The sequence below is a fragment of the Candidatus Epulonipiscium viviparus genome, assembly GCF_000171335.1.
Lineage (GTDB): Bacteria > Bacillota > Clostridia > Lachnospirales > Cellulosilyticaceae > Epulonipiscioides > Epulonipiscioides viviparus.
In genome coordinates this window covers 1-57671 of the sequence record NZ_ABEQ01000004.3, presented here as the reverse complement: position 1 = coordinate 57671, position 57671 = coordinate 1, and the positions used below count along the sequence as shown (strand labels likewise).

Annotated in this window: 39 protein-coding genes; 33 read left to right on the top strand and 6 right to left on the bottom strand. The window is 45.1% G+C overall.

Annotated features, from left to right (window positions below; all coding sequences use genetic code 11):
- Positions 1 to 100 precede the first annotated feature (100 nt).
- Positions 101 to 454, bottom strand: coding sequence for a hypothetical protein (locus tag EPU_RS14095; protein ID WP_010165992.1), 354 nt, complete (start codon positions 452 to 454; stop codon positions 101 to 103).
- 811 nt (positions 455 to 1265) lie between these two features.
- On the opposite strand from EPU_RS14095, the gene EPU_RS01165 reads away from it, so the two are divergent.
- From EPU_RS01165 to EPU_RS13405, 21 genes are all read left to right on the top strand, one after another.
- A complete protein-coding gene (locus EPU_RS01165) occupies positions 1266 to 9935 on the top strand; it encodes a hypothetical protein (protein WP_010165987.1) in 8670 nt (2889 codons plus the stop codon).
- A 72-nt stretch (positions 9936 to 10007) separates the two neighbouring features.
- Positions 10008 to 10625, top strand: coding sequence for a hypothetical protein (locus EPU_RS01160; protein ID WP_156778372.1), 618 nt, complete (start codon positions 10008 to 10010; stop codon positions 10623 to 10625).
- A gap of 642 nt (positions 10626 to 11267) precedes the next feature.
- Positions 11268 to 11492, top strand: coding sequence for a hypothetical protein (locus EPU_RS14090; RefSeq protein ID WP_010165983.1), 225 nt, complete (start codon positions 11268 to 11270; stop codon positions 11490 to 11492).
- A 225-nt stretch (positions 11493 to 11717) separates the two neighbouring features.
- Positions 11718 to 12146, top strand: a complete 429-nt coding sequence (locus EPU_RS01150; RefSeq protein ID WP_010165981.1) for a hypothetical protein — start codon at positions 11718 to 11720, stop codon at positions 12144 to 12146.
- 258 nt (positions 12147 to 12404) lie between these two features.
- Positions 12405 to 12554 (top strand): hypothetical protein, encoded by a 150-nt coding sequence (locus EPU_RS13810; protein ID WP_010165980.1) that lies wholly within the window; start codon positions 12405 to 12407, stop codon positions 12552 to 12554.
- A gap of 63 nt (positions 12555 to 12617) precedes the next feature.
- Entirely contained in the window at positions 12618 to 12857 is a 240-nt protein-coding gene (locus EPU_RS01140; protein ID WP_010165979.1) for a hypothetical protein, read from the top strand.
- Positions 12858 to 12929: 72 nt separating this feature from the next.
- Positions 12930 to 13094, top strand: a complete 165-nt coding sequence (locus tag EPU_RS13445) for a hypothetical protein (RefSeq protein WP_156778371.1) — start codon at positions 12930 to 12932, stop codon at positions 13092 to 13094.
- Positions 13095 to 13100: 6 nt separating this feature from the next.
- On the top strand, positions 13101 to 13265 hold the full coding sequence (locus tag EPU_RS13440) for a hypothetical protein (protein WP_156778370.1): 165 nt from the start codon (positions 13101 to 13103) through the stop codon (positions 13263 to 13265).
- 63 nt (positions 13266 to 13328) lie between these two features.
- A complete protein-coding gene (locus EPU_RS01125; RefSeq protein ID WP_010165972.1) occupies positions 13329 to 13580 on the top strand; it encodes a hypothetical protein in 252 nt (83 codons plus the stop codon).
- 6 nt (positions 13581 to 13586) lie between these two features.
- Positions 13587 to 13751 (top strand): hypothetical protein, encoded by a 165-nt coding sequence (locus tag EPU_RS13435; protein ID WP_156778369.1) that lies wholly within the window; start codon positions 13587 to 13589, stop codon positions 13749 to 13751.
- Between the two features lie 6 nt (positions 13752 to 13757).
- Positions 13758 to 13922 carry a hypothetical protein gene (locus EPU_RS13430; protein ID WP_156778368.1) on the top strand — a complete coding sequence of 55 codons (165 nt, stop codon included), beginning with the start codon at positions 13758 to 13760 and terminating at the stop codon, positions 13920 to 13922.
- Positions 13923 to 14172: 250 nt separating this feature from the next.
- Positions 14173 to 23889, top strand: coding sequence for a hypothetical protein (locus EPU_RS01115; RefSeq protein ID WP_010165964.1), 9717 nt, complete (start codon positions 14173 to 14175; stop codon positions 23887 to 23889).
- A gap of 645 nt (positions 23890 to 24534) precedes the next feature.
- On the top strand, positions 24535 to 25170 hold the full coding sequence (locus EPU_RS14085; RefSeq protein ID WP_242650833.1) for a hypothetical protein: 636 nt from the start codon (positions 24535 to 24537) through the stop codon (positions 25168 to 25170).
- A 48-nt stretch (positions 25171 to 25218) separates the two neighbouring features.
- Positions 25219 to 25530, top strand: coding sequence for a hypothetical protein (locus tag EPU_RS13015; RefSeq protein ID WP_156778367.1), 312 nt, complete (start codon positions 25219 to 25221; stop codon positions 25528 to 25530).
- Between the two features lie 48 nt (positions 25531 to 25578).
- Positions 25579 to 25782 carry a hypothetical protein gene (locus EPU_RS13425; protein ID WP_156778366.1) on the top strand — a complete coding sequence of 68 codons (204 nt, stop codon included), beginning with the start codon at positions 25579 to 25581 and terminating at the stop codon, positions 25780 to 25782.
- 48 nt (positions 25783 to 25830) lie between these two features.
- Positions 25831 to 26106, top strand: a complete 276-nt coding sequence (locus tag EPU_RS13010; protein WP_010165959.1) for a hypothetical protein — start codon at positions 25831 to 25833, stop codon at positions 26104 to 26106.
- Positions 26107 to 26136: 30 nt separating this feature from the next.
- Positions 26137 to 26286 (top strand): hypothetical protein, encoded by a 150-nt coding sequence (locus EPU_RS13420; protein ID WP_156778365.1) that lies wholly within the window; start codon positions 26137 to 26139, stop codon positions 26284 to 26286.
- A 12-nt stretch (positions 26287 to 26298) separates the two neighbouring features.
- Entirely contained in the window at positions 26299 to 26421 is a 123-nt protein-coding gene (locus tag EPU_RS14245; protein ID WP_255347247.1) for a hypothetical protein, read from the top strand.
- A gap of 4 nt (positions 26422 to 26425) precedes the next feature.
- Positions 26426 to 26935 carry a hypothetical protein gene (locus tag EPU_RS13415; RefSeq protein WP_029487764.1) on the top strand — a complete coding sequence of 170 codons (510 nt, stop codon included), beginning with the start codon at positions 26426 to 26428 and terminating at the stop codon, positions 26933 to 26935.
- 66 nt (positions 26936 to 27001) lie between these two features.
- The gene (locus EPU_RS13410; protein ID WP_156778364.1) at positions 27002 to 27169 is read left to right on the top strand and encodes a hypothetical protein; all 168 of its coding nucleotides are present in this window, start codon (positions 27002 to 27004) and stop codon (positions 27167 to 27169) included.
- A 12-nt stretch (positions 27170 to 27181) separates the two neighbouring features.
- Entirely contained in the window at positions 27182 to 27388 is a 207-nt protein-coding gene (locus EPU_RS13405; RefSeq protein WP_156778363.1) for a hypothetical protein, read from the top strand.
- 257 nt (positions 27389 to 27645) lie between these two features.
- Here the strand turns inward: EPU_RS13405 and EPU_RS01090 are convergent, their stop codons facing one another.
- Positions 27646 to 37620: a hypothetical protein gene (locus EPU_RS01090; protein WP_010165957.1), complete on the bottom strand. Its 9975-nt coding sequence runs from the start codon at positions 37618 to 37620 to the stop codon at positions 27646 to 27648.
- 91 nt (positions 37621 to 37711) lie between these two features.
- Complete coding sequence (locus tag EPU_RS13805; RefSeq protein ID WP_010165956.1) at positions 37712 to 37861, bottom strand: hypothetical protein; 150 nt, start codon at positions 37859 to 37861, stop codon at positions 37712 to 37714.
- Between the two features lie 71 nt (positions 37862 to 37932).
- On the opposite strand from EPU_RS13805, the gene EPU_RS13400 reads away from it, so the two are divergent.
- The 10 genes from EPU_RS13400 to EPU_RS13795 all read left to right on the top strand — a co-directional run bounded on the left by EPU_RS13400 (position 37933) and on the right by EPU_RS13795 (position 42618).
- Positions 37933 to 38280, top strand: a complete 348-nt coding sequence (locus EPU_RS13400) for a hypothetical protein (RefSeq protein ID WP_198006381.1) — start codon at positions 37933 to 37935, stop codon at positions 38278 to 38280.
- A 30-nt stretch (positions 38281 to 38310) separates the two neighbouring features.
- Positions 38311 to 38442, top strand: coding sequence for a hypothetical protein (locus EPU_RS14240; protein ID WP_255347246.1), 132 nt, complete (start codon positions 38311 to 38313; stop codon positions 38440 to 38442).
- A gap of 30 nt (positions 38443 to 38472) precedes the next feature.
- Entirely contained in the window at positions 38473 to 38925 is a 453-nt protein-coding gene (locus EPU_RS13395; RefSeq protein ID WP_156778362.1) for a hypothetical protein, read from the top strand.
- Between the two features lie 51 nt (positions 38926 to 38976).
- Positions 38977 to 39324, top strand: a complete 348-nt coding sequence (locus tag EPU_RS01060) for a hypothetical protein (RefSeq protein WP_156778361.1) — start codon at positions 38977 to 38979, stop codon at positions 39322 to 39324.
- A 156-nt stretch (positions 39325 to 39480) separates the two neighbouring features.
- Positions 39481 to 40026, top strand: a complete 546-nt coding sequence (locus EPU_RS13390) for a hypothetical protein (RefSeq protein WP_156778360.1) — start codon at positions 39481 to 39483, stop codon at positions 40024 to 40026.
- A gap of 30 nt (positions 40027 to 40056) precedes the next feature.
- On the top strand, positions 40057 to 40206 hold the full coding sequence (locus EPU_RS13385) for a hypothetical protein (protein WP_156778359.1): 150 nt from the start codon (positions 40057 to 40059) through the stop codon (positions 40204 to 40206).
- 138 nt (positions 40207 to 40344) lie between these two features.
- On the top strand, positions 40345 to 40710 hold the full coding sequence (locus EPU_RS13800) for a hypothetical protein (protein WP_010165939.1): 366 nt from the start codon (positions 40345 to 40347) through the stop codon (positions 40708 to 40710).
- 12 nt (positions 40711 to 40722) lie between these two features.
- Positions 40723 to 40998 (top strand): hypothetical protein, encoded by a 276-nt coding sequence (locus EPU_RS13380; protein WP_242650832.1) that lies wholly within the window; start codon positions 40723 to 40725, stop codon positions 40996 to 40998.
- Positions 40999 to 41028: 30 nt separating this feature from the next.
- Positions 41029 to 41841 (top strand): hypothetical protein, encoded by an 813-nt coding sequence (locus EPU_RS13375; protein WP_156778358.1) that lies wholly within the window; start codon positions 41029 to 41031, stop codon positions 41839 to 41841.
- Positions 41842 to 41982: 141 nt separating this feature from the next.
- Entirely contained in the window at positions 41983 to 42618 is a 636-nt protein-coding gene (locus EPU_RS13795) for a hypothetical protein (protein ID WP_198006380.1), read from the top strand.
- Positions 42619 to 42682: 64 nt separating this feature from the next.
- Here EPU_RS13795 and EPU_RS01030 read toward each other — a convergent pair whose 3' ends face one another.
- The 3 genes from EPU_RS01030 to EPU_RS01020 all read right to left on the bottom strand — a co-directional run bounded on the left by EPU_RS01030 (position 42683) and on the right by EPU_RS01020 (position 54819).
- Entirely contained in the window at positions 42683 to 51706 is a 9024-nt protein-coding gene (locus tag EPU_RS01030; RefSeq protein WP_010165932.1) for a hypothetical protein, read from the bottom strand.
- Between the two features lie 507 nt (positions 51707 to 52213).
- Positions 52214 to 53617, bottom strand: a complete 1404-nt coding sequence (locus EPU_RS01025) for an acetate--CoA ligase family protein (protein WP_010165929.1) — start codon at positions 53615 to 53617, stop codon at positions 52214 to 52216.
- Positions 53608 to 54819, bottom strand: a complete 1212-nt coding sequence (locus tag EPU_RS01020) for a hypothetical protein (protein ID WP_010165928.1) — start codon at positions 54817 to 54819, stop codon at positions 53608 to 53610. The genes EPU_RS01025 and EPU_RS01020 overlap by 10 nt, the downstream gene beginning before the upstream one ends.
- Positions 54820 to 54983: 164 nt before the next feature.
- Between EPU_RS01020 and EPU_RS01015 the strand changes: the two genes are divergently transcribed.
- A complete protein-coding gene (locus tag EPU_RS01015) occupies positions 54984 to 56759 on the top strand; it encodes a M3 family oligoendopeptidase (protein WP_010165926.1) in 1776 nt (591 codons plus the stop codon).
- A 222-nt stretch (positions 56760 to 56981) separates the two neighbouring features.
- Positions 56982 to 57530: a hypothetical protein gene (locus EPU_RS13365; RefSeq protein ID WP_156778357.1), complete on the top strand. Its 549-nt coding sequence runs from the start codon at positions 56982 to 56984 to the stop codon at positions 57528 to 57530.
- The last annotated feature ends 141 nt before the right edge of the window (positions 57531 to 57671 follow it).

Sequence of the window (57671 nt, the reverse complement as noted above, 5' to 3'; positions counted from 1 at the left end):
CTCGATCTGCTACATCCTCCCTAGCCTCTACATCTTCTCCGTCATCTCAATCTGCTCAATCTGCTACATCCTCCCTAGCTTCTACATCATCTCCGTCATCTCAATCTGCTCGATCGGCTACATCCTCCCCATCTGCTACATCATCTCCGTCATCTACATCTTCTCCATCTGCTACATCCTCCCCAGATTCTACATCATCTCCATCCGCTATATCTTCTCCACCGTCTCCAGCTTCTCCGTCATCTCCATCTTCCACATCCGCTCGATCTGCTACATCCTCCCCAGATTCTACATCATCTCCATCCGCTACATCCTTCCCAGATTCTACATCATCTCCATCTTCCACATCCGCTCCATCTGCTACATTCTCCCTAGCTTCTACATCATCTCCGTCATCTCCATCTGCTCGATCCGCTACATCCTCCCCAGATTCTACATCATCTCCATCTTCCACATCTGCTCGATCCGCTACATCCTCCCTAGCTTCTACATCATCTCCGTCTTCTCCATCTGCTCAATCTGCTCGATCTGCTACATCCTCCCCAGATTCTACATCTTCTCCGTCTGCTCGATCTTCCACATCTGCTCAATCTGTTACATCCTCCCTAGCTTCTACATCATCTCCGTCATCTACATCTGCTCGATCTTCCACATCTGCTCGATCTTCCACATCTGCTCGATCGGCTACATCCTCCCCAGCTTCTACATCATCTCCGTCTTCTACATCATCTCAATCTTCTCGATCGACTACACCGTCTCCAGCTTCTACATCTTCTCCGTCATCTACATCTTTTCGATCTTCTCCATCCGCTACATCCTCTCCAGATTTTACAGCTGCTCGATCGGCGCCAGCTTCTTTGCTATTCTCTTTTCCTTTTTATGTAGTTCGCTATAACATGCGATGCCCCCCTGTAGATCGTTAAAAAATACGACGCTTTATTTATTTCTATATATCGCACATAAAAATGAAGATTCTACAGGTTGTTTATCTCCAACTTTATATAATGCTTTTCATTATTTTATGTTATATTTTTAGCATTTTACACTAATTTCTTCTAATTTTTTGGATTTTTATTACAATTAATTTTCCAAATCTTGGATAAGTCTTATTAATGTACTATAACACCGTATCCGATATAATTAATATCATAAATTATTATATGAATGCATTATTACCCGAGCTCATATATTTGGATATGCAATATATTTTTTAGACTATAACTAAATTCGATTTATTATGCTATACAAAAAAAGGAGATGAATTAATGGCTTTGATGAAGAAATATAGAAAGCAAGTAGCTTTTACACTTTTAGCGACCGGAGCAATTACTATGTTACCGATCGATGTTAACGCTACCGAGAATGTAGCGAAGGATGTAGCTGGTTTAATTGCGGGTACTGCTACTAATGCGGCAGCTGCTGGATACATTGCCACTCTGCCAGCCAACGCGACAGATTTAGGTACTGCTCACCCTGACAATGAACTGTTGGTAGATCAAGCAACGTTCAATACAGATTATCAACTCGATACATTAATTACAGAGGCAATGAGATTGTCTCAAATCTTTACATCTAAAACGGATGGTTTAGAATACACCAATACTCATAAATACTTAAACTTAAATGATTCTGCAACAAAAACTGCCTTCGAAAATTTAACGAACATTTTGGCAAATCCTGCCACATTTACCAGCAAAGGCATAAAAGCACATATAGCTGATATAGCGGCTGATCTTAAGGCGGCTGTAGATGCTGTTAAACAGCTTACGCCTATTACTGCTAGTGCACATACCTACAAGGCGGCTATTGATGAACTCAAAAAAACTATCCATTATGTAGATGCGCACATCGATTTTTCAACTAACGAAGATAACGCTATAACAGCTGCCGGTAAAACTCCTGCTGATTTCGGAACTGTCACCGATGCCACCGCTGCCACCGCTGCCGTAGCGATCGAAATTTCTAAAGACGCAAAAACCGTCGAAACAACTAGACATTGGGTTACTCAAAGCGTAGTCGACGCATTACAAGAGGCTATAATTGCTGCCGAGGCTGTTGTTGACAACGCATACTCTGGAGCTTATGTCGATGGCACTGCTACACTTGGAGATATCTTCGAAGATAATGTAACGTTTTCTAATACTGAGGGATTTTACAAGTTAGCTCCTAATCTAGATGGTGAATCAAGCTCCCCGTATGCTAAAAAATCTAATGAGGAAAAATATAAAGAAGAGACATTGCAAGGTTCTGACGGAGATTACTCAACACTCGCTGAAATAGACGCCGCTCAAGCTACCCTCAATGCGGCATACGAGGCCTACCTTGCCGCATCTAATGGGACATACGATCTCGCTACTAACATAGCTGCTGCTACATTAGAAATTAAAATCGCAAAAGCTATGCTAGGAATAGATCCCAAGGCTGATTTACCAAAAAGTGCCAACAGTAGTCTCCGCTCTACCCCTCAAATTTACAAATATACAGGCGATAGCGACGCACCGGCTACCAAAGCAACGGCTAAAGGTATTACAGCATCAAGTGCCGACATTTTAGCGAGCGATCGAGAAGGTTTTGGTCCAGATGCTACATATTTTATAGCGCCAGCCGTAGTTGAAGATGCAGCTGCCGCAAAAGAAATTACCTGGACCGCACCAGGCGGCGTAAAAACTGAACCTAAATACATTACCCATGCTAAAGTCGATACACAGCTTGAGAAATTAAGCGGATACATCGAAACGTATGAAAGTTATGATGGATTCAAACCTGATGGAACAACTCCATTAGAGGGAGAAGATTATACAACCGAAGTTAAGGCCGGCTCTAAAACATCTGGTAGCTCAAATGAAATGGCTGAGATTATAAAGGATATAGCTGGTATAGCTCCAAGCATTGATAACTACACTGCCTTTGCAGATTCTGCTGACACTACTACCGAGGAGAAGCTCGCGAAAGTTACTACTCAGTTATACAACTACTTCGTTCACTTGGGATTAGCAACAACAGTGGAATTTACACCTGCTCCACCTGCTGAAGATGCTCTTGCTAGTGTCGAGGGCGCGGGTACTCCTAGTCCGATTACACTACTTAAGCTAACCGATGGATTTACCACCGCTGGCTTAAATGACAATCACGCACTGAAAGCTAAATCAGAAATTGATGCAGATAACGGCGCTGTAGCAGTTCCAAGGCAAGGACAGTTTAATCCTCTTTTAGCTTCACCTGCAACACGAGCAGACAACAACTACTACAACATCTCTGCCTATAAAGGGGTGGATCTCGATGCAAATAATTTCTGGGTAACGCAAAGTGTTCATGATGATCTTGTGACGGCCATCAATACTGCGAAAACCTATATCAAAGATTCTGGTGAAAAAGATAAAGATAATACTACTCCTCTATATGAATTAAACAGTACATCCGTATCTGCCATTGAAGGCTATATCAAGAAGCTTAAAGAAGCGCTTGATAAATACGATGAAGCGGCTAAAGCTGGATTGAAAACTGAATTTGGTACCGCGATTACATCGGCGACCACAGCACTAGCAGATGTTGAACAGTACGTCACTTTGCCAGTGCTTGAAGCTAATGCTACTACCGGTGCACTTTCTTTAACAACAGGAAGAGCAGTAAAAGATGGTGGTACAATCGCTCTATCTGATGATGGTATTTTCTCTATTACCGAATCTTCTAAAGATGCCGCTGACGACTATACTACTACAGGTACTGATGCAGAGAAGAAAAAACTCATCACGGAAGTCAATACAAGCGCTACACATTACGTTGAAGTGTCTGATTTAGATAAATTAACGTCCGAAGCGAGATATCTCAATGAGCTTGAGGAGTATGCAGGTGTAACCGTTTATGGTCTCGAGGCGTCCGCAAAGACGAAGCTCGAAAAATATATGGACGATTTCGTATCCGGAAACTTGCAAAAAGAAATCGATGACATCGCTAAAGCAGTCGCTACATTTGAAGACAGTAAGCAGCCGATCGTTCCGTTCGATAATACCGCAAGAGGAACATTGTATGAAGCGGTACATGGCGCATCTTCAGACGGAATTATAACTAAAATCAAAAAAGTTGACGGTAAGGATGAATATTATTCCACTGACACTGCCGTTACTGTCGGCGTATCAGAGGATGGTGGATATACGTATAAAACTTATAATGTAACTGGCAACGGCTGGAGCGACTTCATATCATTTGCCGATGACAGCGTCACCACTCACCCAGCGAAATGGACTACCAACGAAGCACTCAAGACTTATTACAACGCGATCCAGGCGGCCGACAAAGTATTAAAGGATACTTTCCCATCTACTTTAAAAGATACTAATGCTACTCCAGAAGATGTTGAAGATACAGGGTCATTGGGAGAATATTATTCAGAAGTAGATTGGGGCTCAAATATTCCAGACGCATCTGAAACTGACTTTGTAGCAGCTAAGGCTACACTCGAGGCGGCTACAGCAGCGTATGGAACGACTACGAAGGAGAAGGCTGCCACCACTGATGCCGAATCGGCTTTGAGCGCATTCGAAACAGCCATCGGTGTGGCATATACAGCGACAACGGCAGCGACAAATCCACCGTCATACGATGCTCTTGGATATATATCATCTACGGACACTACTAATCTAGATCCTACAGCAGGAAGTGGTCAGAAAGTAAAAGTCTACGCTATCGAAAATGCAGAGGGTGAAGTCACTAGCTATGTTCCAGTAGATATTTATATAGTAAGTAAAGGTCATTCTGATACCATCATTAATTCCAAAAAGGGTGACAATTCCAAAAGCATGCTATACGGCTATGATAAAACTGGCGCAGTCGACGCGGTTGCAGGTACTGGTGGCTCAAAAGCTATCGGAAAATTCGTAGACACCGATGCCGTAGAAGATCTCTCAGATGCGCTACTCGAAGTCGATGAAATTTTAGCCAAAAGCGATACAGACCACTACAAAGCATTCGCAAATGACCCTAGCTATTTCGATAATGCATTGAAGAAGGTTGAAGATGCGATAGCAGCATATGAAGCAAAAACTAAAGAGCATGACAGCGCGGCTTATGTAACGGCTTATACATCAGTTCAAACTCATCTTACTGGTGATAGTTCAACAACTCCTACTAGCGCCGTTAACGCAGATACATTCGCAACCAAAGATGCAGCCGACGGCCCGTTCACCATCGAATTCGCAACTGGAACTGTCGTGGGTGGAAAAATCGTTGAGAACGGCATCGCTTTAGATCCAGCCACAGTAAATTTATCTGTAGACGGAGTATATACTTGCAATGCAAATGGCACGGCAACAAGCACTGCTCTACCAGATGGACATTGGGTAACACCGACGATGTTCAACGACCTCAAAGAGGCTATGGTCAAAGCACAAGAAATAGTCGACGCTGCTGCCACTCTAGAGTCATCTTCGCGCACCGGCTATTTGGATAATCCTGGGAATCTTGATGCTACTGACTCCTACTTCGCAACCCAATATAATGAGAGCGGCTTAGCAGATGCGATTCTAGCATTTAAACCAACCGCTGTTGCGACAACTACTACAGGTGACAAAGATAAGTGGATCGAAGCGGCCCAAGTTATTCTCTACGGAGACGACAAAGCAATCGATACATCAGATGCGCCTCCTACTGCTAGCGCAAACGTTGATGCCTTCATCGGAACTAGTACAGACAAAGGTGACTACTCCCTAACTAGTACCGCTATTAAAGTAGCAATCGATACCACTGAAGATGGCGTTTCTGATGCAGAGCTCGAAGCATTCATAGACTCTAATCCTACTTATCTCGACCAAACTTATGCAACGAACTTAAAAGAAGCTCTCGCCGCTTTAGAAGAAGCTGCCGACCAAGCTACAGCCGAGCAAGTTGCCGATCTCGCGGTGCTTGTGAATACTATGGATGCCAACTCTTATGCTATGAATCCTGCTAGCTCGAAGAAAATTGCTCTCTACAACGCATATCATGCGGCCAAAGCTGTACTCAAAGATGCTAATGGTATTGATGTAGAAATTAGCGACACGGCTGGTGCAAACATCTCGACTTCTTCATATTGGGTAACGAGCGCCGTACACGCTAATATCACAAAGGCTATCGAAGAGGCAGAAACGCTTCTCGACGATACCGCAGTCAACACCTCTATCTCTACTAAGGCTACTGCATTGGCAAATCTTGCCAAAAACTTTAAGCCGCTTCCTGGAACTGCAACTGGGGCTACTATTAAAGCGTTTGATGAAGCCAAAAAAGCGCTTCTTGATGGCATCAATGTTGTAGCTGCTCTTACTAATGTGAATGCGTATAATATAGATGGTACACAAGGGACTGAGCTAGCAACTGGCAAAGCTGTAATCGTTGAAAGTAAAGTTTACGGAACCGATGTCGAAGGCGACGATACCAATAACGATCTAATTCCAGACGGTGGATCTAAATGGGTATCAACAATCGACTATACCAAAATAACTACCGCTCTCAACACAGCCGTTACCGCATTGAAAAATACTAAATCCACAACCGCCACATTGCAGGCCTCTCTCACTGCTCTCGAAAAAGCTACTACAGCTTTCGAAACTGCAGCTCAGTTTGGTACCAAGGATTCGTATAACAAAGTCGTTGCCACTCTCAGAACTTATATTTCTAACACTGAAAAAGGCACATTTGCCGATGATGGTGCTCACCTCTCAGCAGTGGAATCGATAGCCGTGAGCTCTTCGTTTGGAGCAGACGTACCAGCAACATCGCTGTGGACCACTACTGCTGGAAAAAATACCATCACTGCTGCTACCCAAAAGGCCGCAACTTTCCTCAACAGCTTTGCCAATGTTGATGCGCCTGACAAGAAAACATCGCTCGACAAGGCCATCTTAGCTCTCAAGGAAATGCAAACTGCGTATCAAAACTTCTATGGCTACGATGTTAACGGCTTAAAACTCGACACAATTACTCCGTTAGCTCAGAAGGGCACCGATGCTATCGAAACTGTAGAATTACGCACTGCAATCCAAAATGCTGTCACTGCCATAAACGGGCTGGCATACCTACCTGGCGCAACGCCTCCGACTGCAACTTACACCGACGCCGACGGTTTGGCTGGTAATAAATACGAAAACAACGACGCGGGAACAACCAAAGTTTCTGTAAAAGCGGGCGGGGTTGACGTACCTGCCAATACACAATGGGTGGCTAGCACAGATGTGAATGTATACGCCAATGCTATATCTGTCGCGCAAAAGACACTCGATACCTTCGCAACTGCAAAAGTTCAGTCTCAACTCACTATCGACAAGGCCGTTGATGCCCTCGCTCTTGCAACACAGAATTTCGAGAAGGCAACCAAACCTGCCGCGGCTCTATCTGCAGAGGCATCAAAATACAATATGGCTCTTACCAAATTAAACGACGCGATCGCGCAAGCTACTAGCACKGTCATCAACGGCAATTTGGCTGGCGGCCCACTCGCGTTACTCAACACGATAAAGCTTAGCCTCGCGGGAGACGGTAGCGACGTAGATTCGTATTCGCAATGGGTAAATACATTGCAGTATAACGCTTACGTCAACGCTATTAACAACGCGAAGAAAGTGATCAGCCTACCGACCACGCTTACCCTTCAGCTTAGCAATGCGTATAGCGCGTTCGACAAATCAACAGCCATCCTAACTTCAGCGGCGGCGAAAAACGGAATGGGTAAAAACGATGAAATGCTCACCAAAATCGAAGAATTGGAATCGCTTATCAAAGATATCGAAGCCATTCTCTACGGTTCCGACCGACGTACCCCTATTTTCGCATCAGCGACCGGGGCGGATGTTCCAGATGATTCCAATTGGCTTCCGACGGCGCAAATCACTGCACTCAACAACCAGATCAAGCTAGCTACTGCTGCTATCTTCAACACCACAACTGACAAAGACCCTATCACCGGAGCTGTTGGTACAGGCAAAACCACGCTCGCTAGTATTGGGCAAACGATCACGTCTCTCAAAAATAGCGTCACAACTGCAACCAAACTTTTAAAACCTGGTAAGCTGGACTCAGATCTCGAAACAGCCGATGCGGTAAAAGCGAAAAACGAACTTACGATGTTAATAGCGCAGGCATTCGAATATACAAAGTACGCGCAAAGCGATGTACAAGGGAACGATGTCGCGGACGGCCTAGCTTGGGTAACAGAAGAAGACGTGGATGGGTTCACAGTTGATGGCGAGAGCGAATCGATGGCACCGAAAGAATTTATCATTGACGCGCATAAGGCGGCGAGCGATGTATTGAAGGCGAATCCGCATACAGCAGAAGGATCTGCGGCCAAGTTGACTGAAGCAATCGGAAAATTAGAGTTAGCGATCGAGCAGTTTGCCAACGTTGTAGCTAACAAAACACCAGCTGGAGAGGCTGTCGCTGGTGATACACTAATCGGAGGCCTTGGAACAATGGATACTCTGAACACAGCAAAAGAAGTGTTAACTGCACGAATCGAGGCAATCAAAGCCTATGTGGAAACAGTCGTAGAAGTAAGCAGTATGACTGACGAAAGTGAAGACGGCGATATTTACGAATTGGCGATGGGCACGTTGTATTCAGACACTGATTCTATCTCTGCAATAGAAACCGCGATCGAAATTGCGACAGATGCGATAAGCGATCTCGAGGACACCGCCACAGATGCGGCTAAGTTAACAGCAGGTTCATTAGACGGAACCACCGCCGATGATCCAGCTGCGGCACCTACTAGCGCATTGGGTCATTTAAATAGCGCATTCGAATTATTCTCAGGAATAGACGATAATCATCCCAAAACTAATGAAGATACAACTAAAATTGACAAAGTAAAAGAAAAATCTAAGTACGCAGGTACTCCATTAGAGCAAGCTGTAGCGGCCATAACCGCGGTACTTGAAAGCGACGAGTTGATCGTGGTTCCAGCACTTAAAACCGGCACCACCGACGCTATGGATACTGATGGAGCAAAAGCTCATATCGAAACTAAACTTAACGAAGTAATCACCGCTGCGGGCATAGACATGAATATTACTGTTGATAGATCTGGTACAGCAACTCCTATTACGGCTCAATTTAAGGTTGAAGCTACAATCACTGGTTTCACAGCAGCAACTCCAGGTACTGCAGAAGAGCCTGATGGTGAAGTTGGTGAAAATGAAGTTTCCGTTAAGATTACATTAATGGAAGATGATGGCACTACTGCTGTTACGGGTACGGGTATTGAACCAGTAGTGATCGAAGGTGAGTTTATAGTGGCAGCCGCTCCATATAAGTGGACAGTAATCGAGAAGTCAGCAGTGCTCGAAGCCGCATCTCGCATTCACTCTTCAAGAGAATTCACGATCGATGGCAACTTACTAATCAATGCAGATGCAGATAAGGCAACTAGAAATAAAGCTAATGCTCTTCTCGCCGCTAAAGAAATCGAGAAACAAGTGAAAGCGTTAATTAATAATGGAGATGTTGAAGTATATATTGTATCCGAAGGATTTGATGCCGAAACTGGCGAATTAAAAGCCGAGAATATATTCACAACTGACACTGTCGATGCAACAGCAGCATATGAGCCACAAGTTAATAAGCCAGACCCTGAGGATCCAGAAGCCGAAGATGAGTCTGAAGACGGTGCATTCGTATTTAATATAGCATTAAGAATCCCTTATGCCAAAGCAAATCCTGGTGTGGCGACTATCTCTACTCCAGCAATCGAGGATGAATTAGTAGAAGTAGTTAAAGATGATGCCTCTGGTGCCGATGACACTACCAACAATGAGTTCTACACAGTAATCTTCGACGAAACATTTGAAGCGATCATAACTCCTGGTGAGTATCTAAAAATAGACGCAGGTAGCCCACCACCAATGAAAAATGCTACTCCGACAAGATCTATAGGATCTAGAATTATGTCATTCTTCAAGCGTTCATAAGAAGCTCAAAAATTAGCAAAAAATACCATTAAATCCGTCAGAGTAGCTACAACAGCTGGCGAAGCCGATTTGATGGCAATAGCTAGGATGGCCGACTCGATGGCAACAGCTGATGAGGTCGATGCGATGGCAATAGCTAGCGGAGCCGATTCGATTACAATAGCCGGGGTGGTCGGTGCGATGACAACAGCTGGCGAAGCCGATTTGATTGCAATAGCCGGGGTGGTCGGTGCGATGACAACAGCTGGCGAAGCCGATTTGATTGCAATAGCCGGGGTGGTCGGTGCGATGGCAACAGCTGATGAGGTCGATGCGATAGCAATAGCTGGCGAAGCCGACTCGGTGGCAATAGCTGGGGTAGCCGACTCGGTGGCAACAGCTGGTGAGGTCGATGCGATAGCAATAGCTGGCGAAGCCGATTCGATGGTAATAGCTGAGGTGGTCGGTGCGATAGCAACAGCTGGTGAGGTCGGTGCGATGACAATAGCTAGCGGAGCCGACTCGGTGGCAACAGCTGGTGAGGTCGATGCGATAGCAATAGCTGGCGAAGCCGATTTGATTACAATAGCCGGGGTGGTCGGTGCGATAGCAATAGCTGGCGAAGCCGACTCGGTGGCAACAGCTGATGAGGTCGATGCAATAGCAATAGCTAGCGGAGCCGATTTTGCCGCAGTTAAAGTAATACTTTAAGCTAATTATGTAGCAACTACAAGCGTTTCCGGTGACGAAAATCTCTCGGTTAAAGTAATACTTTAAGCTGTTATGGTGTTTTACCTCTTGATCATCGCAATAGCTGGTACATCCGATAATTTTACTGTACAAATCACAGCCGATTTTGCCGCAGTTAAAGTAATACTTTAAGCTAATTATGTAGCAACGACGAGCGTTTCCGGTGACGAAAATTTCTCGGTTAAAGTAATACTTTAAGCTGTTATGGTGTTTTACATCTTGATCATCGCCGTGGCTGGTACATCCGATAATTTTACTGTACAAATTACAGCCGATTTTGCCGCAGTTAAAGTAATACTTTAAGCTAATTATGTAGCAACCACAGGCGTTTCCGGTGTCGAAAATCTCTCGGTTAAAGTAATACTTTAAGCTGTTATGGTGTTTTACATCTTGATGATCGCAATAGCTGGTACATCCGATAATTTTACTATACGAATTACAGCCCATTTTGCCGCAGTTAAAGTAATACTTTAAGCTAATTATGTAGCAACCACAAGCGTTTCCGGTGACGAAAATTTCTCGGTTAAAGTAATACTTTAAGCTGTTATGGCACCTTACATTTTGATAATTCCAAATAATGGCAATAACTAGACAGTCGACTCGATGGCAGTAGCTCGCGAAGCCAACTCGATGGCAACAGCTGATGAGGTCGATGCGATAGCAATAGCTGTGGTAGCCGACTCGGTGGCAACAGCTGATGAGGTCGGTGCGATGACAATAGCTGGGGTAGCCGACTCGGTGGCAACAGCTGATGAGGTCGGTGCGATGACAATAGCTGGCGAAGCCGACTCGATGGCAACAGCTAACGCGACTGATTTGATGGCATAAAATAATGATAACGAATCAGTCGATACTTATACAAAAATGATTTTCAATCACAATGATGTTACAGCCGATTTTGCCGCAGTTAAAGTAATACTTTAAGCTAATTATGTAGCAACCACAAGCGTTTCCGGTGACGAAAATTTCTCGGTTAAAGTAATACTTTAAGCTGTTATGGCACCTTACATCTTGATAATTCCAAATAATGGCAATAACTAGGCAGTCGACTCGATGGCAGTAGCTCGCGAAGCCAACTCGATGACACCAGCTGATGAGGTCGATGCGATAGCAATAGCTGGCGAAGCCGACTCGGTGGCAACAGCTGGTGAGGTCGATGCGATAGCAACAGCTGGCAAAGCCGATTTGATGACAACAGCTGGGGTGGTCGGTGCGATAGCAATAGCTAGCGGAGCCGATTCAATGGTAATAGCTGAGGTGGTCGGTGCGATGGTAATAGCTGAGGTGGTCGGTGCGATAGCAATAGCTGGGGTAGCCGACTCGATGGCAACAGCTAGTGAGGTCGATGCGATAGCAATAGCTAGCGGAGCCGATTTGATGGCAACGGCTGGTGAAGCCGATTTGATGACAACAGCTGATGAGGTCGGTGCGATGGCAATAGCTAGGATGGCCGATTTTGCCGCAGTTAAAGTAATACTTTAAGCTAATTATGTAGCAACGACGGGCGTTTCCAGTGACGAAAATTTCTCGGTTAAAGTAATACTTTAAGCTATTATGGTGTTTTACATCTTGATCATCGCCGTGGCTGGTACATCCGATAATTTTACTGTACAAATCACAGCCGATTTTGTCGCAGTTAAAGTAATACTTTAAGCTAATTATGTAGCAACCACAAGCGTTTCCGGTGACGAAAATTTCTCGGTTAAAGTAATACTTTAAGCTGTTATGGTGATTTACATCTTGATAATCGCAATAGCTGGTACATCCGATAATTTTACTGTGCAAATTATAGCCGATTTTGCCGCAGTTAAAGTAATACTTGAAGCTAATTGTGTAGCAACCACAAGCGTTTCCGGTGACGAAAATTTCTCGGTTAAAGTAATACTTTAAGCTATTATGGCACCTTACATTTTGATAATTCCAAATAATGGCAATAACTAGGCAGTCGACTCGATGGCAGTAGCTCGCGAAGCCAACTCGATGGCAACAGCTGATGAGGTCGATGCGATGACAATAGCTGGGGTAGCCGACTCGATGGCAACAGCTGGTGAGGTCGATGCGATAGCAATAGCTAGCGGAGCCGATTCGATTACAATAGCCGGGGTGGTCGATGCGATAGCAATAGCTGGGGTAGCCGACTCGCTGGCAATAGCTAGGATGGCCGATTTTGCCGCAGTTAAAGTAATACTTTAAGCTAATTATGTAGCAACGACAAGCGTTTCCGGTGATGAAAATTTCTCGGTTAAAGTAATACTTTAAGCTGTTATGGTGATTTACATCTTGATCATCGCAATAGCTGGTACATCCGATAATTTTACTGTACGAATTACAGCCCATTTTGCCGCAGTTAAAGTAATACTTGAAGCTAATTATGTAGCAACCACAAGCGTTTCCGGCGACGAAAATCTCTCAGTTAAAGTAATACTTTAAGCTGTTATGGTGACTTACATCTTGATCATCGCCGTGGCTGGTACATCCGATAATTTTACTGTACAAATCACAGCCGATTTTGCCGCAGTTAAAGTAATACTTGAAGCTAATTATGTAGCAACCACAGGCGTTTCCGGTGACGAAAATTTCTCGGTTAAAGTAATACTTTAAGCTGTTATGGCGACTTACATTTTGATAATTCCAAATAATGGCAATAACTAGGCAGTCGACTCGATGGCAGTAGCTCGCGAAGCCAACTCGATGACAACAGCTGGTGAGGTCGATGCGATGACAATAGCTGGGGTAGCCGACTCGGTGGCAACAGCTGATGAGGTCGATGCAATGACAATAGCTGGTGAGGTCGATGCGATAGCAATAGCTAGGATAGCCGATTTTGCCGCAGTTAAAGTAATACTTGAAGCTAATTGTGTAGCAACGACGGGCGTTTCCGGTGACGAAAATTTCTCGGTTAAAGTAATACTTTAAGCTATTATGGCGACTTACATCTTGATCATCGCAATAGCTGGTACATCCGATAATTTTACTGTACGAATTACAGCCCATTTTGCCGCAGTTAAAGTAATACTTGAAGCTAATTATGTAGCAACGACGGGCGTTTCCGGTGACGAAAATTTCTCGGTTAAAGTAATACTTTAAGCTGTTATGGTGATTTACATCTTGATCGTCGCTGTGGCTGGTACATCCGATAATTTTACTGTACGAATTACAGCCGATTTTGCCGCAGTTAAAGTAATACTTGAAGCTAATTATGTAGCAACCACAAGCGTTTCCGGTGACGAAAATTTCTCGGTTAAAGTAATACTTTAAGCTGTTATGGCACCTTATATCTTGATAATTCCAAATAATGGCAATACACAATCATCATTCAGGTCGCGATAATAGCTAATGCGACCATTGTGATTGATGAATACTTAACGCCCTCTCTCATTTTATTTAGGGCTCTTATTATGTTTACTTTTGGATCTCGTATATCCAATTTCTAGCAGAGTGTTGTGTTTTCTCTGCACTTTATATTGCGGCCACGTGCGCCGCTTCTTTCAAAAAAGGAGATGAATAAATGTCGTTAATGAAAAAATATCGAAAACAAATGGCTTTTACTTTACTTGCTTCTGGTGCTATAGCTGTTACTCCGCTCAATGTTGCGGCTGAGACTATCGGCTCTCTTATGACAGAGGCTGATGCTGATGATTCAATTGGTTATGTAGAGCTTACTGATCCGAAAGATGTTCCTGTAATAGATGATGAATTTGGCAAGTCATTGAGGCTCACTGCTCTTCACACTTCTCTCACAGAAGGATTAGAATTCGCTACAACTCAATTTTATATTCCAGAGGATGATGAAGCATTCGTTGCTCTCGAAAATATGTTACTAACAGATAAGATAGCACAAGACAGTTCTCACGGATTGATTGAGCATCTTGAAGAAATAGCTAAAATTATTACAGATGTTAATAAAGATGTTGCTAAAATCGATTTAGAAGCTGGAACTGGAGATGCGTACAAAACAGCTATCGATGAGCTAAAGCAAGAGATTCACTACGTTGATGCCCATATGGATTATTCTGAGTTTGCACCACTAATTCTTGATGCCCCACCAGCGGGAACTGAGCAGAAGCCAGTTGACTTTGGCGAAGATACAACTATAGCCGCGACGCAGGCCGTGAAAATTGCTATTAGTAAAGATGGACTCGATGTTACAGATGGAAAATACTGGGTTACTGATGCTATCTACACAGACTTAGAAAATAAGCTAGATGCAGCCGTTGCCGCTGTAAAGAACTTCTACCCTGATACCAAAGTCAAGAATACCGCAGATGACACCGCAATTAAATTTGATTTTGGTACCGCTGTCGAGACTTCTGATAAGTTTAAAGAGTTCGCCGGAGCGGTAACTGATTCTACTTTAACGACAAATGAAACAGCAGGCACTACGGGAATGATAACCAAATTACCAGACGAAACCGCTTACGATAAAGATATGGGTACCGGAACCGCTACCAACTATACTACCATCGAAGATTTAAAAACAGCGTTGAAGAACCTATCCGATGCGTATGATACCTATCTTGATGCCGAAGACGGTGAGGCAGAACTTATCAATGCCGCTACATTCGAACTCGACAAGCAAATTGCTATAGCGATGCTCGGACTTGATCCTGCTGATAATCCTAACTTAGAGAGTGCTCTCTCTTTCGCATCGACTCCTCAAGTGTATATGTATGCCGCCGTCGCCGCCGATTCTACTACTACTGCTCCAGTTGCAAAAAGTGCGGCTACTAAAGTTGTAAAGGCGACTGGTACAGACCCTACTGAAGCTGAAATCGGTTTTGGTAATGATGATAAATACTTTATCTCTCCAGCTGTGACCAATAACTCCTTCGCCATTGGAAAAGTTCGTAATCTTGCAAATGATGCTGATCTTGCAATCGATGCCACATATATCACACCAGCTGAGGCGAACGCTAAAGCTAGTGTATTGAAAAAGTTAATCGCGGAGATGAAACTTTATGATGGTGAAGATATTACAGAAAATGGCGGAAAGACTGGTGTTGATACTGAAGCCGAATATAAAGCATACCGTGCAGAAATCAGTGCGGGAATTTCAGCGGCGGCTAAAAATGATTATGGTGCGGATACCAAGATCACTCTTGTAGCCGAGAAGATGGCAGCATTTGGTGAGGAAATCGCCGACATAGCAAAAGTTGGTGCTTCTGTTGAAAGGCAAGAGGCTATGGATACGCTTGGCAAGTATCTTGCTTACTTTAACTATGGTACTTGGGCAGATGGTAAATTCGCAGCATCAACTGATACAGCTACTACTGCATTTGTCACAAAACCGGCTCTCACCGCTGTTTCAACAGCTGCTGGCGAGGAGATTGGTAAACTCAATGTTGGCAAAGATGTTACTACTGTACTAGCTAAAACTGTTGAGACATTCTACAATATTTCAGCAAAAGATGGCCTCGATGTTGGTAAAGACCACTTCTGGGTAACTGCTGATGAGCGCAATGATCTTGCATATACCTTAAACGATGCGCACACATTCCTCTCTGGCCTAGTTGCTGATTCTACATCTACAACATCAACAGCTTTAGTTGAAGCAAAGATCGCGGAGGTAGAGGCAGCAATTGAGGCATACGACGCAGCCGCTAAAGAAGGTCTCAAGGACGACTTCGCAGAAGAGGTTAAGAAAATTACTGATGCTTTGGCTACGGTTACGCTACATGTTACTCTTCCTACATTTACGCCTGAGGATCCTACCACTAAACCTGCTCCGGTTCTTGCAACGCAAAGATCTATACCTGAGGCTAAGGAGACTGTATTATCCGATGATGGAGTATTCACTATCACTCGTGAAGTATTCACTGTAGCTCCAGAAGGATTCGCACTTGATGCTGCGGCCACTGAAGCTACTGCTGCGCATAGCTTCATTCAAAACGAGAAGCTTATGGCGGCTACGGCTACTCATTACGTAACTCCAGCGGATCTTGATGCATTGTTTGCGGCAATCGACCCAGTAGCGTTGTTGGTTAACAATACTACTATCGCTCCAGCTGGAGTTATAGTAGACGTTCACTCTACAGCAATCCAGAATGCGAGCGATCTATATAACGACTTAGTTGCTAAATACTTAAATGGCGAAATCGAAGCAATAGCCGATAAAATTGAAACAGCGGTGGGAGTTTTCGAAGATGCTAAGAAGGAAGTTGTGTCATATGCCAAAAGAGCTGAGCTAGTTACTACTATAAATGCTGACATGGAAGCTCCTCCAGGAACTGCCGCCGCAGATGGCTCAATTAGAGATCTAATCCGCGTGGATACTGATGGAACAGTTTATATAGATCCAGATTCAACAGAAGTTGCGATATCAAAAGATGGTGGCTATACATTTGTGAAATACACCCCTATTAACGGAGATACTTCTGGCAAGTGGGAGCCTGTTACTACAGCTCCGACTAATTGGGTTGATGAAGCAACGCTTTCGGCATATAATGCAGCAATTGTGGCCGCTGAGAACGTTGTTAAAGAAAGTAAGATTGCAGCTAAAGATATTATTGGCACAGGCGCTACAGCTCAAGTCGGTGCTGATGTAACCGACGCTCTTGATAGTACAAAAGCATATGCGGAATTAAGTCTTAACGAAGATGTTCTAGCGAAGATGGTATCAGCGGCGGCGACCGGTGAAGATTACTTTGAAATGGCGAACGAGACCCTCGCTACAGCTAAGGCGGCTTTCGAGAAGGCGTATGAAAAACCAGAAGATATTACGAGTGTAAAAGGTGACCTTGACACGTTCATCACCGCTGTTGGATCTCTATACACTCTTGCGACTGGAGCTCCTACGAAAGATAACCGTGAAGAATCTGGATGGATCGAAGGAGCTGCAGATAGCGTTTATAAAATTGAAAACGCTGATAAGACAATCACCTACTTCCCTGCAGGTGTGTATGTAAGTAATGACAAGTTTGGCCTTATCAACTCTGTATCGGGCGAGCCATATGAAGATACTCCGGCTCATTACGTAAATTCACGAGTTGTAAACGACTATATGTTAGCTATTAAAGCAGCCGAAGATGCTAAGAACAAGAGTCTCGTTGACCTAGATAAGCTAATTGAACTAAATGCTAACTACTTAAACGATATTCAAACTAAACTTACTACTGCGAAAGAGGCCTATGATGCTGGTAAGAAAGCACATGCTGACGTTAAAGCTGCCTTCACAACGAATTATGGATTGGCTCAGACCGCACTTGGAACCACGGCACTCAGTACTGAATACTTCAAATTCAAAGATGCCGCTGGTGAAGTTTTCGCAACTGCAGATGCGATTACTGTAACCTTTAATTCTGATAATGCAGTAGATTTAACGACAGAAATTATATTGGGAGGTAAAGTTAAACTATCACTTGATGGCATTTATGAATGTGACGAATATGGTGTGGCGACTGAAGATAAAGTATATGAAGATGGTATGTATTGGGTAACTCCAACAATGTTCAAAAACCTAAAAGACGCTATCATAGATGCGCAGGAATTAATAAACGATGCCGCAAGCTTCGACGAAGGTATTGTTGATGCATATATTCACACAATAACAGCGCTCAATACAATCAAAGCCGGCCTCGAGGCTGATATAGCTACTGAAGAAGGTAAGGCTCTTAAAGCGGCTGGTGCAGCAGCAATAGGGGATCTCGAGCTTTCAGCAGAAGATGAAGAAACCCTCACAATTGCATTCGCTGATACTACGAAAACAGATGCAGCTAAAACACTTGTAGGAACATTAACGACTAAATACTTTGAAAGCCAAGTAGATTTCACTGAAGTGGTGGCGGCATTTGTTCCTACTAAAACTGAGGATGTTGGTACAGAAAAAGCTGCGGAGTGGATTGATGCGGCAAAAGTAATTATTTATGGAGCTGACAAAGTAGCTGGCGGTGCTGACCCTGTCGACAATAGAGATGCGTTAGTCAGCGAGCTACCAGGTGGATTCGATGTTCTCACGCTAGCCGCTCTTGCAGCAGCTGACACGGATGAGGATAAGGATGACAATGACAAAATTATTTATGGTCTATCTGATGCCGAGATCACAACCGCATTTGGTGAGGCGGTATACTTTGAAAAAGCATATATCGATGCATTGAAAGCGGCGATAAAAGTAGTAGAAGATGCTGGCGACGAAGTAGAAGCCGAAGAAGTAGAGGCGCTTGCATTGTTAGTAAATCAAGCACCGAAAGAAGTTAAAGACGTAGAAATCGAGAAGAACGCGAAAATCGATCTATACAATAGTTACGTGAGTACCGAGGCTCTATTAATGAAAGACGGCAAAGAAGTTGTAGCCAGCGACAACAAAGGTGCTTCAACAGCTAAAGACACATATTGGGTAACATCCGCACAATTAAATGGTTTGAAGGCAGCATTGACGAACACCGAAAAATTATTAAACAATACAACCACCGCCGCAAAAGCATCTGCCACATTTAATAAAACTCTTGTTACGCAACTTACAACTAACGCGCGTCTTGGAGCGGCGTTCAAGCCAGCACCAGGCACCGCAGAGAAAGAGGCTATGGATAAACTTAATGCGGCCAAGGCTGAATTATTAGCACGCATAAATTACGCGACAGTTTTGACAGGCCAACAAGCATATTTGGAAGACGGGACTCAAGATGTAAACGCCGTAATTATAGATGAAGGCAGAATCGTTGTCAGTACAGCGTTCGGAACCGATGTATCTGGAGAAGATAAAGACGGCAATTTAATTCCAGATTCTGGAGATCGCTGGACATCGCAAGCGGCGCTCAATGCAGCGAAGACAGCTATCAAGGCCGCTGTTAATGCATATAAGCATACATTAGCAACTGAAACATCGTTAGACAAAGCGCAACTGATACTTAACAATAGCATCGCCAACTTCGAGAGAACCGCTCAATACGGAGCGAAAGAATTGTACGCATCAGTGGCGGCGACAATGCAAACGTATGTGAACAACATCAGAAAAGGAAACGAAACTTATGCCGATGGAGCGATCATCGCAGCAGATAAATTAGCACAAAGTTTACTCAACGGAGCCGACGTCGCGGTAAACCAATATTGGTCAACCAAACTTGAAGTGACCAAGATTCTTAACGCAGCAACAGTGGCGGAAAACGTTCTTTTGAAATTTGCCAACCCTGATAAACCAACATCGAAAACTAGCCTTCCGGCACTTGTCGTATCGCTCAATAATATTAAGAGATCGTACGAATTCTTCTACGGAAGAGATTTAGAAGGCAAAGCGATCGACGGGATTGTTCCGAAAGTACAGCAAGGAACGAACTTAGTGGAGACATCAGAAATCCGCAGCCTTATCGAACTTTCTGTAGCGAAAGTCAACGACCTTGTATACCTCAAAGGAGCGCCAAGACCGCATTTTAAATACACATTATCAGACGGAACTGCGGGCAACTCGTATGGCTACGACCAATTGATTCCAGATGAAGATTATAACTTCGAGAAAATGGAAGACGGCGACGATGGCAACGGAAATGGAATCGATGAAGAAGAAGCAGACAACGGACCAGACATCCGCGTATCAAGTAAAGCCAATGGAATCGATGTACCAACCGATACTCAATGGATATCAAGCGTCGCAGTAAATCAATTTGTAGCAGCAATCAATGGAGCGCAAGCGTCATTAGACCGATTCGATATGGCCGCAGATAAAGTAAAAAATCAAGCCATCCTAACAAACGCGATTACAGTATTAGAGAGAGCCAACGGAGTGTTCGACGCGGCAGTAAAAACATCAGATTCTTCTACCAGCGAAGCATCAGAAGCGTATCAAGAGTCATATACAAAGCTAGCAAGTTCGATAATACAAGGTTTCAGTGTACTTGGATTTGATAAAAACGGTGTATTCGAGGAAGGCATTAGCCTGGAGAGTGGAGAATTAGCGATCGATGTCGCAGTAAGAGGAACGTTATCAGGAGACGGTGGCGACGTCGACAGTTCATATAACTGGGTACCGATGGCAAATTACAACGGATTTAAAAACGCGGTGATCGCAGCGCAAACAGCACTCAATGCTCCAGCGGCAAATACCAAGAGCCTGACTGCCGCATATACCGGATTGAACAACGCGGCAACAACGTTGGCGAAAGTAGCAGGCGCTAGAGGCGAAGGAAGATTTGATGAAAGAGATGGATTAGTATCAGACTTGCAAGACCTTGTCGACGAGGCGAATGCAATTTTACTTGGAGACGACGGGGAAACACCAATTTTCACAAGTGCAACTGGCAAAGATGTACCGGTAGGTGAGAACTGGCTTACTGGACCAACAATATCCGCGTTGAATGCGCAAGTCACACTTGCAACAAACTCGATCACAAATGCCGGGACCGATCCGCACCCTGTAACTGGCTTAAAAGGCAACGGAAGAACTACAATAAATCAGTTAAACACTAACATTAAAACAATAACAACGGTATTAGAAAGATCGGAACCAAAAGAAGGAACATTGGAAGGCGATATGACCGATGCGGCAAAAGCGAGATTGGTTCTCAAAGCTCAAATCGACCAAGCGAATGCATACGTAAAAACTCGCATAAGTAATTATCAAGGAACTGAGTTAGCGGACGGAGTCACCTGGGTAACAGGCGCGAACGTGGACGGATTTAAATATAGCGATACGGAGAACGCAGACTCGATACGACCTACAATATTCATATCAATGGCAGTAAAAAGAGCGATGCCAGCATACAATAAGTTGTACACAGCGGTGGGCGCGCAAGAAGGCTATGAGCAAGCGAGCACCGATTTACAAAGTGCCATCGACCAATTCGAAAATATTTTGGCAAATAAAACGCCAGGCGGAGCGGACGTTGGAGCAGACAAACCACGACTATCTGGAACAGGATCACTCAATTCAATCAACGTTGAAAAAGTGGCAATCAACGCCAAAATGGCAGAATATTCCACAACAGTCAAATTAACCAGAGTCGCATCCGACGACACAGCAATAGCGAAGTTACCAGAAGGGGTGTATTACGCATCAGCAACAGAGATTGGAACAATGAACACCGCTATCGCAACAGCGAGAAAGGCACTAGGTACATTCGAAAAAACAGCCGATGCTGCCACGTTTTTAAGAGACGTAGTGTCTGCTGATCTCACTGAAGCACACAACACATTCTTAAGTGCACGTAAAATGAAAGGTATATACGAAGAGACTACAATGGCAACGGCCGAAACAGCGATAAAAACATTATTCGATGGCGACGATGAGAACCAAATCATCCTTCCAGCTAGTTCAACTGTCGACAGTGCCAAAGCGTATATCAAAAATCTCGTTGAATCTGTTATAGCAAATGAAACTATCACGGTAGATGTTAATGATGTAGCTATTGGAACTGCTTCAACACCTGGAACTGCAGAAAAACCAGAAGGTACAGCAGGCAGTGGTACAGCAAAAATCAAGTTAACTAACACTCAAGCGGCAGCAGATGCAACTGACAAAGATATAACTGTTGATGCAACCTTCAAAGTAGCGGCGACACCATATAAGTGGGACGCTATAAGCAAAACGAATGTACTAATGGCGGCATCGAAAGTTCATTCCGAGACAGAATTCGTAGTAGACGGTGCGATAGCGAAAGCGGCCAGTGATGCTGAAGATCCTGCAGCAGACGAGACTACAAAACTCGCAGCTGAAGCAAAAGCGGTCGCAGCTGATTTGAAGATGCAAATCGAAAACTTGATCAACGACTCGGCGATAGAAGTGTTTGTTGTCGCAGCCGACTCTGATGAAAACAACGCATTAACTGGCGACAAAAATCTGACTACAATAACAGCGGCGACTGATGACTATGAGCATCAAACACCAGATACCGAAAACAAAAAAGGAGAAGATGGCCAGTTAGAATTTAACGTAGCATTGAGATTAAGCTTTGACGAAGTTCCTGGAATCCTAATGATCGCCGAACCAGCTATCGTAAGCGAATTGGTTGAAGTTACCAACGATGATGCTACTGGAGCTGCCGCAAGCGAGGAACATTACACCGTTATATTTAAAGATGCGTTGACAGCTAAAGTAACGGCGGCACCATACACCGTGAGTTCACCAGCCGACAAGGCAGCAGTTGATATGGCTAATACAATCTACACAGAGAACGTAGAAAAAACAGCTCATAGTATTGAGAATACTCTTGAGAATCCAGCGACTACAGAAGCGTTAGCGAAGGCGCAAATTTCTAAGCAAATCACCAACTTACTAACCAAAGGATTTGGAAGCAACAGTACAGATGCTGCTCATAATTATGATGTTATCGAGGACGTAACTTTCGAAATTATCACTAAAACATTTACGGCACCGACCCGAGAGGCAGACGGATCATTCACCTTTGCAGTTAAGTTTACTCAAGGCATTGATTCTACATCTAGTGCGGACCAAGCTGCATTGACTATAACGCAAAATCCAGAAGATGCATTAGGCGACTTCGTGGCCGCGCTAGAATCATTCCCTACATTTGCAGCCACTTACGTGTACAATGCAAGCGGTTCACTTGAAAAGGTTGATCCAAAAGATGATGGAAGCTTCGAATACGAGGAAGGTGTAGGACCATATGTCTTAGCCGACAAAAATGCAACAGATAAGCTAAGAGCTAGCAGCGACATAATGCTGTACCTCGGCGCAGCAGTGAAAAATGCTGTAGGCAGTGGGGCTACAGTTACACTCGATGATAAATACACAGCCTTCAAGAGAGCCCTTTCAGCAACACCAGCCAAAGCTGGAATAAACGGAATATTCAAATTTGTAGCCGTTGTAACAGAAGGGGATAGAACCGAAAGAACATTCCAAATCACTATACCGATCGTCGCGTTACCATACGAAAAACCAGAAGAAGTCAAAGCGGTAGAAGCGAACCTAATCTCGCTAGGACTTGACCTTGACGCGATCGATAAGTTCGAAGAAGAAGAGATACCGGCATTCAACGAACCAGCAATCGAAGAGAATGATGAAGACGAATTTGTAAGCGAATACACCGAGGAATTTGTAGAAGAAGAGTTAACATTCGACGAGCCAGCATACGAAGAAGAAGCGTACGAAGAGCCTACATTCGACGAAGAATACGAGGAATATTTTGAGGAGTTGTTCGAAGAAGAAGAAGAGTATTTCGAGGAGCAATTTGAGGAGCAATTCGAAGAGGAGCTGTTTATGGAAGAATCATTTGACTTCTCAACAAGTAAGAATAAGTCATTTATAGAACGAGTGAAAAACCTATTTAAGCGTTCATAATCCGATGCATAATTTGACTTCTCAGCAAGCTCAGTAAATCAGAATTTATAGAACGAGTGAAAAGCCTTATTTAAGCGTTCATAAGCCAATGCATAATTTGACTTCTCAGCAAGCTCAGTAAATCAGAATTTATAGAACGAGTGAAAAACCTATTTAAGCGTTCATAAGTCGACGTATAGCACGAGGCTGAGCTTGTAGTAGCAACAATAGAAAACCTTCCCTGGAATTTTTTGGGGGAAGGTTTTTTGTATGTAATCGTAATTTTACGTATAGCAGAATTTTTAGCTGCCGCTGAAACGGTCGCTAGAGATGTTATATTTTCGTATATAAAAAAACCTCCTAGTATATTCCAACACAGAAGGTTTCGGCTTTAATTTTTCAAAAAGATGCGCTATTTTGGAGTTGTTGTAATTCTGTTTTTGACAACCCTGTTACTTTCATGGCCATATCGATCCCTTCATGTAGTAGAATGAGTTTTAAGTTTTGCTTCTTCCATACCTTCTTTCATCCCTTTTCTATAGCCAAAGATAATTATATCTGCTAGCAAAACTTCAAATCTCAGGGTCTCACGGATAGTTTCGGTTGATATGAAAACTCTATCGGTTCACTTTTATCAAAGATCACCTATTATCGCTTCCCGAGCTGATGTCGCCCCCCGAGCTGATGTCGCATCCCGAGCCGATGCCGCCTCCTAAGCTGATGTCGCCTCCTAAGCTGATGCCGCCTCCTGAGTTGATGTCGCATCCCGAGCCGATGTCGCATCCTGAGCCGATGCCGCATCCTGATCCGATGCCGCCTCCCGAGCTGATGCCGCTTCCCGAGCTGATGCCGCTTCCCAAGCTGATGCCGCTTCCCGAGCTATTATCGCCTCCTAAGCCGCTGCCGCCTCCTAAGCCGCTGCCGCTTCCCAAGCTGATGTCGCCTCCCGAGCTATTATCTCATCCTGAGTTGATGCCGCTTCCCGAGCTGTTGCCGCCTCCCGAGCCGATGTCGCATCCCGAGCTATTGTCGCCTCCCAAGCTGATGCCGCTTCCCGAGCGATTATCTCATCCTAAGCCGATGCCGCTTCCTAAGCTGATGCTGCCTCCCGAGCTGATGCCGCTTCCCAAGCTGATGCCGCTTCCCGAGCTATTATCGCCTCCTAAGCCGCTGCCGCCTCCTAAGCCGATGTCACCCCCTGAGCTGATGTCGCTTCCTGAGTTGATGTTGTATCCCGAGCTATTATCTCATCCTAAGTTGATGCCGCCTCCTAAGCTGATGTCGCCCCCTGAGCTATTGTAGCCTCCCGAGCCGCTGCCGCCCCCTGAGCTATTGTAGCCTCCTGAGCTGATGCCGCCTCTTAAGCTGATGCCGCCTCTTAAGCTGATGCCGCTTCCCGAGCTATTGTCGCATCCTAAGTTGATGCCGCCTCCTAAGCTGATGTCGCATCCCGAGCTATTGTCGCATCCTAAGTTGATGCCGCTTCCTAAGCTGATGTCGCCTCCCGAGCTGATGCCGCTTCCCGAGCCGATGTCGCATCCTGATCCGATGCCGCCTCCCGAGCTGATGTCGCTTCCCGAGCTGATGCCGCTTCCCGAGCGATTATCTCATCCTAAGCCGATGCCGCCCCCCGAGCTGATGTCGCCCCCTGAGCTATTGTAGCCTCCCGAGCCGCTGTCGCCCCCTGAGCTATTGTAGCCTCCTGAGCTGATGCCACCTCCTAAGCTGATGCCACTTCCCGAGCTGATGCCGCCTCCTGAGTTATTATCGCATCCCGAGCTATTGTCGCATCCTAAGTTGATGCCGCTTCCTAAGCTGATGCTGCCTCCCGAGCTGATGCCGCTTCCCGAGCCGATGTCGCATCCTGATCCGATACCGCTTCCCAAGCTGATGTCGCCCCCCGAGCTATTGTAGCCTCCCGAGCCGCTGTCGCCCCCTGAGCTATTGTAGCCTCCTGAGCTGATGCCGCCTCCCGAGCTCTTATCGCCTCCTAAGCTGATGCCGCCTCCTAAGCTGATGTCGCATCCTAAGCTGATGCCGCTTCCCGAGCTGATGCCGCCTCCTGAGTTATTATCGCATCCCGAGCTATTATCGCCTCCTAAGCCGCTGCCGCCTCCTAAGCCGATGTCACCCCCTGAGCTGATGTCGCTTCCTGAGTTGATGTTGTATCCCGAGCTATTATCTCATCCTAAGTTGATGCCGCCTCCTAAGCTGATGTCGCCCCCTGAGCTATTGTAGCCTCCCGAGCCGCTGCCGCCTCTTAAGCTGATGCCGCTTCCCGAGCTATTATCTCATCCTAAGTTGATGCCGCTTCCTGAGTTGATGTCGCATCCCGAGCTATTATCGCTTCCCGAGCTATTATCGCTTCCCGAGCTATTGTTGTATCCCGAGCCGCTGTCGCCCCCTGAGCTATTGTAGCCTCCTGAGCTGATGCCGCCTCCTAAGCCGATGCCGCATCCTAAGCCGATGTCGCATCCTAAGCCGATGTCGCATCCCGAGCCGATGTCGCATCCTGAGCCGATGCCGCATCCCGAGGCTATTATCTCATCCTAAGTTGATGTCGCCTCCCGAGCTATTATCTTATCCTAAGTTGATGCCGCTTCCTAAGTTGATGCCGCTTCCTAAGCTGATGCCGCCTCCTGAGTTGATGTCGCCTCCCGAGCCGATGCCGCTTCCCGAGCTATTATCTCATCCTAAGTTGATGCCGCTTCCCAAGCTGATGCCGCTTCCCGAGCTATTATCTCATCCTAAGCCGATGCCGCCTCCTGAGTTATTATCGCATCCCGAGCTATTGTCGCATCCTAAGTTGATGCCGCTTCCTAAGCTGATGCTGCCTCCCGAGCTGATGCCGCTTCCCGAGCCGCTGCCGCTTCCCGAGCGATTATCTCATCCTAAGCCGATGCCGCCTCCTAAGCTGATGTCGCATCCCGAGCTATTATCTCATCCTGAGTTGATGTCGCTTCCCGAGCTATTATCTCATCCTGAGTTGATGCCGCTTCCCGAGCGATTATCTCATCCTAAGCCGATGCCGCCTCCTAAGCTGATGTCGCCCCCTGAGCTATTGTAGCCTCCCGAGCCGATGCCGCCTCCTAAGCTGATGTCGCCCCCTGAGCTATTGTAGCCTCCCGAGCCGATGCCGCCTCCTAAGCTGATGTCGCCCCCTGAGTTATTATCGCATCCCGAGCTCTTATCGCCTCCTAAGCTGATGCCGCTTCCCAAGCTGATGTCGCATCCCGAGCTGATGTCGCATCCCGAGCTGATGCCGCTTCCCGAGCTGATGTCGCCCCCTGAGCTATTGTAGCCTCCTGAGCTGATGCCGCCTCTTAAGCTGATGCCGCTTCCCGAGCTATTATCGCCTCCTAAGCCGCTGCCGCCTCCTAAGCTGATGTCGCATCCCGAGCTCTTATCGCCTCCTAAGCTGATGTCGCTTCCTGAGTTGATGTTGTATCCCGAGCTATTATCTCATCCTAATCTAAATCCCAAACCAAATTTTTCGAGTTATTTGTATGAGCATGTTTAATACGCTGTACAAATTCTGAACCTCTCGCTGCCTCTCCGAAATTTGAGTTTTGCTATTTTTAGTACCTCCTCTTTAGTTATTCTCTATTGAGAATAGGCTATTTGGCACCAATATTAAAAAACGCTCATATGTCTCGAAGTTACTGCTAATACAGCTACTATCGCCAAGGTAGCATACAAAAAGCCTTCCCCCAAAAAATTCCAGGGAAGGCTTTCTATCATTGCTACTACAAGCTCAGCCTCGTGCTATATGTCGGCTTATGAACGCTTAAATAGGTTTTTCACTCTTGCTATAAATGACTTATTCTTACTTGCTGAGAAGTCAAATGATTCTTCCATAAACAGTTCCTCTTCGAATTGCTCCTCAAATTGCTCCTCGAAATACTCTTCTTCTTCGAACAACTCCTCAAAATATTCCTCTTCGAAGTATTCTTCATCGAATGTAGGTTCTTCGTATGCTTCTTCTTCGTATGCTGGCTCGTCGAATGTTAACTCTTCTTCTACAAATTCCTCGGTGTATTCGCTTACAAATTCGTCTTCATAATTCTCCTCGATTACTGGTTCGTTGAATGCCGGTATCTCTTCTTCTTCAAACTGGCCGATCGCTTCAAGGTCGACTCCTAGCGAGATTAGGTTCGCTTCTACCGCTTTGACTTCTTCTGGTTTTTCGTATGGTAACGCGACGATCGGTATAGTGATTTGGAATGTTCTTTCGGTTCTATCCCCGTCTGTGACAACGGCTACAAATTTGAATATTCCGTCTATTCCAGCTTTGGCTGGTGTTGCTGAAAGGGCTTTCTTGAAGGCTGTGTATTTATCATCGATTGTAACTTTAGCTTCTCCACCTATCGCTTCGCCCACTGCTGCGTTGAGGTACATCATCATTTCGCTGCTAGCTCTTAGCTTATCTGTTGCCTTTTTGTCGGCTAAGACATATGGTCCTACACCTTCCTCGTATTCGAAGCTTCCATCATCTTTTGGATCAACCTTTTCAAGTAAACCGCTTGCATTGTACACGTAAGTGGCTGCAAATGTAGGGAATGATTCTAGCGCGGCCACGAAGTCGCCTAATACATCTTCTGGATTTTGCTCTATAGCCAATGCAGTTTGGTCCGCACTAGATGTAGAATCAATGCCTTGGGTGAACTTAACTGCAAAGGCGAATGATCCGGCTGCCTCTCGGGTCGGTGCCTTAAATTCTGTAGTGATAATTTCGAAAGTTACGTCCTCGATAACATCATAATTATGAGCTTCATCTGTACTGTTGTCTCCCAATCCTTCGGTTAGTAAGTTGGTGATTTGCTTAGAAATTTGCGCCTTCGCTAACGCTTCTGTAGTCGCTGGATTCTCAAGAGTATTCTCAATACTATGAGCTGTTGTTTTTACGTTCGCTGTGTAGATTGTATTAGCCATATCAACTGCTGCCTTGTCGGCTGGTGAACTCACGGTGTATGGTGCTGCCGTTACTTTAGCTGTCAACGCCTCTTTAAATATAACGGTGTAATACTCATCGCTTGCGCCAGTTCCAGCAGCATCATCGTTGGTAACTTCAACCAATTCGCTTACGATAGCTGGTTCGGCGATCATTAGGATTCCAGGAACCTCGTCAAAGCTTAATCTCAATGCTACGTTAAATTCTAACTTGCCATCTTCTCCTTTTTTGTTTTCGGTATCTGGTGTTTGATTATCGTAGTCATCAGTCGCCGCTGTTATTTTAGTCAGATTTTGGGCGTCAGTTAATGCGTTGTCTTCAGCAGAGTCGGCTGCGACAACAAACACTTCTATCGCCGAGTCGTTGATCAAGTTTTCGATTTGTATCTTCAAATCAGCTGCGACTGCTTTTGCTTCAGCTGCGAGTTTTGTATCGTCGTCTGCGTCAACTGCTTCTGCATCGCGGGCCGCTTTCGCTATCGCACCGTCTACTACAAATTCTGTCTTGGAATGAACTTTCGATGCCGCCATTAGTACATTCGTTTTGCTTATAGCGTCCCACTTATATGGTGTCGCCGCTACTTTGAAGGTTGCATCAACAGTTACCTCTTTGTCAGCTGCATCTGCATCTTCTGCCGCTTGGGTATTAGTTAACTTGATTTTTGCTGTACCACTGCCTGCTTCACCTTCTGGTTCCTCTGCGGTTCCAGCTGTTGGCTCTGTAATCTTTGCATCAATAACATCTACCGTGATAGTTTCATTTGCTATAACAGATTCAACGAGATTTTTGATATACGCTGTGGCACTTGCGACAGTTGAACCAGCTGGAAGGATGATTTGGTTCTCATCTTCGCCATCGAATAATGTTTTTACCGCTGTTTCGGCCGTTGCCATTGTAGTCTCTTCGTATATACCTTTCATTTTACGTACATTTAAGAATTCATCGTGTGCTTCAGTGAGATCAGCAGACACTACGTCTCTTAAAAACTCGACAGCATCGACTGTTTTTTCGAATGTACCTAGTGCCGTTCTCGCTGTTGCGATAGCGGTGTTCATTGTTCCAATCTCTGTTGCTGATGCGTAATACACCCCTTCTGGTAACTTCGCTATTGCTGTTTCCTCGGATGCGACTCTGGTTAATTTGACTGTTGTGGAATATTCTGCCATTTTGGCGTTGATTGCCACTTTTTCGGCGTTGATTGAATTGAGTGATCCTATTCCAGATAGTTGTGGTTCGTCTGCTCCAACTTCCGCTCCGCTTGGTGTTTTATTTGCCAAAATATTTTCGAATTGGTCGATGGCACTTTGTAAATCGGCGCTCGCTTGCTCATAGCCTTCTTTCGCTCCTACCGCTGTATACGGTTTATTGTATGCTGGCATCGCTCTTTTTGCTGCCATTGATATGAATATTGTAGGTCGTATCGAGTCTGCGTTCTCCGTATCGCTATATTTAAATCCGTCCACGTTCGCACCTGTTACCCAGATGACTCCGTCTGCTAACTCAGTTCCTTGATAATTACTTATGCGAGTTTTTACGTATTCATTCGCTTGGTCGATTTGAGCTTTGAGAATTAATCTCGCTTTTGCCGCATCGGTCATCTCGCCTTCCAATGTTCCTTCTTTTGGTTCCGTTTTGTCTAATACCGTTGTTATTGTTTTAATGTTAGTTTTTAACTGATTTATTGTAGTTCTTCCGTTGCCTTTTAAGCCAGTTACAGGGTGCGGATTGGTCCCGGCATTTATAATCGAGTTTGTTGCAAGTGTGACTTGTGCATTCAACGAGGATATTGTTGGTCCAGTAAGCCATTTCTCGCCTACCGGTACGTCTTTGCCAGTTGCACTTGTGAAAATTGGTGTTTCCCCGTCGTCTCCAAATAAAATTGCATTCGCCTCGTCGACAAGTCCTTGCAATTCTGATACTAATCCATCTCTTTCATCAAATCTTCCTTCGCCTTTAGCGCTTGCTACTTTCGCCAACGTCGTTGCCGCGTTGTTCAATATAGTATATGCGGAGGTCAGGCTCTTGGTATTTGCCGCTGGAGCATTGAGTGCTGTTTGCGCTACGATCACTGCGTTTTTAAATCCGTTGTAATTTACCATCGGTACCCAGTTATATGAACTGTCGACGTCACCACCGTCTCCTGATAACGTTCCTCTTACTGCGACCTCGATAGCTAATTCTCCACTCGCCATGCTAATGTCTTCCTCGAGTACACCGTTTTCATTGAATCCAAGTACACTGAAACCTTGTATTATCGAATTTGCTAGTGTTTTGTATGAATCTTGATACGCTTCTGATGCCTCGCTGATAGAAGAATCTGATGTTTTTACTGCCGCGTCGAACGCTCCGTTGGCTTTCTCTAACGCTGCAATCGCGTTTGTTAGGATGATTTGATTTTTTACTTTATCTGCGGCCATGTCGAATCGGTCTAATGACGTTTGCGCTCCATTGATTGCTGCTACAAATTGATTTACTGCGACACTTGGTATCCATTGAGTATCGGTTGGTACATCGATTCCATTGGCTTTACTTGATACGCGGATATCTATTCCGTTTTCTGCTTCTTCTTCGTCGATTCCATTTCCGTTGCCATCGTCGCCGTCTTCCATTTTCTCGAAGTTATAATCTTCATCTGGAATCAATTGGTCGTAGCCATACGAGTTGCCCGCAGTTCCGTCTGATAATGTGTATTTAAAATGCGGTCTTGGTGCTCCTTTGAGGTATACAAGGTCGTTGACTTTGGCTACGGAAAGTTCGATAAGGCTGCGGATTTCTGATGTCTCCACTAAGTTCGTTCCTTGCTGTACTTTCGGAACAATCTCGTCGATCACTTTGCCTTCTAAATCTCTTCCGTAGAACAATTCGTATGCTCTCTTAATATTATTGAGCGATACGACAAGCGCCGGAAGGCTAGTTTTCGATGTTGGTTTATCAGGGTTGGCAAATTTCAAAAGAACGTTTTCCGCCACTGTTGCTGCGTTAAGAATCTTGGTTACTTCAAGTTTGGTTGACCAATATTGGTTTACCGCGACGTCGGCTCCGTTGAGTAAACTTTGTGCTAATTGATCTGCTGCGATGATCGCCCCATCGGCATAAGTTTCGTTTCCTTTTCTGATGTTGTTCACATACGTTTGCATTGTCGCCGCCACTGATGCGTATAATTCTTTCGCTCCGTATTGAGCGGTTCTCTCGAAGTTGGCGATGCTATTATTAAGTATCAGTTGCGCTTTGTCTAACGATGTTTCAGTTGCTAATGTATGCTTATATGCATTAACAGCGGCCTTGACAGCTGTCGTCGCTGCATTGAGCGCCGCTTGCGATGTCCAGCGATCTCCAGAATCTGGAATTAAATTGCCGTCTTTATCTTCTCCAGATACATCGGTTCCGAATGCTGTACTGACAACGATTCTGCCTTCATCTATAATTACGGCATTTTCATCTTGAGTCCCGTCTTCCAAATATGCTTTTTGGCCTATCAAAACTGTCGCGTAATTTATTCGTGCTAATAATTCGGCCTTGGCTGCATTAAGTTTAGTCAGCTCATCTGGATTTGCGGTGCCTGGTGATGGCTTGAACGCCGCTCCAAGACGCGCGTTAGTTGTAAGTTGTGCAACAAGATTTTTATTAAATATGGCAGATGCTTTTGCGGTGGTGGTTGTATTGTTTAATAATTTTTCGGTGTTCGTCAACGCTGCCTTCAAACCATTTAATTGTGCGGATGTTACCCAATATGTGTCTTTAGATGTTGAAGCACCTTTGTTGTCGCTGGCTACAACTTCTTTGCCGTCTTTCATTAATAGAGCTTCGGTGCTCACGTAGCTATTGTATAGATCGATTTTCGCGTTATTCTCGATTTCTACATCTTTAACTTCTTTCGGTGCTTGATTTACTAACAATGCAAGTGCTTCTACTTCTTCGGCTTCTACGTCTTCGCCCGCATCTTCTACTACTTTTATCGCCGCTTTCAACGCATCGATGTATGTTTTCTCAAAGTATACCGCCTCACCAAATGCGGTTGTGATCTCGGCATCAGATAGGCCATAAATAATTTTGCCATCGCCATCCTTTTCCTCCGTGTCAGCTGCTGTAAGAGCGGCTAGCGTAAGAACATCGAATCCACCTGGTAGCTCGCTGACTAACGCATCTCTATTGTCGACAGGTTCATCAGGATTGGTAGTATCTACAGCACCGCCAGCTACTTCGTCAGCTCCATAGATAATTACTTTCGCTTTCTTAACCCAGTCACCAGCTGCAGCTTCATCAACAGCCTCTATTGTAGTTGGTACGAACTCCGTCACAACTTTAGTGAAATCTATTTGACTTGTAAAGTAGTCAGATTTTAATTTTCCTACAATATTGGTAGCTTCCGTTTTTTGATCTTCAGTTGCATCATCGCCGAATGCAATTATGAGGTTTTCTTCATCTTCTGCTGAAAGCTCAAGATCCCCTACTGCTGCTGCACCAGCCGCTTTAAGAGCCTTATCTGCATCAGTATCTCCTGTTACAGCGAGGCCGGCTTCGATTGTATTGAGGGTATTTATGGTATTAGCATATTCGTATACTATATCTTCGTTAAGACTAGTTGCCAAATTGACTAATTCCTGTGCTTCGATGATAGCGTCTTTGAGATTTTTGAACATCGTTGGAGTTACCCAGTGTGTTGTAGTACCTGTTTCAAGTTTTTCCTCAGATGCTACGCCATTCTCATCGCATTCATAAATACCATCAAGTGAGAATACTAATGTATCTCCCAATATAATTTCTGTCGTTAAATCTATTACGCCATCAGCAATTGTTAGTCCTTCGAATACATCTCCTTTTACGAACTCTTCACCAGCGGCGTCTTTGAATGTGAAGTCACCGCTTAATTCTGTTCCGGCGCCAATTAAAGCTTGAGCAGCAGTTGCGGCTGTGTTGAAGGCTGTTATATCGATATACGCTTTGGATGCCTCATCAAATTTCACTTTCTCTGCTGTCAACTTAGCTATAATGTTATCGAAGTATTTGCCATTCGAAGTAATCAATTTGTTGAGGTCCGCAAGGCTCTTGGTTTTTACTTCTTCTGCTGCTTGAACGGCCTCGATAAAGTTCTTGGATACTCTAGTATTTACATACTTCTTAGGAGCCGAACCATCAGACTCACCACTAGTATTCAACCCGTATGCCTTGCCTGTAACAGAGTTAATTACGCCAGTGGTATCGTCACTTACGTAGATGTGAGCTGGGAAGTATCCAATTATTGTATCGTCAGTCTTGTCGTCTGCAGTACCATTATTATCCACAAATTTAGCTACAGTTACTTTGGTGTCATCAGCTGTGCCCGCCGCCACATATCCAAGAGTATCACGTGAAGTTACATCTGTTGCCTCTTCAATGGTGTATAGCTCCTCAAGAGCCGTTTTGAATTCCTCTAATTTTGCTTCAACAGCCTCTGTTTTTACTGGCTCTTTAGCTGCCTTCTCGAAAGCCTCCTTAGCTGCATCGAGTTCTTTTTTCGCTTCTTCGAAGTAATCTTCACCATTCGCCGCCGCTGACAATATATTTGCTAGAACATCTTCGTTGAGCTTTAATTCCGCATATGGCTTCGTAGAGTCTGGATCGAATGTACTTTCGGCATCTGCTTTCTTATCATCAGATGGAGTTGAAGGTGAGGTTCCTTCTTCTACAAGATAAGCTGCAATCTTACTATCTTCAACAACTTTCACAGCGGCCACAATTGCTAAGTTATATGCCGACAGAGTTGCTTCATCAACCCATTTCTCTGGAGCTTCATCAACAGTCTCCCACTTGCTAGGAGTAGCCCCGTTATCAGGAGAAGGGGTGTATTTCACAAATGTATAGCCACCATCTTTTGATACCATAAGATCTTTTGAATCTGGATCTATATAAACTGTTCCAGTATCCACGCGGATTAGATCTCTAATTGAGCCATCTGCGGCATCTGGCTTGGTAGAATCTTCCATATTAGCATCTATCGCCTCAACTAGATCAGCTCTTTTGGCATATGACACAACTTCCTTCTTAGCATCTTCGAAAACTCCCACCGCTGTTTCAATTTTATTGACTATTGCTTCGATTTCGCCATTTAAGTATTTAGCAACTAAGTCGTCGTATAGATCTTTCGCATTCTTGATCGCATCAGAGTGAACGTCTACTATGCCCTCAGCTGGAACAATAGTCTCATTGCTAACCAACAACGCTACTGGGTCGATTGCCGCAAACAATGCATCAAGATCCGCTGGAGTTACGTAGCTCTCGATAGCAGTCGTATCGATAAGTTTCTGATTCTGGATATCGCTATATGCAGCAGATTTCGTGTTACCGTCTTTCTTCGTTAATGTAAATCCGGCAGGTGCCTCGGTGAATACTTCACGAGTGATAGAGAAAATACCTTCGTTTGATAATGCAGTTTTGCTAGTAGCCACTATTGCTCTTTGCTCTGTAATAACAGGAGTAGGTTCAGTCGCAATATCTTCAAGTGCAAAGACTGGTAATGTAACGAACTCTTCCACAGTAGCCAAAGCTTCGGTAATCTTCTTAACCTCTTCTTTGAAGTTGTCCTGGAGACCCTCTTTAGCGGCCGCATCATATGCCGCAATTGCCGCTTTCACCTCTTCGATTTTTGCTTCTAACCTCGGTATTGCGACTATAGTAGTAATTTCATTAACTTTAGTTTGATTTTCTTTAAGTAATTCATAAGCACTCAATAATACTGTGGCAAGGGCATCGCGTTCTTCTACAGTTACCCAAGACTGTGCTTCAGGAATATCTACGCCATTAGTTGAAATATTAAAGAAGTTCGTTTTGGCAGTTATTGAAGTAGTGTCAGGATCAATCTTGATATCGCCAATTTCCGTTGGAGCGGTGCCCGCAACTTCGGTATTATCTGTACCCACAGCTTTTTGGTTAGCGAACGCAGGAGTAGTTGTATCTATCGTTACTAGTGCGTATGTCTTCTTAGTACCATCCCAAGTCGCATAGCCGAGGTGAGCTAAGTATTGCCCTAATGTATTTGCCACAATTTTCTGCTCCGCACCAGTGCCCATTTTAGCAAATTCTACCATCTCTTCGCCAAATGCCGCCATCTTCTCGGCTACAAGAGTGATTTTGGTATCCGCATCATAATCATTTTTAGCCGCCGCTGAAACTCCCGCACTGATTTCTGCACGGTATGCTTTATATTCGGCTTCAGTATCAACACCAGCTTCTCCGCCATTTTCTGTAATATCTTTACCATCATAAAGTTTCATCTCATCAACCATTGCTTTTACAGCTTTAAATTTTGCATTTGCTTCCGCCTTGGTGATGTACTTAAGAGGAATTTCTCCAGTTACCTCTACGTCAGCTAATTCAAAATTCTCAGTTACAAGATCATATGGATCATCAGTTACTACTGGAGCAATAAAGAATTTAGAGTCATCATCGAATCCCATATCCTTTGCATCTACCTTCAGAGCACCCGTGCCAGGGTATGCCGCGATACCAGTGGCCGCTGATTTTGGAATACTTCCATCTACCGCCTTAGTATCATTAGTGTATACATATATAATCCCCGTGGTGGAATCTTCAAAGGCAGGTACTCCAGGGATGGTTCCAGCAATAGCATCGGTAGATGTCAATCCCGTCATCGCCAAGGCGATTTTGGTGTCTAACGCAAATTTAGCTGGATCAGCAAGTTCGGCTGAACCTTTTTCAGCTGCAAGATATTCGCTATATGCATCTTCTAATGCCGCGATGGTTTCATCAATATTTTCAGCGGTTGTGTGATTCTCCTTGGTGCCAAGCATCTGTTCAATTTTGTAGAAAGTCTCATCTGGTAGCAACGCTATAGCTTTTGCACCCATAGCTAACGCAGTGCCGTTAGTATCAACCTCATTTTTGAATTCATTACCCGCAGCAAAAGTTGAGAATGCTGAAGTAGTAGCATCTGGAGAATCTAATAATTCCACCGCCACACCGAATCCATTAGTTGCATCAGAGAGAATTGTGGTATCTTTGTATACATTCATCAAAGTTTCAACAGCATCATCGAGAGCAGACTTCAATGCATTATAAGTTTCCTGCGTTACCCAGTAATTGTTTTCGGATACATCTGAGCCGTCTTTACTAATCGCAATTGATACCGCCGTTGTCGGATCACTAACATTTACAGTTTTGGTGCTGTCTCCGAAATCGAATGGTTTTTCATTTGCAGTATCCGCATTCACTGAAGCAAACTCAGAGAAATCCATATGAGCATCAACGTAATGAATCTCAGCTTTTAGCGTATCGATCAAAGTTTTGTATTCCGAACCTGCGCCCACTTCAATCTTCAGTTTCTTCACATTATCAGTAGTGTCCTCAATTATTGTTGTGAGAGACTTGAGATGTTCCACCAATCCAGGATTAGCAGATTTAGAAATAGTTGTGGTGCTAAGCATTTTTTTCAACTCGGAAAACACATTGTCATCGTCCTCTAGCAAATCAATATACCCTTGATCTTTAGAAAACTCCAAACCTAATATGTCAGAAATATGCAACTCGGTAAACCTGAGTGCAGCATTTAAGTTAGTGTCAATCGCTAAGTCTTCTATATCTACATCTACCTCATCTGGGAAATCTGCACTATAGCCGATTGCATTAGTATCGTCAATTGTACTGACGCCGTCGACTGTTTTAGTTGCTGCCTCAATTAACTTCCCAATAGAATTATCTGGGTACGACGGAGTAGTTCCAAAAGCATCAATAGGTGCGATAGTAATAGCGCCGGTAGCCAATAAAGTAAAAGCCATTTGTTTACGATATTTTTTTAATAAAGACATAAAGTCATCTCCTTTTCAAATAGAACAAACTGATGCCATCCGCATCAAGAAAATTAAAAAAGCCATAGTAATACAAACACAAAGTACATCACTATGGCAAGAATAACGAGAGCCATAATTCTGTATCATCCGCGGCCGATACAGTCGCCGTTTCATTCAAAGTCAAATCATCATATGTATTCGTCGTTGTGTAGTCGATTGAAAGTAGTATTTTCGCATTGGTAATCATTGCCATTTTCATAACTAAGTCCCGAGCTATTATCGCCCCCCAAGCCGCTGTCGCCCCCTGAGCTATTGTAGCCTCCTGAGCCGATGCTGCCTCCCGAGCTATTATCTCATCCTAAGTTGATGTCACCTCCCGAGCTGATGTCTCTTCCTGAGTTGATGCCGCTTCCCAAGCTGATGTCGCCTCCTAAGCTGATGTCGCCTCCTAAGCTGATGCCGCTTCCCGAGCTGATGTCTCTTCCTGAGTTGATGTCGCCTCTCGAGCTGATGCCGCTTCCCAAGCTGATGTCGCCTCCCGAGCCGCTGCCGCTTCCCGAGCTATTATCTCATCCTAAGTTGATGTCGCCTCCCGAGCTATTATTTCATCCTAAGCTGATGCCGCCTCCTAAGCCGATGTCGCATCCTGAGCCGCTGCCGCTTCCCGAGCTATTGTAGCCTCCCGAACTATTATCTCATCCTGAGTTGATGTCGCTTCCCGAGCTACTGCCGCTTCCCGAGCTAATGTCGCCTCTCGAGTTGATGTTGTATCCCGAGCTATCATCTCATCCTAAGTTGATGTCGCCTCCCAAGCTGATGTCGCATCCCGAGCTATTGTAGCCTCCCGAGCTCTTATCGCCTCCTAAGCTGATGTTGCCTCCTAAGCTGATGTTGCCTCCTAAGCTGATGCCGCTTCCCGAGCTGATGCCGCTTCCCAAGCTGATGTCTCTTCCTGAGCCGATGTTTCATCCTAAGTTGATGTCGCCCCCCGAGCTATTATCTCATCCTAAGCTGATGCTGCCTCCCGAGCTGCTGCCGCCCCCTGAGCCGATGTCGCCTCCCGAGCTCTTATCGCCTCCTAAGCTGATGCCGCTTCCCAAACTGATGTCGCATCCTGAGTTGATGCCGCTTCCCGAGTTGATGTCGCATCCTGAGCCGATGTCGCTTCCCGAGCCGATGTTGCCTCCCGAGCCGCTGTCGCCTCTCGAGTTGATGTTGTATCCCGAGCTATCATCTCATCCTAAGTTGATGTCGCCTCCCAAGCTGATGTCGCATCCTCAGTTGCTGTGTCGCCGATTGAAAATACTATTTTCGTATTGGTAATCATTGCCATTTCTGTAATCAAGCCCCGAGCTAATATCGTATCCTAAGCTGATGTCGCCCCCTGAGTTGATGTCGCATCCTGAGCCGATGCCGCTTCCCGAGCTGATGCCGCCTCCCGAGCTATTGCCGCCTCCCGAGCTCTTATCGCCTCCTAAGCTGATGCCGCCTCCTGAGCCGATGCCGCTTCCCGAGCTATTATCGCTTCCCGAGCTATTATCGCATCCCGAGCTGATGCCACCTCCCGAGCCGATGTCGCCTCCCGAGCTGATGCCGCCTCCTAAGCTGATGCTGCCTCCCGAGCCGATGTCACCTCCCGAGCCGATGCCGTATCCTGAGCCGATGTCGCTTCCCGAGCTATTGCCGCATCCCGAGCTGATGTCGCATCCTAAGCCGCTGTAGCCTCCCGAGCTATTATCGCCTCCCGAGCCGCTGTCGCCCCCTGAGCTGATGTCTCTTCCTGAGTTGCTGTCACCTCCCGAGCCGATGTCGCCTCCTAAGCTGATGCCGCTTCCCGAGCTATTATCGCTTCCTGAGCTATTGTAGCCTCCCGAGCTATTGTCGCATCCCGAGCTATTGTCGCATCCCGAGCTGATGTCGCTTCCCGAGCTATTGTCGCATCCCGAGCTATTGTCGCCTCCCGAGCTATTATCTCATCCTAAGCTGATGCCGCCTCCTAAGCTGATGTCGCCTCCTAAGCCGATGCCGCTTCCCGAGCCGATGTCGCCTCTTAAGCTGATGTCGCCTCCCGAGCTATTATCTCATCCTAAGTTGATGTCGCTTCCCAAGCTCTTATCGCCTCCCGAGCTGATGTCGCCTCCCGAGCTACTGTCACTTCTTGAGTTGATGTCGCCCCCTGAGTTGATGCCGCCTCCTAAGCTGATGCCGCTTCCTGAGTTGATGCCGCTTCCTGAGTTGATGCCGCTTCCCGAGCTATTGTCACATCCTGAGCCGATGCCGCTTCCTGAGTTGATGCCGCTTCCCAAGCTGATGTCACCTCCCGAGCTATTATCGCTTCCCGAGCTGATGCCGCTTCCTGAGCTATTATCGCTTCCCGAGCTATTGTCACCTCCCGAGCTGTTGCCGCCTCCCGAGCTATTGTAGCCTCCCGAACTATTATCTCATCCTAAGTTGATGTCACCCCCTGAGCTGATATCGCCTCCCGAGCCGCTGCCACCTCCCAAGCTATTATCTCATCCTAAGCTGATGTCGCCTCCTAAGCCGATGTCGCATCCTGAGCCGATGTCGCATCCTGAGCCGATGCCGCTTCCCGAGCTATTGTAGCCTCCCGAGCTGATGTCGCCCCCTGAGTTGCTGTCACCTCCCGAGCTGATGTCGCCTCCCGAGCTCTTATCGCCTCCTAAGCTGATGTCACCACCCGAGTCGTTGTCGCTTCCCGAGCTATTGTAGCCTCCCGAGCTGATGCCGCTTCCTAAGTTGATGCCGTATCCTGAGCCGATGTCTCTTCCTGAGCTGATGCCGCCTCCTAAGCCGATGTCGCATCCCGAGCCGATGTCGCATCCCGAGCCGATGTCGCATCCCGAGCTCTTATCGCCTCCTAAGCTGATGTCGCCTCCCGAGTTGATGTCGCCTCCTGAGCTATTATCGCTTCCTGAGCTGATGTCGCTTCCTGAGCTGATGTCGCTTCCCGAGCTATTATTTCATCCTAAGTTGATGTCGCCCCCCGAGCTGATGTCGCCTCTCGAGTTGATGTCGCCTCCCGAGCTATTATCGCATCCCGAGCTGATGTCACCTCCCGAGCTGTTGCCGCATCCTGAGCTATTGTAGCCTCCCGAGCTGATGCCGCTTCCCGAGCTGATGTCGCCTCCCGAGCTATTATCGCTTCCCGAGCTATTATTTCATCCTACGTTGATGTCGCTTCCCGAGCTGTTGCCGCATCCTGAGTTGATGTCACCTCCCGAGCTATTATCGCATCCCGAGCTATTATCGCTTCCCGAGCCATTATCGCTTCCCGAGCTATTGTCACATCCTGAGCCGATGCCGCTTCCCAAGCTGATGCTGCCTCCCGAGCTGATGCCGCTTCCCGAGCTGATGCCGCTTCCCGAGCTATTGTAGCCTCCCGAACTATTATCTCATCCTAAGTTGATGTCGTCCCCCGAGCTATTGTTGCCCTCTGAGTTGATGCCGCCCCTCGAGCTGATGTCGCTTCCTGAGCTATTGCAGCCTCCCGAGCTATTGTCGCCCCCCGAGCTGATGCTGCCTCCCGAGCCGATGTCGCATCCTGAGTTGATGCCGCTTCCCGAGCTATTGCCGCCTCCCGAGCTATTGCCGCTTCCCGAGCTATTATCGCCTCCCGAGCTATTGTCGCTTCCCGAGCTATTGCCGCCTCCCGAGCTATTGTCGCATCCCGAGCTGTTGCCGCCTCCCGAGCCGATGTCGCATCCTGAGTTGATGCCGCATCCCGAGCTGATGCCGCCTCCCAAGCTGATGCCGCTTCCCAAGCTGATGTCGCCCCCTGAGCTATTGCCGCCTCCTAAGCCGATGCCGCCTCCCGAGCTATTATTTCATCCCGAGCTGATGTCACCTCCCGAGCTGATGCCGCTTCCCGAGCTGTTGCCGCATCCTGAGCTACTGCCGCTTCCCGAGCTGATGTTGCCTCCTAAGCTGATGTCGCATCCCGAGCTGATGCCACCTCCCGAGCCGCTGTCGATTCCCGAGCTGATGTCGCCTCCCGAGCTATTGTCGCCTCCTAAGCTGATGCTGCCTCCCGAGCTGATGCCGCCTCCTAAGCTGATGCCGCATCCCGAGCCGATGCTGCCTCCCAAGCTGATGTCGCCTCCTAAGCCGATGCCGCTTCCCGAGCCGATGCCGCTTCCTGAGCCGATGTCGCCTCTTAAGCTGATGCCGCATCCTCAGTTGCTGTGTCGCCGATTGAAAATACTATTTTCGCATTGGTAATCATTGCCATTTCTGTAATCAAGCCCCGAGCTAATATCGTATCCTAAGCTGATGTCACTTCCCGAGTTGTTATCGCATCCTAAGCCGATGCCGTATCCCGAGCTATTGTAGCCTCCCGAACTATTATCTCATCCTAAGCTGATGCCGCTTCCCGAGCTGATGTCGCCTCTTAAGCTGATGCCGCTTCCCGAGCTATTATCGCTTCCTGAGCTATTGCCGCATCCTAAGCTGATGCCGTATCCTGAGCTGATGCCGTATCCTGAGCTGATGTCGCTTCCCGAGCTGTTATCGCATCCTGAGCCGATGCCGTATCCTGAGCTGATGTCGCTTCCCGAGCTGATGTCGCATCCCGAGCTGTTGCCGCATCCTGAGCTATTATCGCTTCCCGAGCTGATGCCGCTTCCTGAGTTGATGTTGCCTCCCGAGCTGCTGTCGCCTCCCGAGCTCTTATCGCCTCCTAAGCTGATGCCGCCTCCTAAGCCGATGCCGCTTCCCGAGCTATTGTCGCATCCCGAGCTGATGCCGCCTCCCGAGCTATTATCTCATCCTAAGTTGATGTCGCATCCCGAGCTCTTATCGCCTCCTAAGCTGATGCTGCCTCCTGAGCTGATGTCGCATCTTGAGTTGCTGTCGCCTCTCGAGTTGATGTTGTATCCCGAGCTATTATCTCATCCTAAGTTGCTGTCGCCCCCTGAGCCGCTGTCGCCCCCTGAGCCGATGTCGCTTCCGGAGCTATTATCGCCCCCCGAGCTATTGCTGCCTCGGAGGATGGTTTAGTATTTTGGACGGTTGCATCGGGTTAGGATTATCGATACAACCTGCTTTCTTTCTGCTTTCTTGCTTACCCACGCTTAAAGAAATTTACTATTCTGCTCGCGATACTGTTTTTCGGTGCGTATTGATTTGTATTACTACTTGATTTTTTTGTTATTGTTGCTTTTGTGCTGAATGATTCGTCGAAGATTACTGTATAGAAATGGTTGCTATAGTCTTCGTCGCCGTTATGCCCGTCGGTGATGACTTCTTTGACATTATCCAATTCGCTGATTGTTACACCTGAACTATACGGAATTCTTAACGCTATATTATAGCTAAATTTTCCATCTTCGTAGGCATCTACAGCTGGTGCTGCACCTGCGATTCCACCTGCATTAGTTCCTGGAGCAGTAGTAGGTACGAAAATGTTAGCGGCTGTCAGTTCATCTCCTTCCGCATCAAATTCTGATGATACTAAATAAACTTGGATGTCAGGACTAGCGATTAACGTAGTGATCGATGTTAAAATTCCACCAAGAACTGTGGCTTCATCGTCACCGGTTACTGGGGTTGCAAGTGTTGTAGATCTACCTTTCTCAATTTTCTCTACCGCTGTCTTTAGAGTAGACGTATCTGAAGTAGGCCACTCTGCTTTTGTGATCTCTGTTTCAAATGGTTCGTCGAAAATTATTGTATACGTATCTGCTGCGCTTTCGCCATCGTTTACAACTTCTATAACTTTACTCTCGATATCATACTCAGATGCTATCGTCGCAATAATTGCTGGAGCGAAAGTACCATCATAAGGAATTTGTAATGCTACGTTGAATGCGAATACGCCATCCTCTTCATATGCATTCGCCAATCCAGTCGCGTCGGTTGCCGTTCCATTTGTGCCCGTGAAAACATTCTCAGTTGCCATTGCATTGTCTTCGTCCGCATCTGCTGAAATAATGGAAACATTTATCTCTGAATTGCCTATCAATTTTGTTACTTGAGTATAGATCGCTGCGGCCGCTAGTTTTGCATTCGCTTTTATTCTTTCATCCGTTTTGTCGGTCGTTTTGTCGGTGAGAATAGTTCCGTCGAGTACAAAGCTGTCTCTAGCGGAATCCAATCTGCTCGCCGCTGTTAACACATCTGCCTTCTCTATCATCGTCCACTTATACGCTTCTGTCGCAATGATGAATTCAAGGTCTTCCACTGTTGCCTTAATGTCAGTTTTTCCTGCAGACTTCACTGACAACGTAATTGTTGCTGTACCCTCGCCTACTGTTCCTTCAGGCTCTTCGGACGTTCCAGCTACTGGAGCTTCAATTTCAGGATCTGCTACTTCCACGGCGATTGTTTCATTGATATATGCATTTTCAATAACTGCATTGATTAATCCTGTCAGATAAGTTTTTGCATCAGCCACGGCTGCACTAGCATATGGAACGATCGGAAGCGCATCGCCGTTGGCCATAAGTGCCTCTACTGCTGCTTTCGCTTGCTCTAATGCTGTTCCCGCATATTTTGCTTTTGCAACTACTTGAGGTGTTCCAACTACTGTACCATTGGCGTGTGCCTTTCCAGAGAAAGTTTTGAACGCCTCGTTTAGAGTATATAATGTACTAGTTGTATCACCAGTAACTGTTGCTCCATCGGTTGAGCCCGCGGTTAATTTTTTCGCATCGTCTGGAGTTCCCTCAAGATCGTCGATCGCATCTTGAGCTTTTTCGATCGCGGTCACCATAACTTCGATGTCATCAGTATCTGCGTAAAGCGTTCCTATTGCCAATTCGTATATGTCACCATCTTCAGTGAGGACAGCAGGGTCATCAACTTCGACGATCGATTCTACATATTCAGTCATCGTTGCTATACTATTTGCTAACACAGATTTGGCTGTAGTCAGTGATGTCAATGTACCGTTCGCTCCGCCGATTGCTTCATCGCCCTCAGCAAGTGCCTCACCATTTGGTAAAAGATTTCCAGTTACATTTGTAAACTGAGTGATAGCGCTTTCGAGGTTAGCTGCTGCTACGGTGAACGTCGCATTTGCTCCCGGCTCGGTATATTTCGTCGCATATGCGGTAGTCGCTTCTTTGAGTACTGCCTCGATAAATACTAGCGGTGCCTCAGATTCTTCATCGCCGTCTGCTGTGTACTTGAAGCCGTCTACATCTTCTGTCGTTACCCACTTAAAGCTATCTGCCACGTCCGTGCCTTGCGCTTCGCTAGTTTTAGTTTCTGTTAACAGATTTGCCTCGTCGATTAATATTTTTAACTCCACTTTTGCTTTCGCCGCATCTGCCGCTTCGAGCTCCGCATCGAGCTTACCGTCTTTCAATGCTTTTTCGGCTGTTTGCACTGTAGTTGTGAATGTTTTTACAATATTTTGTAATGCCGCGATGGTCGTTTTGCCTGTGCCTGTCGCTTCGCCAACTGTTTCGGTTGTGGTGTTGAAGATCGACGCTTGCGCTAACGTAATTTGATTTTTCAAAGCTGTAATCGTTGTAGCAGGCAGCCATTTGGAGTCGGTTGGAACGTCTAGGCCATTTGCGGATGTGAAAACTGGACTGCGTCTGTCCGCTCCGTAAAGGATCGCTTCTGCAGCTTTGATGAGCTCGTTGACGATATCCACTTGCTCGATAAGCGCATTGTTTTGGCCCGCAGAGTTTTTCGCGCTGGTGATCACTTTGTTGAGTGTAGTCACGGCGGTGTTCAAAAGTTTGTACTCGTTGTTCAGATTTAAAGTGGTTGACGTTGCTGTGTTAACTGCTGTTGCGGCACGATCGATCGCAGTTTTGAAGGCAGTGTAGTTGAGTTGTGGAATCCACGCGTAGAACGAGGACACGTCGCCACCATCTCCTGAGAGACTCAATTTCACCTGCGCATATAAATCGAGTGGGCCTGGAACCAACTCATCTTGTGACGATACGCCATCTTTAGCTAAGCCGATTACGCTATATGCCTGAGCTACAGCTTCGGACAATTGCTTGAGCGCTGCGCTATATGCGAGAGTTTCTGAATTAGGAGATCCAGCGGTTTTCGTCGCGGCTTCGAACGCCGTAGTTGCTGCGTCGAGAGTTTTTAATGCGGTAGTCAAAGGTGTCGCGTTTGCGTTTGATGCGGTCATAAATTTATCGAGAACGGATTGAGCCGCGGTCACAGCGTTGGCATATTTTGTAACGTCGAGTGAAGTAACCCATTTTGCGTTTGCCGGTACGTCGACGCCATTGACTTTGGCAGTAACGTGGATCTCGCCAGCTCCAGTAGTTCCGTATTCCATTCCAGTTTGGCCATCTTCGCTGGTGTACGTATTGCTAGGTGCAGCAACTCCTGGAAGATATTTCAAGTTGTTGATTGCTTTATTGGCCGTATTGATAGCCTCTCGTAGAGACGCCGTTTCGATAGCATCAGTTCCGAGTAATAACGCTGGAACAATATCAGCTTTAATATCGCCGTTGATGTTTCGGCCGTAGAATAACTCGAACGCGGATTGCATTTCGGTGAGAGCCGCGATTGCCACATCGAGAGTTGCTCTCGCATCAGGGGTGTCAGGGCTAGCAAATTTGTCAACGAAAGTGTTAGCTTTAGTAGCGGCACTGGCGATAGTCGACTTAGCGGTGGCGGTGGTCCATAACGCGCTCGCTGGAACATCGGATCCGAATGCGGAGCTGACCAAAATATCTTCCACTGCAGGCACCTGGATTATAAGATCAGTATCTATCTTATAAGCAAAGTTACCGTTCTCGACGTAAGAAATATATTTTCTGAGTGTCGCAACAATTTTGTCATAAGATTCTTTGGTACCGAATTGAGCTGTCGTCTTGAATGTCTCGGTAGCAGTTGTAATTTTGGTAATGGCAGCCTCGAGTTTTGCAAGAGTAGCTTGAGGAGATGTGAGCTCCTCGAGCGCATCATCGATAGCGGTGGTCATAACTTTTCTTACTGCAGAAGAAGTCCACTTAGTTCCGCCAGTTGGTATAAGGCTAGTTCCTGTTGTCGTGCCGCTTACATTTGTACCGTTCGCATCGCTCACTACGATTTCATCGCCGGTGCCTGAATCCGATGTTAATTTACCAGCTTCATCATAGATTTTAGATCCAACAAGAGGTGCGGCAACGTTGATAGCTTCGAGTAAATCAGCTTTCGCTTGCTCGAGAGCTTTGATATTGGCTGCGGTAGCCGTACCAGGTTTAGGAACGAAAGCGTTAGATGCGGAAGTCAGAGTTTTAAGCGCGGTGCTCACATCGGAGGTGTTCGCCGTTTTATCGAGTTCGATAGCCGCTGCCTCGATAGCAGAATCAAGTTTTTCTTTAGCAGCCGGGGTAACCCAATATTCGTGGCTAAGAACATCAGCGCCAGCGACTCCACTTGTGGTCACATCTGTACCGTTAGCATCTTTGAGTTTCGCAGTTGCAGTAACGTGAGCATTGTAGAGATCAACTTTGGCTGAAGATTGTAGATCGATAATAGCGGTGTTCTGCGATTTTGCATTCACGAGCTCAGCCAATGTAGCCACTTGATCAGAAGTAGATCCAGTATCTGGTATCGCATCGATAGCCGCGAGCAATTTATCTGCATAATCTTGGGTGAGATATTGATTAGTAACGTCAGGAGCTCCGGTCATAAATGATGTGATCTCATCGTCTGATATTCCTGCAATACCGTCTTTAGCTGCAATAATATCTAGTGCGGCTTTTTTGAGAACGTCTACCCCACCTTTTTCAGCGCTGACATACGCATCGGCGTCGGTTCCGCCCAATATCCCATCTGTACCGTAGAGAATTACATTCGCTTGATCCAGCCAATGCTTTTTGCCAGCATCATCGAAACCTTCAGTGGCCCCAATTTGGGTTGGTGTGAATGCTGTGATCGCTGACTCTAAGTTACTATTAGTATATTCTGTATCGAAGTACTTTTCATCACCGATATAACCTTCGACAGAATCGTTTATTAAGTCAGCTGCCTTATTCACTATTGTTTGTGCCGCGATCATGGCCGCTTTTAAGGTTTTGAACATATCCGGTGTTACCCAATAATCTTCTGCCTCTAATACAGCACTAGTTTTTTTGCCATCTTCGCCATATACATATATACCGTCTGTAGAAAGTTTTACTGCATCGCCTAGCGCGATCTGGGTGGTGTCGATTTTTTTATTAGCACTGTCAACTGTCCCCGCTGCAAATGCATTCGCCGCGGTAAGACCAGAAGCTGTTCCATCTGCGTTTGTGAACTTAAATGTATCTGTGTTTAATGCAGTATCAGTTATTAACTCGCTTTGAATTCCTGTATAAGCTTCTGTATAAGCCGTAGCTTGATGGTCTTTGGTGCCATCGTCATACGCCTTCGCCGCGGCCTTGAGATCTGCTATAGCGTTGGTGAAGTACTTGTTATCTTTATTGAATTCCGCCAAGTGCTCCTCTTTACTTTTATCGCCTATGAATGTCAAAATTTCTTTGTACTCTGCGATTAAGGCATCGGCTAAATTTTTATGAACGAATGTAGTTGGTGCCGGTGTATCCTCAGTTGTACCATCCGCTAGTTTACCATATAATTTACCAGTAGCAGAGTTGATAACGACATTACCATCACCAGATACGTATACACCCACTGGGAAGTAGTCTTCTTTATCTGTGATCTTATATAATTTCGCTGCGATTCCAGTTGTAGGATCTGGAGCTGTTACCTCGTTAGCATCAAGATATCCTAAAGCACGTAATGCAGGATCGTCAGTAGCTGCAGTATACGGATCTCCAATTTCTTCCATAAAATCATCATACGCATCTGCCGCAGCTGTAATATCGGTTTTATCTGACTTCGCCGCATCGAATACCGACGTCGCTTTAGCTAATGTCGCCGTCGCTTGGGTGAAGTAGTCGTCTTTATCAGATTTGAAGGCATCCGTCATTTTTGCAAGTACACCAGAGCCCCATGTTACTTCGGTATATGTTCCGCTCAATGCTTGCTCAGTTTCAGGATTACCATCACCTTTCTTTGCTGTAGGGAAAGTCTCTAAAATAACTTGTTCAGCGGCCACGATAGCGTCGTTGTAATCTTCGAGCTGTTCGGTTGTTACCCACAACTCAGCGGTACTGCCATCAGCTGCAAATGATGTAGTAGTCGTATCCCATCCAGTACCCACTGTATAAGTCTTATAAGTATATCCACCGTCATCGGATACAACTAATTTTTTATCAGCAGAATCGATGTAAACAGTTCCATTATTAGTATTATCTACTTTTATTGTGTTTCGAAGTCCAGTAGTTGGGTCAATGATAGCATCATTTAATGCAGTTCTATTAGTTGTATAAGACATCACCGGCTTACTGCCCGCATTAAACTCAATTAATGCATTAGCGAGATTAGCTATATCATTTTGAAGCTGGTCGCCAGTAGCGTAGTCGATATAGTCTGAGAGTTCATCTTTCAACGCCTGCTTTGTACCGGCAGCATGAATTTCGGCGAATTGATCTTTGTATGCTACAAAATCCATCAGCTTCTTAGCGGCTGCGATTAAGTCATCCAGCTGAGCTGGCGTTACATATTTCTTTGCTGTAGCGATGAGTTTTTTCTGCTCATCAGCAACATTGGAGTCGCCGCCCCACTCATATCCTGTATCAGATCCTGATTTAAACGCTTCCTGGCTAATAGCGAAAATTCCGTCATCAGATAAAGCTGGTACGCTCTCACTTTCGGCAGCCATCTTTCTTGCTGCCGTGATTTTAAGTTTGCCAGTTTCTGTATTTACTGCAATGGTTGGTAAAGTGATGAGACCATCAAGAGTGGCTAACGCAGTTTCAGCATCTTTGAGTACACCGGTTGCATTTGAATCTGTAAATTCAGCTAAACGACCTGGCTTAGCCGCATCATCGTATGCTTTAAGGGCAGTTTTAATGTCATCGAGTTTGCTGGTGAGAGTGGATAGAGTAGCTGAAGTAGTGTCATCAACTTGATCACCAGCTTCAGTGTCAGGTACCACTTCGAACAACTCCCAAGCCGCTTTAATTGCATTCGCGAGATTGGTTTGTAAAGAAATTTTACCGTTAGGGATCCAATACTGAGTATCTGCTATATCAACTCCCTTGTAAGCTGAGATATTGTAATACTCCGTTTCGGGTCTAGGTGTTATCGTACCTGTTAAATCATCATTAATGGAAGCAGGATTGAACTCGGCGGCTTTACTAGCAGCAACAGCCGGAGTATCATTATCAACTACTTCTTTATTAAGACCAGCCACGGTAAAAGCATCAGCTTTTTTGAATACTTTAGATCCAGCATTATCTACCACCTCCGCCACATCGAAGTATAATAGATACTTTTTCAAATCCAATATCGCGGCCTGTTTTTGTTGATCCTCATCACCCACTTTAGCCAATTTAGTCTTATTTTCGACAGCTGTCGCGATCTCCGCGATGTTTCCGATAACTGCAGCCAGCTTATTAGTTGTCGCCCCCGCCGCGATTTCTTCTGAGTATGTAGGACCGTTTAATAGTTCTCCATCTTCATCGTTTCCATCATATCCCAAATATTCGTTGTATTTCGCTTGCAAATCCGCCAAAATATTTTCGGCATCAGATTCCAAGATGTATTTCATAGGCATATCCGCTGGTGAAAGACCAGTAATACCATGAGTCCAATTTTCTGTTGACTCACTATCAAGTACAGCTGGCGCTATAAAATAGGTAGCGTCATCGCTAAAGCCTTCTCTCAAAACTGTAGGCGCGGTAGTAGTTTCTACAATCTTAGTAGCTGTGGCTTTTGTAGAATTTGTAAAAGAGGCACCATCAGTTGTTTGATAAACATAAAATTTAGGAGTATCAGATGCCCTTGAAATCGAATCTGGTACAGTATCATCTTTTAATGTCACAGCATCCTCAATATCTAATCCTAACATAGCTAACGCGATTTGAACTTCGAGATTCGCTGTTTTGACAACATGCGTGCCTAGTTTAGCAGATGCGATATATTTCGCATAAGCATTCGTCAGATTTTGTTGTGCAGTAATAAGCTCCTCGGTGGTGGTGTAATCTTGATCAGCTGATCTTAGTGTATCCTTATCGTAATCTTCCTCAGTGGATGTTTTAGCTTCTCCAGATTCATTGGTTTCCTTCTCCAAATCAGGTGAGCCACTAAATTTAGTCGGCGCAACTAATGTTCCGAGATTCGTAATTCCATGTTCTATATTATCTTCAAATACTTCTTTAATCGTTGTATCAGTATCAGTATCAGTAGCAGCCTCAGCATCGGCGGAGGCATTTTGTACAGCTTTATCAGCTTTAGCAGCCGCTTTCTCAGCTGCATAAGCATCGGCGTAGGCATTTTGTACAGCTTCATCAGCCGCTACGAGCGCCTCAACAACTTCATTACGTATAGTCGCCGTTACCCAATATTTATCGCTAGCGATATCCTTCCCATCGGAGCTTATTGCAATTGGAACTAATGAAGTTGAACCGGTTTTTAATTCAGTTGGATTAGTTGGAGTAGCTGGATCAGCAGTTCCAGTAGTAATAGTTCGAGCAGCAGAAAAATCGATATGAGCATCAATTATATGAATAGATTTCTTTAAATCATCTATGCGTAATTGGTAGCTAGAGGAGCCAGTAGCATCAGTACCTGTTCCAGATTGAGGGATTAAATTTTTGACAGCATCAATAGCCGCTTGCAAAGAGGAGTTCAGGGTCGCAACGTGGGACTGGAACCCTTTACCAGTAAAAGTGGTTTTATAAAGTAAATCATTTAGTTCAACGAAAGCGGTGTTATTCTCCGCAACAAATTTATCAGCTGCTTTATACTCTAGACCATCGGTAGAAGAAGTGTTGATACCAGTTAGCCTGATAGCGTCAAGAATAAGCGCATCGATAGCGTAATCATTTTCGAAGTCAGTCTTAGTTACTAAGAACGCATCTGAGTAATCAGTAGGTAGAGTTCCCGGTAACTCAAAAAGGTATCCATGATTTGCTGCAAGACCTGCATGATCAGTATTAGCCGCGTCAAGAGCCACTAAATCGCCTACTTTATTAATTTCTGGGGTAGTTGCAAAAGTACTAATAGGTCCTAAAATGATCGCACCAACAAGAGTCGCTGCCATCTGTCTTCGATATTTTTTCATTAAAGCCATTATAACTCATCTCCTTTATGAATATAAAAATGCGGTACATGCATGAAAAATCAAATCATATACATCGCAAAAACCTGCATAAGAAAATTTTACGCAGCAAGAAATAATAAAACGAAATGTTAAACAAAATGTTAATAGATAATACATTAAGAATATATGAACCAAAAATTACAAATATTCTGTTTTTTTTGTTATCGAATTGATTTCGGCAAATCTGCTAGATCAAGAGATATAAAAATATCTTGAAATTGACGAATATAGCATGGGGACATGAGTTAATTCAACAATATTTTTACAAAAGCAGCAGTGTTTTCGCGATATCCTATCATAAAGACAACTATTATATATGTATAGAACGAAATAAAATACAGATGGATAAAACTATTTATGTAAAATTTGGCAATAAAACAAAGCAGTAGACAAGCAATATCATCGATAGCGACATGTGTTAGAAAGGGGGGCCTGGATTATATCGCCCCCTTATATGATCCGCTCCGTTATGGCCCGTTACCGCTTAATGTTATAGTACTTGTACAGAGCGATCATCGCGTTAACCGCTTGCTCCGGTGTTCCATACGCCGGAATGCCGTTCTCTCGCAGTTTGTAAATCGCGCGCTGGCATTCTTCGCCACCTTGGCATTCCATGATGAACGGTTTGTTCAGATGCTTATATGTCTTATGCAAATCTATTACGATGTCGATGATCTCTTCTACCTTTGTTACCGCTGTTGGGCAGATCGATCCCAGTACCCCATCGACTCTCGGGTCTCTTAGCGCTTGGGTGAACGCTCCTTTGTATTGCGTCGGTGTTGCTGTTCCTGAAATATCGACTGGGTTTAGCGACGACCCAAACATTGGCATATACGCTTTGACTCGTTGCGCCAATTCCGCTGAAATATCTTGAAGCTCGCGCATTGGTAGGCCACATCTTTCAAAATGATCGCAGCTAAGGAGCCCTGATCCGCCCCCGTTTGTTATCATGACGATGCTGCTACTTTTTAGAGGGGGCATCATTCCTAGCCCTAGCGAAACATCCAAAAACTCTTGCCATGTTGCGACTCTTATTACTTTGGCCTCTTTAAATAGCGCGTCGTAGTATTCGTTGCTCGTTTGTAAATTTTCCGATGCGGTATGCGCAAAGGCTGCTTTTTTTCCAATTGCTGATCCACCAGCTTTTATCGCCACAATTGGCTTGGTCGCGTTTTGACACGTCTTTATAAATGCTTCCGGACAATCGATTCCTTCGATATATAGCGAAATGCATTTCGTATGGGCATCGCGATTTGCGTATTCGATAAATTCACAGAAATCTACGTCGGCTTTATTGCCAAGACCTACGAAAAAGCTTATGCCAAACCGATCTTTCTGCGATGCGCCAAGCGACGCGAGCAAGTTGGCCCCAGATTGCGAGATCATAGCAACGGCACCTTTTACTGGTAAATATGGTATAAAGCCACAATTAAAATTGAGGTACGGACTGCCCAGCCCAATTAAATTTGGACCAATTAGTGGAAGCTGATTATCACGGCAATATTGCGTCAGTTTATCTTGTAGATCGCCACGCCCAATTTCTTTGAACGCGCTCGTTGCGATGACCACGATTTTAACTCCTTTGGCCACGCAATCTTCTAATACGGATTTTACGATATGGGCCGGAGTTGCGATAAATACTAAATCGATTTCGTTTGGAATATCTTTTACCGTGGGATACGCCATGAGTCCAAACACTTTTGTCGCTCTTGGATTAACCGGATAGATTTTGCCTCTATATCCCCAGGTGTTTAGGGCCTCGATTACTTTATACCCCACTTTGGTATAGTAGCGACTGGCACCGACGATGGCGATGGACTTTGGGTTAAATGCGTACTGCAAATTGTTGATGACATACTCTCTAGCGCTTACTATTTCCATTTTTTTCCCCTCCTATCGGTATTATAATTAGGCACAGTGCGGTTTTGGAGAAAGTCATCCGTAAAAACACATTCTTCCCAGAAGCCATTTTGATCGTCTAACCTCGCTGTCCAACGTCTAAATTGTCTGCTGGAACTTGCCTCTTGGATTTCTTCAATTTCGGCTATTGTAAGCAGATCATTTTTGAGGGACTCGACGTCGGAAAGTTCTTCGTATGTTGCGATCATTATATCATAAAATGAATCCGTAAATTCCCAAATATCACCATACGTTGGGTTGTTTGCGAAGCTATCTACGAGTTGTGCCTTTTGATAGCAAGGGATATTTTGGAATAATCGTAGTAGAAACATCTTTTTGGTTAGCCCCAGTTTCATATAGTTGACAAATAGCATTGGCACCATAATTCTTCGGGTATCGCAAATTTCACATAAATTTTCTTTCATCATTTTGGCATCGAGCCCCGACAGATTCGCTAATACGTCGTAGTTAAACATATCGCCCACGCTTTTTGTATTGTTTATTGCGTTGATGATTGCAAAATCTATGGCATCGATTTTATTTTGCCCCGCGAAAAGTTTTTCCAGCTGATCCTCGGCCCAGACAAATTTACGGTAGCTATCTTGAGGCGCATCCCACATGTTTACATTGGATTCTCGCACGTCTCGCCTTATCGGGCATAGGTGAACGTATTCTATTTCATCCATATTTTTGAAATGACCAATTACATCCGATAGTAAGTTGTCTAACACTCGCATATGGTTGCCATTAAAATAGTCAAAATCCCCGACCGTTTCATAGCCTGTGCATATATCATCTTTATTTTGAAACCACTCGCTTAATTTAATTTTGACATGATTTGGAGTATCGGGCTTAAATTTTACCACCCAGTAATATAGTCCCCACCCATATGTTGCAACAGCGGGGTTGATCACCAACATGATAATGCGCTCGTTATACATCCTTGTGATCCGGCTCTTAATATCTTCTGGTTCGATACCAGTTTCGGCCGCGATATATTCTATGTTAAAAACCTCTGGGTAACTTTGATAAAAAGATTTCGCTACATTATACGCGCTCAGCTGATCGCTGTCTAACGCCACTATTCCGGGTTCTCTAAATCCGATTCCTCTAGGTGCAAAAAAATAATCTTTGGCCCAAGCTTGGTGTTGATCTGAACCTAATCTGTAATGCTTATCCGACATAAAATTACTCCCTTCTGCGTTTTTAATAAATACAGTGTACTACATTTATCGCTCGTAAGTCAACGTATGAGATTTTGATATAATCATAAAATATCTGTATTATTTCCCAAAAATATACCATACTATATTATGTTATATTATATTAAAAAAGGAGCAATTTGATTATGGGAGTAAATTGGAATTTAGATGTATTATATAAAGGGTTTGATGATCCGAAATTTATAGAGCAATTAAACGCGGCCGATTCAATTATTTCAAAGTTTGGTGAATCGATACAGTCAATGACGAGTACAGAATTGCCGCTAGAGTCACAGCTGAGCGCCTGTATAAAGGGTATAGTGGATGTGTATTCKCAARTCCAGCCGCTCAGTTCGTTTATCTCATTAACACTCAGCGTGGATAGTACTAATAAACTTGCAAACAAATATAACGTACAATTAAATACAAAAATGAGCCGCATGGCAAAGCCGCTGGCACTGCTAAAAGAATTCATAAGCAAAGTTCCTAATCTCGATGCTGTAATTTCAAAGTCGCCATTTCTACAGCAGCATGCGTTTTTCCTAAAGGAAATTAAACGCCAGCAGATGTATGCGTTACCAGCGTCGTCAGAAGATGTACTCGCTAAAATGAGAACTACCGGCTCATCTGCATGGGCAAATTATAAAAACAAGCTTATCTCGACACACCGAGTGAACATTCTAATAGATGGTAAAAAGCAACAGTTACCACTTACCGAGGTATTAACACTAGCATATTCGAATAATCAAGCAGTGCGTAAAACCGCGTATGAGGCAGAAATCGCATCTTACGCCACAATCGAGGAGGGCGTSGCTGCCGCGCTAAACGCAATTAAGGGCGAAGCATTAGCCGAAGCTGAAATACGAAAATATAATTCAGTAATACAAATGACTCTTGAAAATTCAAAAATGAAACCGATCACGTTATACGCGATGATAAAATCGATCGAAGACATTTTACCTATATTTAGGGAATATCTCAAGCGCAAAGCRAAAATATTGGGGCATACATCTGGATTGCCGTGGTATGATCTATTCGCACCAGTTGTAGAAAAGGATATGCCGTTTTCATACGAAGAAGGGGTTAAGTTTGTAACGAAACATTTCCGAACATTTAGCGACAACTTAGCTAATTTTGCCCACAAAGCTGTAGATAACGATTGGATAGATGTGTATCCGAAACCTGGAAAAGTTGGCGGAGCATTTTGCTCAGGACTTGGACCTATACGAGAGTGCCGTATTCTGCTAAACTACGGAAACACCATTAAGGATGTGAGTACCTTTGCCCACGAGCTAGGTCATGGTTTCCACAATCAATGTTTAGACAACGAGGCTTATCTAAATAGAAATTACCCTATGCCACTAGCCGAGACCGCCTCTATCATATGCGAAACAATAGTAAAGAAAGCGGCACTCTCAGAAGCTGGCCCGGAAGAAAAGCTCGCTATACTAGAAGCSGAAATATGCGGGGCGACACAAGTGATAGTAGATATATATAGCAGATATTTATTTGAGGAATCATTATTTGAAGCACGCAAAGACGGGTATGTATCAGTCGACGTCATCAAAGAGCTCATGACAGAAGCGCAAGAGAAGGCGTATGGCGATGGTTTAGACAAAAACTTCCTACACCCATATATGTGGACTTGGAAATCTCACTATTACAGCGCCAACAGAAATTACTATAATTTCCCATATGCATTTGGTTTACTATTTGCAAAGGGTCTCTATGCCAAATATCTAGAAGACAAAGTAAATTTCCCAACGCAATACGAAAAGCTACTATCAGTAACAGGCAAGATGAGCATCGAGGAAGTTGCCAATACGTTAAACATCAATGTTTCGCGCAAAGAATTTTGGCAGGCATCGCTCAGTCTTATAAAAGAGGATATCGAAGAATTTTTAAAATTGACAGATAAGTAAAATTTTTTAAGGACTCCAGCATTTTGGGGTCCTTTATTTATTGTTAGCAAAAGTGAAGGGRTGGCATATATCGCATCAGCTTTCGAAGATTTCGCATCGRCTTTCGAAGATTTCGCATCGGCTGCCGTAGATTTTGCATCGACTGCCGTAGATTTCGCATCGACTGCCGTAGATTTCGCATCGACTGCCGTAGATTTCGCATCAGCTTTCGAAGATTTCACGTTGGCTGCCGTAGATTTCACGTTGGCTGCCGTAGATTTCGCATCGGCTTTCGAAGATTTCGCATCAGCTGTCGAAGATTTCACGTTGGCTGCCGTAGATTTCGCATCGGCTTTCGAAGATTTCGCATCAGCTGTCGAAGATTTCACGTTGGCTGCCATAGATTTCGCATCGGCTTTCGAAGATTTCGCATCAGCTTTCGAAGATTTCGCATCATCTGCCATAGATTTCGCATCGGCTGCCATAGATTTTGCATCGGCTGCCGTAGATTTCGCATCGGCTCTCGAAGATTTTGCATCGGCTGCCATAGATTTCGCATTGGCTGCCATATATTTCGCATCAGCTGCCGTATATTTCGCATTAGCCTTCGAAGATTTCGCATCGGCTCTCGAAGATTTCGCATTGGCTGCCATATATTTCGCATTAGCCTTCGAAGATTTCGCATCGACTCTCGAAGATTTCGCATCGACTGCCGTAGATTTCGCATTGGCTGCCGTAGATTTCGCATCAGCCTTCGAAGATTTTGCATCGACTGCCGTAGATTTCGCATAAGCTCTCGAAGATTTTGCATCAGCTATCGAAGATTTCGCATCGACTTTCGAAGATTTCGCATCGGCTTTCGAAAATGTCGCATCAGCTGCCGTAGATTTTGCATCACCCTTCGAAGATTTCGCATCAGCTTTCGAAGATTTG

Excerpts from the sequence above, each read along its gene's own strand:
- EPU_RS13395 (WP_156778362.1), top strand. The coding sequence starts at position 38,473 with ATGTTGCCTCCTAAGCTGATGTTGCCTCCTAAGCTGATGCCGCTTCCC.
- EPU_RS14240 (WP_255347246.1), top strand. The coding sequence starts at position 38,311 with ATGTCGCTTCCCGAGCTACTGCCGCTTCCCGAGCTAATGTCGCCTCTC.
- EPU_RS14085 (WP_242650833.1), top strand. The coding sequence starts at position 24,535 with ATGTCGCCCCCCGAGCTGATGTCGCATCCCGAGCCGATGCCGCCTCCT.
- EPU_RS13440 (WP_156778370.1), top strand. The coding sequence starts at position 13,101 with ATGGTGACTTACATCTTGATCATCGCCGTGGCTGGTACATCCGATAAT.
- EPU_RS01160 (WP_156778372.1), top strand. The coding sequence starts at position 10,008 with ATGGCAATAGCTAGGATGGCCGACTCGATGGCAACAGCTGATGAGGTC.
- EPU_RS13400 (WP_198006381.1), top strand. The coding sequence starts at position 37,933 with ATGCTGCCTCCCGAGCTATTATCTCATCCTAAGTTGATGTCACCTCCC.
- EPU_RS01115 (WP_010165964.1), top strand. The coding sequence starts at position 14,173 with ATGTCGTTAATGAAAAAATATCGAAAACAAATGGCTTTTACTTTACTT.
- EPU_RS13385 (WP_156778359.1), top strand. The coding sequence starts at position 40,057 with ATGTCACCCCCTGAGCTGATATCGCCTCCCGAGCCGCTGCCACCTCCC.
- EPU_RS01150 (WP_010165981.1), top strand. The coding sequence starts at position 11,718 with ATGGCAGTAGCTCGCGAAGCCAACTCGATGACACCAGCTGATGAGGTC.
- EPU_RS13415 (WP_029487764.1), top strand. The coding sequence starts at position 26,426 with ATGTCGCCTCCCGAGCTATTATCTTATCCTAAGTTGATGCCGCTTCCT.
- EPU_RS13425 (WP_156778366.1), top strand. The coding sequence starts at position 25,579 with ATGCCACCTCCTAAGCTGATGCCACTTCCCGAGCTGATGCCGCCTCCT.
- EPU_RS14245 (WP_255347247.1), top strand. The coding sequence starts at position 26,299 with ATGCCGCCTCCTAAGCCGATGCCGCATCCTAAGCCGATGTCGCATCCT.
- EPU_RS13015 (WP_156778367.1), top strand. The coding sequence starts at position 25,219 with ATGCCGCCTCTTAAGCTGATGCCGCCTCTTAAGCTGATGCCGCTTCCC.
- EPU_RS13445 (WP_156778371.1), top strand. The coding sequence starts at position 12,930 with ATGGTGATTTACATCTTGATCATCGCAATAGCTGGTACATCCGATAAT.
- EPU_RS01020 (WP_010165928.1), bottom strand. The coding sequence starts at position 54,819 with ATGTCGGATAAGCATTACAGATTAGGTTCAGATCAACACCAAGCTTGG.
- EPU_RS01025 (WP_010165929.1), bottom strand. The coding sequence starts at position 53,617 with ATGGAAATAGTAAGCGCTAGAGAGTATGTCATCAACAATTTGCAGTAC.
- EPU_RS01030 (WP_010165932.1), bottom strand. The coding sequence starts at position 51,706 with ATGGCTTTAATGAAAAAATATCGAAGACAGATGGCAGCGACTCTTGTT.
- EPU_RS14090 (WP_010165983.1), top strand. The coding sequence starts at position 11,268 with ATGGCAGTAGCTCGCGAAGCCAACTCGATGGCAACAGCTGATGAGGTC.
- EPU_RS13380 (WP_242650832.1), top strand. The coding sequence starts at position 40,723 with ATGCCGCTTCCCGAGCTGATGTCGCCTCCCGAGCTATTATCGCTTCCC.
- EPU_RS13805 (WP_010165956.1), bottom strand. The coding sequence starts at position 37,861 with ATGAAAATGGCAATGATTACCAATGCGAAAATACTACTTTCAATCGAC.
- EPU_RS01140 (WP_010165979.1), top strand. The coding sequence starts at position 12,618 with ATGGCAGTAGCTCGCGAAGCCAACTCGATGGCAACAGCTGATGAGGTC.
- EPU_RS13410 (WP_156778364.1), top strand. The coding sequence starts at position 27,002 with ATGCCGCCTCCTAAGCTGATGTCGCCCCCTGAGTTATTATCGCATCCC.
- EPU_RS13375 (WP_156778358.1), top strand. The coding sequence starts at position 41,029 with ATGTCGTCCCCCGAGCTATTGTTGCCCTCTGAGTTGATGCCGCCCCTC.
- EPU_RS13420 (WP_156778365.1), top strand. The coding sequence starts at position 26,137 with ATGCCGCTTCCCGAGCTATTATCTCATCCTAAGTTGATGCCGCTTCCT.
- EPU_RS13800 (WP_010165939.1), top strand. The coding sequence starts at position 40,345 with ATGCCGCTTCCTAAGTTGATGCCGTATCCTGAGCCGATGTCTCTTCCT.
- EPU_RS13795 (WP_198006380.1), top strand. The coding sequence starts at position 41,983 with ATGCCGCTTCCCGAGCTGATGTCGCCTCTTAAGCTGATGCCGCTTCCC.
- EPU_RS13430 (WP_156778368.1), top strand. The coding sequence starts at position 13,758 with ATGGTGATTTACATCTTGATCGTCGCTGTGGCTGGTACATCCGATAAT.
- EPU_RS13010 (WP_010165959.1), top strand. The coding sequence starts at position 25,831 with ATGCCGCCTCCCGAGCTCTTATCGCCTCCTAAGCTGATGCCGCCTCCT.
- EPU_RS13435 (WP_156778369.1), top strand. The coding sequence starts at position 13,587 with ATGGCGACTTACATCTTGATCATCGCAATAGCTGGTACATCCGATAAT.
- EPU_RS01090 (WP_010165957.1), bottom strand. The coding sequence starts at position 37,620 with ATGTCTTTATTAAAAAAATATCGTAAACAAATGGCTTTTACTTTATTG.
- EPU_RS13405 (WP_156778363.1), top strand. The coding sequence starts at position 27,182 with ATGCCGCCTCTTAAGCTGATGCCGCTTCCCGAGCTATTATCGCCTCCT.
- EPU_RS01060 (WP_156778361.1), top strand. The coding sequence starts at position 38,977 with ATGTCGCCCCCTGAGTTGATGTCGCATCCTGAGCCGATGCCGCTTCCC.
- EPU_RS01125 (WP_010165972.1), top strand. The coding sequence starts at position 13,329 with ATGGCAGTAGCTCGCGAAGCCAACTCGATGACAACAGCTGGTGAGGTC.